Here is a 57,671-nt window from a genome sequence, read left to right as displayed (position 1 = left end):
ATGCACGCCGCCGAGTTCGGCGTCGGTACTGCGGTCATGGCCGGGTTGAGGGTGGTGCCGGCAAGATCTGGGATGACAGGCTGGATCGCGCCGGGCGGGGGGATGCTCGGAATATCGGGAGTTGTGATCGGCAAAGATGCGCCAGTGGTCGGTGGACCTCCTGGAATGTCGCTGCATACGACAGTCGATGGGTTGCCGAGTGGGGACACCGGCGCGATGCTCCCGATCGAGCTGACGCCGATTGGCGTAAGAGTGGTACCCAAAGGGTTCGCTGGCATCGACATCGTCGTGGTCGAAAGCGTCATCGTAGCCATACCGCTTGCCGTGGATGTGGAGACCGTGCTCGGCGCGGCTGACATGGCCGGTGTCGCGAAAATCGATGGAAAAGCACCAGTCGAGCCGCCCACCACGGACATCGAAGTGACTGGCACGGCCATGGCCGCGGAGACGATTTGCGGTATTGGCGTGGCACAGGTTACGTACGTGCCCGATATTGCAGGATTCGAAGCTAATGGCACCGGGGCCAGTGTCGTGCCAGGAGTGCCCGGCTGTGTTGTCGCCGAAAACGGACCCGGGCCGGTGAGTGGCGACGTCACGATAACTGCAGGGGTCGTTGGAATTCCCATGGCCGTTGTCCCCATCGTGGAAACCTGCGCCAAGCTCACGGGGCAACCAAGCAGCAGGACAGCTGCCGTGAATAGCGAGCGTCGCATTGCGATTGCTTCCTTCGAGCCGATCTAGCTAACCTTCGTTTTGCGCACCGCGACCTTGCTGCCTTCCACCAGATTCACCATAGGGTTCAGGATGACTTGATCGCCGGGCTTGACGCCGTCATGCACCTCGACTTCCGTGCCGAAGTCCCGCGCAATCGTGATCTTCTGCAGATGGGCGGTGCCGTTCTCGACGACCGCGACATGTAGGCCGTCCTCGTCGAATACGACCGCGTCGGCCGGAATGATCATCGAGGGTGTCTTTCGCGGGATAAGCAGCTCAACAGTGCAGTAGATTCCCGGACTGAGGGCGCCGTCCGGATTTGGGACGTCGATCTCGGTCAGCAGCGTTCGGCTGCCGGGTTGTAACGCGGTCGCTATCCGCGTGACCTTGCCAGGAAAGGTGCGATCTGGAATCTCGGGGACACGGACCACCGCATCGACGCCGGGCCCGAGCCCGAAAGCCTCGTCCTGCGGGACGAACAACTGGGTGCGGATCACGTCGGGGTGCATCAACGTGAACATGAAGGTCGATCCGGACTGAACCAGGCTGCCGTTGTCGATATTGCGCTGGGTGATCACGCCGTCGAACGGCGCTACGACGCGCTGATAGGCCTTCTCCTGCTCCAGTACTCGAATCTGAGCTTCCTGAGCGGCGATATTCGACTGCGCCACTCCAACCGCTGCTTGTTGCGACTGCAGCGTCAGGCGATCGTTGTCGCCCTGCTGACGCGTCAGCCACCCCTGTTTAACCAGATTGCTATCGCGCGCATTGGTGACCTGGGCGAGATCCCGGCTTGCTGCCGTCTGCTGCAATGCCGCCCGATACTGGGCCAGCGTGGCCTTGGCCTGCGTGATCTGGTGGTCGAGCTCAGGCGCCGTAATTTCTGCCAGCAGGGCTCCGGCCTTGACGCGATCACCGATGTCGACGTAGCGCTTCTCGATGTACCCATTGGTGCGCGCGAAGATATTCGCAGCCTCAAAGGCCGTCGTCGTTGCCGGCAACGAGACGGCAACGTTGCTTTCGCCGGCACGGATCGCGGCGACGCGGACTTCGGGGACAAGTTCCCGGCTTTGTCGGGCTATGGCGGCGACCTCGAGCTCAGTCTCGTAGTGGCGCCAGCTTCCGATTCCAAGGCCACCCAGGAGCACCAGCAGCACGCTACCGCCGAACAGCGCGCCGCCATAGCGACGCCTCCGCTTGGGTTTCGGATCGGGTAGCGCGATAACACGATCCGTTTCGGGATCGGGCCGGTCCTGCACGCCTTCATTTTTGGGTCGCAGAAGAATCTCGTTCATTCCGGAACTTCCTCGAATACGCCATGGTGGGGCCTTCCATCATTGCCTTTGCGCAACGTAGCGAACAGATACGGCACAATCAGCAACGTCGTCGGCGTCGCGAACAGCAGGCCGCCAATGACAGCGCGCGCAAGCGCGGCGTTCTGTTCCTCGCCGGCGCCGCCGATTGCCATAGGGATCATGCCGACGATCATCGCGGCGGCCGTCATCAGCACGGGACGGATTCGGGTGCGGCCGGCACTGAGCGCGGCCTCCAGGGCGGAGTGGCCTTTCAGCTGCTGCTCGCGCGCAAAGGTGACGAGCAGAATCGAATTCGCCGAAGCAACGCCGACCGCCATGATCGCTCCCATGAGCGACGGCACGCTCAGGGTGGTGCCGGTGATGAAGAGCATCGTGACGATGCCGCAAAGCGTCGCCGGCAACGCGAGGATCACGACGAACGGATCCCCAAAATTCTGGTAGTTCACCACCATCAGCAGATAAACCAGCACCGCGGCAAACAGCAGGCCGATGCCCAGATTCCGGAAGGAGTTATTCATGCTCTGGATCTGACCCACGACCTGAATGGTGTTGCCAGGCTTCATCTCCTTTTGAAATTCCGCGGTGATCTTATGGATGTCTGCTGCGACACTACCGAGATCGCGACCCTGCACGCTGGCGTAGATGTCAAAGACCGGCTGGACGTTGGTCTGGTTGGAATTGGTCGGCACCTTGTCTCGCTTGAACGTTGCGACATTGCTGAGCATGCCAGGGACGGTCTGGCCACTGACCGCCAGCGATGCTGAAACCGGTGTGTTCATAAGCGCATTCATCGAGTTGACCTTGGGTTCCGGTGTCTGCACCGCGAGATAGTACGGAATGCCGGAAGACAGATCGGTCCAGAAATTTGGTGATACCTGTACCGAGGAACTAAGGCTGACATTGATGTTGGTGGCCACCGTGCTGGCGTTGAGGCCGAGTTGCGCGGCGCGGGTTCGATCAATCTGGGCGTAGAAGGCTGGGGCGTCGACTTCCTGCTGCAAATGCGCATCGACGATGCCAGGAATCGCCGTGAGGCGTTGGCGAATCTGCCTTGCAACCTCGAGGTTGTTCTTGTCGAAGCCCATCGTCCGGACATCGATCTGTGCCGGTAACCCGAAGTTCAGTATCTGCGTAACGATGTCCGCTGCCTGGAAGTAGAAGATGTCCTCGGGAAAAGCGGCCGGCAGCACCTGGCGCAACGTCCGGATGTAATCAGCGGTTGGCTTGTGGCCCTCTTTGAGCGCCACTAGAATGACGCCATCGTTGATTCCGATCGTTGAGCCATCTGCGAATGCCAGATTGTAGACCCGTGCCGGCAGCCCGATATTGTCGATGATAAGCCCGCGGTCCTTTTCCGGAATGACTTCACGAATCTTGTCCTCGACCGCCTGGAATATTCGTTCCGTGGTTTCGATGCGGGTGGCGGGAGGAGCGCGAACGTGAAGCTGGATTTGGCCACCATCGATGACGGGGAAAAAGTCCCGACCAACGAACGCCAACATCAGCCCGCCGAGACTGAGAATCAAGACGGCGACAAGGGGCACTATGAACCGCCGGTGGAGCAGCAACATGAGGAGTGTTGAGTATCCATTGCGCAGACGCTCGAAGCCGCGGTCGAAAGCCGCGGACATGCGGGAGAAGAGGCCGGTAGGCGTGCCAGTGCCCGCGTGATGACGCTCACCCTTGAGCAGCAGGCCGATCGTGATCGGAGTCAGGGTCCGCGACAATCCGTAGGAAGCCAGCATCGCAAACACGACCGCAAGTCCAAGCGGTGTGAAAAGGTACTTGGCAGGTCCGTCGAGGAACACCACCGAGGTAAACACGCAACTGATGGCGAGTGTTGAAACCAGCGTCGGCACCGCGATTTCGGCAGCACCGTGCAAGGTCGCCTCGGAAAGCGGCATGCCTTCTTCGGTCCAGAGGCGGTGGGTGTTCTCGATGGTGACCGTCGAATCGTCGACCAGTATCCCGACCGCGAGAGCCAGGCCGCCGAGTGTCATGGTGTTGAGCGTTTCACCGAGGAAGGACAATACGATAAGCGACGACAGGATCGCGAGCGGGATCGAAATCATAACGACCAGCGTCGAGCGCCACGAACCCAGGAAGATCAGGATCATCAACGCTGTAAGTGCTGCCGCGATAGCGCCCTCGCGCAGCACGCCGTTGACGGAGTTGGTAACGAATACCGACTGGTCGAATAGCTCGCTGATCTTGAGCCCGGCCGGCGCGGCGGCACGGATAGCCTGAAGGGCGTACTTCACTCCGTTGACAACTGCTAGTGTGGAAGCGTTACCATTCTTGATCACGCTGAGCAGAACCGAGCGGCGGCCATCCTCTCGCACGACGTTCTGTTGCACCATTGACCCGTCCCGTACCTGCGCGACGTCCTTCAAGAAGATCGTGGCGCCGTTGGCGAACTTGACCGGTATCCTGTTGAGATCGTCGATTGTCGCCGGCGTCGCGTTGGTTCGCACCGTATACTGGGTGTTACCCATCTTCGCCGTGCCGGACGGCAGCGTCAGGTTCTGTGTATTGACCGCGTTGACGATGTCCAGAGGCGTCAGTCCCCGAGACAGGAGCTTGTCCGGGTCGATATCCACCATGATCTGACGATACTTGCCGCCGGCAGGCGTCGGCAGCGTAACGCCGGGAACCGGCGCCAGGTCTTGGCGGATACGGTAGATGCCGAAGTCGTAGAGTTGCTGCTCGTTGAGATTGTCCGAATTGAGGCTGAGTTGCAGCACAGGAACGCTCGACGCATTGAATTGCACGACGATCGGCGGCTCGATACCGGGCGGCATCAAGGCTCGTATCGAATTTGTCGCGGAGACAATTTGCGCGATAGCGAGGTCGAGATTGACGTCCGGCTGGAAGTAGATCTTCTGCACCGACAGACCATCCAAGGTCTGGGCTTCCATATTCTTGATGCCGTTGACGTTGGAGCTTATGGAATACTGGCTGTAGGTGCTGACGCGCTGCTCCATCTCGGGCGTGGTGAGACCCGTGTACTGCCAGATCACCGTCACCACCGGAATGTTGATTTCCGGGAAGATGTCCGTCGGCATCGAGCGGATCGCGGCGATGCCGAGAAACAGGATAAGCGCGGCCACGACATAGAATGTGTGCGGAAATCTGAGCGCAAATCGTACTATAGCCATTTGCTCTTCCTACCACTCGACCTGATCAGCAGCGGCGGATGCTGGCCGTTCGACAGCGGGCGTGATGAAATGGTCGTATTCGCCATTCATACCCCACCGTTTTGTACGAAGCAGTAGACGACCCCGCCGGTACTAAGAAACACGATACTATGACCGGTCGGATTGCCGTCTTTCCAGGTCAGCTTATGGTCCGGGATCTCAATCTCGGTGCCGATCGGGACCGGCGTTCGCTTCAGCTTGATGTTGTCGCGATCGTCAGTGATTGTGCAAAAGGTCTTGCCATCCCTGACGTGGATGTCATCGCACCAGTAAGCGTCAGCCTCGCCGCAGCATGAAGATTTCGGATTATCCGGCATCATCAGGGCCTGATACCACTGACGGACCTGTGGGTCGACGTTCTCCCATTGTCCAAGATCGCGAGCTCGGGTGCCGGCGGTGAGGGGCAGCGCGCATAGGGCCACAATCGCCAGCCGCCACGCAGGCTGTGACATAGGTTGCATTTTGAGAATGACTCCAACTCGTGAGCTAACAGTAAGCGCTTGCCGTGTGGACCGCTGTTGAGTTCTTGCGGTTTCTGGCGCGAGATTGCTTGAACTCCTGATCTCTTTGTCGCGGGCGTGAGAGGCCCGGATCTGCAGGTGGGGCGGCTTCGAGCTGGCTGGGATATGCAGGATCATTGCCGCTCATAACGGCGCAGTTGGACCGAAGCCGAACGGCATTCTCGACTATATCGAATTCGCGAGGCCGCAGGGGCAAAGCCACATTTGGCGAATGCGCGAGTCCGGCTTCGGCGGGAGTCCTGGTCTGCGGCGATTAGTGCCTCGGATTGCCTATTAGCTGCGGAGCGTCAGGCGTGTGTCCATGACGCGCTAGCGCTATCCAGCCGGCGCCGCGTCGCTTCGTTGGTCCAGCGGGGAATCGGTAAACGCGGCGGGGCGATCGCATCTTCGCTGGGACGAACGGTGACATGTCGCGGCTTTGAGCGAAGTGCCGTTGAGGCGTGGGCAGAAGCGCAAATGGAACACGAACGGCTCAAAGGCCAAAATAGAACGCGTCGGTTCTGCTCCAATCGAAATACCGCGACTCCGATGCATACACCGGTTACACACGCATTAAGTTCGATCACATCGGCGGAATCACCGGTTCTATCCGTCTCACCGGCCGCTGCAATCTTGACGCGCGACAAGGATCACGGCTCGTCTATCGTAGCGACGTGCGGCTTCGACATGAATCGGTATCCGCGCGAGCGTACCGGTCGACGGCAACCCGTAGGGCTCTATGGGTCGATCCCTAACGATTGGCCACCAAACTTGGACGGATCGTTGTAGCTAGGGGTGTCGTCGTAGTGGACCGGCGGTCGAGCACGTACGTAGTCCCAATTCGGAACGGCGTCGCGTGACGTCCACCCTTGGCTGGGACGAACAATGACATGTCGCAGCATAGGGTGATGCACAGTTGCGGCGTTGACAGAAGCGCACAACGTAATCCACAGGCCTAGGGCCAAGACAGAACGCATCGCATTTGATCCAGAGGAAAGGGTCCCAACTCGCGCAAGCTGGGGCCGAGGGTTACCAGAGAAAGATGCCGGAGGATGGGCTGGCACGGCTCTGATGTAGTTTTCGCAGTGCCCCGAGACCATTATATTCTCCTTTAGAGTAGGGCGCGGTTTGAAATCGCAAGTGGCCTGTTTTGGTCTACCTAGCCGCCCTGCGGGGGTCCGATGCAAATGCGCCGACGTTCGGAGCACGGACGCAGTCACGTTCGTCAAGGTGCCTCGTCGCAATCGGCAAGCGTCGGCCTTGCTGCAGCTTTTCGCTGGCCGGCGCAAGATGTCCGTCTTGAATTCAGGAACCATGTTCTTCCTTGCTGCTGATGGCCGGTGCGAGGGAGAACTCCCGGTCCGTGAGCTGAAAGGATTTCGTCGTGAACTGTCGGACGCCGTTGCATTGTTGCTGATCGCTCGGTGCGCCTTTTCGCCTGACCAAGCGGGGGAAAGAACATAATGTAGATTATTCGGCGGATGCCCGCCTTGCCGTTCGTGGCTCGGCTGCAATCCCTTCGTGGGCGAGACGGACGAGTCCTGTATGCAGAATGGCCGCGGCAATGGCGCCTGCGATCGGCGCCGTCAGGTACAGCCAGGCGTCGCCGAAATTGCCGGTCGCGACCATCGGGCCCAGGGCACGTGCTGGGTGAGGGCGCGCCGGTGAGCGCTCCGCCCATCAAAATGTTTAGAGTCAGCGTCATTCCGATCGCTAGCGGAGCGAGGTTGCCGGCGCGGCCCGCAACGGCCGTGCTCAGGACGATGGTGACCAAAAAGAAGGCCTGCACCGCCTCGATCATGAAGCCGGCAGCCGGCGTGATCGTCAGTGTTGTGGCGCCCAGCGCGAGATTGTGTGCGAGCGCAGGCGTACCGAGGCCGGTGGCTGAACCACCCAGTACGGCCTGTAGGGTGAACGCGCCGGCGATACCTCCGATGAGTTGGCTGACGACGTAGCCGATCGCCTCGCCCGTCCGTATCGCGCGGGCGGCGAGCACGCCAATCGTGACAGCGGGATTCATATGCCCGCCTGACACGGAGCCATATGCAAAGGCAAAGCACATGATCGTCAGCCCGTGCGCAAGGGCAACTGCAACGATGCCGGACAGGCCCAGACCGCTGCCCACGACCGCCGCGGCGCCGGCACCGATAAATACGAACGAGAAAGTGCCGACGAGCTCCGCAAGGAGCTTGGACGCAATCCTCTCAGGCATGGATGACTCCAGAGATAAGATGACCGTTCGGCGCTGCCAGATTGGCTACGGAAGGAACGTTGATGGAATTGGCCGACGGCGCGCAAGAGCGCTGCCGGCCGGCTGCCACGAGCAAGCCTACTTGTCGGCCATTGGCGATTTGAGCTTGATACCCAGCGCCTTCGCGACACCAGCGCCGTACGCCGGGTCGGCTTTGGTGCAGTTGGCGGCATGGCGCTGCTTGACTTCGAGCCGGGCATGACCCATGGCACGGGCGGTGTTCTCGAACAGAACCTGCTGTTGGGCGGAGCTCATTTTCCGAAACAGATTGCCAGGCTGCTCGTAGTGATCGTCGTCGACGCGATGATCCCAACGGGCCGCGTCGCCCTCGATCAGCAGCGGCGGTTCGATCAGTGCCTCGTTATGGTCGATCCAGGCACCCTTGCTGTTGGGCCAATAGCTCGGAGTGGCGCCAAGATTCCCGTCGGTCCGCATGGCGCCATCGCGATGATAGCTGTGGAACGGGCATTTCGGTGCGTTGATCGGGATATGGTTGAAGTTGATCCCGAGCCGGTAGCGCTGCGCGTCGCCATAGGAGAATAGCCGGCCCTGCAGCATCTTGTCCGGCGAGAAACTGATACCCGGCACCACATTGGCTGGCGAGAAGGCGGCTTGCTCGACCTCCGCAAAAAAGTTGTCCGGATAGCGGTTGAGCTCCATCACCCCGACCTCGATCAGGGGATAATCGGCCTTCGGCCACACCTTGGTCAAGTCGAACGGATTGAACCGGAAGGCTTTGGCCTGTGCGTCCGTCATCACCTGAATGAACAGTGTCCAACGCGGGAAGTCGCCGCGCTCGATGCTCTCGAAGAGGTCTCGGCCGTGGCTCTCGCGATCATTGGCGATCAAGGCAGCGGCCTCCGCATCGGTCAGGTTCGCGATGCCCTGCTGGGTGCGGAAATGGAACTTCACCCAGACTCGCTCGTTCGCAGCGTTGATCATCGAGTAGGTATGGCTACCGAAGAGATGCATGTGGCGCAAGCTCTTGGGAATGCCGCGATCGGACATGACTACGGTGACCTGATGAAGTGCCTCGGGCAGGAGGGTCCAGAAATCCCAGTTGCTGTCGGCCGAGCGCATGCCGGTGCGCGGGTCGCGCTTGATCGCGTGGTTCAGGTCCGGGAAACGCAGCGGATCGCGGAAGAAGAATACCGGCGTGTTGTTGCCGACAATGTCCCAGTTGCCTTCGTCAGTATAGAACTTGAGGGCAGTGCCTCTGATGTCGCGCTCAGCGTCGGCAGCACCACGCTCGCCGGCCACGGTCGACATCCGAGCGAACATGGGCGTTTTCTTGCCAATCTTCGAGAAGAGAGTCGCCTTAGTGTAGCGGGTGATATCGTGCGTGACGGTGAAGGTGCCGTGCGCCCCCCAGCCCTTGGCGTGCATCCGGCGCTCCGGGATCAGCTCGCGGTCGAAATGCGCCAGCTTCTCGATCAGCCAGATATCTTGCAACAGGGCGGGACCGCGCGGCCCAACTGTTAGAATGTTGAGATTGTCTGTAACGGGCGCACCTGACGCATGAGACATCGCTGCGCGTTTGGATACGTCGTTCATTGGGTTACTCCGGATGTGAGCGTTGGACGTTTGGCCAAGGATTGCTCCGATGTTGGCGAGGCGCTGAGAACCCGGCCACGCGACCGCTTTGCGGCAGCGCTGCGCTTGCATTCGCAAAATCGTCTGGTGACAGAATTGCGACTGCAGATCTGGGGCTCGAATGGAATGTATTCATCGCTTTTGCGATGACTTTGGTTCTATTGCGGAGAGTGGACCGGTCTTGCTCTGGTCTTCGGTGGGTAAAATCATTCAACGGCCGCTGTCCATCGCTTCGGCACAAGCTTCCGCGTCGCAATGTTTGCTATTGAGTTGGCCAACGGCTGCAGCGGATTGGCTCGTCGCAGGCCATTCAACGCAAGTTGCGCCCGAGTGTGATGGCTACTTTGTGCTGGCGATACCCAATCCTAAAACGATATTTAGTGGTGCGCGCGACTTCTAGAGCCTACGTTGCCTGGCGAGTGGCCGAGTGCGCTTGGCTCGTCGGGATGGGCCGTAGAGAACCGGACGACGTACGCCATGCCTTTTGCCTCTATTAAGCACGCTCGGCGTTGTCGGCTCTCTACGGAGAATCCCATGGCATTATTGGACGTTGACGTGTCATTCGTCTCGGGCGAGCGTGCAGCCGCTGGGGCAGCAACCTCCACCCCGTGCCGATGTTCTCGCCGCATTCGTGGATCGACTGATGACAAAATTGCTTCTCATCGAAGATGACTGCGAAACGGCGGAGGAACTCAGGGCCGAGCTGGCGGATCGCGGGTTTGAAGTCGAATGGTCCGCCAGCGGTACAGAAGGCCTCGACATGGCACGCTCGTCACGGCCAGAAATCATGATAGTTGATCGCCTGTTGCCCGGAATGGACGGCCTAACCGTCATCGAGGCGCTCCGCAAGGATCAAGTGCGGACTCCAGTGCTGGTGCTCAGCGCACTCGGCGCAGTCGATGACCGCGTGCGCGGGTTACGGATGGGCGGCGACGACTATCTTACCAAACCGTTCGCGCTGGTAGAGCTTCTCGCCAGGGTGGAAGCTCTGTTACGCCGGCCGGTGGACTCGCGCGAAACGACATTGCGGGTAGGGCCGCTTGAGCTCGACCTGATCGAGCGCACGGCCAAGCGCGGCGACCGCGCGATCGACCTGTTGCCGCGTGAGTTTCGGCTCCTTGAATATATGATGCAACGTAGCGGCCAGTTGCTGACGCGGGCTATGCTCTTGGAAGAGGTCTGGAACTACAAATTCGTCCCCGCTACCAACCTTGTAGACGTGCATATGGGCCGCCTGCGTCACAAGGTGGATGGACCCAGCGAAAGCCCCATGATCCGTAACGTGCGAGGGGCCGGATTCATTCTTAGTGTGGGTCAATGAGAGTCCGATGACCGTCAGCGATGTGCTGCCGTTGACGTCGAGCGGGACATCCGGACGAGATCCGATGCGTCGACTGCGATACATGCGTTCGACCGCCTTCCGCTGGGCTCTCGCATTGGCCGGTGTGTTCGCTGTCTTCGTGATGGTGCTTTTAGGTTTTATCTATTGGCAGACCGATTGTTATTTGATCGCGCGATCCGACAGAATGATTGCTAGTCAACTGAACTTTATCGCCGGCCTGCCCAACGAACGCCAGCTGGATGCGATAAATCAGAATCTGGGTCAGGATTACCGTCGCGTTCAATATGCCGGACTGTTCGGCGCGGACGGCCGGAGGATAGCGGGCAACCTGGAGCAGTTGTCGTCGGGGCTTAAGATGAATGATTCCGCCCAGAACGTCTCCGTTGATCGGATGCTTCCGACGGGACGACAGGCTCGCGCGATCCGCGCGATCGCCCGGCGATTGCCAAATGGCGACGCCCTGGTCATCGGCCGAGATGTCGATGAAGCTCGGGAGATTTCCCATATCGTCGGTGAGGCATTGGCGCTTGGCCTGTTGCCGGCGCTCTGCTTGTGCCTGCTTGCTGGCGTTTGGCTGAGCATGCGCGCCCAGAAGCGGATCGAGGAGGTAAATGAGCGGGTCCAACGCATCAGAGCCGGAGATTTGCGCGAGCGGCTTCCACACCGCGATGTCGACGAGCCGTTTTCGAGACTCTCCGCTATCGTCAATGGCATGCTTGATGAAATGGAAACGATGATCATAGCGCTCGCCAGGGTAGGCAACGACATCGCCCACGATTTGCGAACGCCGTTGACTCGGGCGAGGCTTGCTCTCGAGCGCGGTCGCGCCAACGCAACCACGCCAGAGCAGTTCCAGGCAGTTGCGGACAAGGTGATAACAAGCATCGACCAGTCGCTAACGATCATCACGGCGCTATTGCGTCTTGCTGAAATCGAAAACAGCCGGCGTTCGGCGGCGTTCGGCAGCGTTCCGTTGCATGAAATGCTGCGGGAGGTGGGCGATATGTACGAGCCGATTGCGGAGAACAAGAAGGTCGATTTGCGGGTCAAGGCCAAGCACCGGCTTGACGTGCGCGGCGACCGGGATCTCCTGTTTGAGGCAGTCGCCAACCTCGTCGACAATGCCGTCAAGTTTACACCAGAAGGTGGGCGGGTGGACATTGAACTGATACGCGGCAACAACGAAATCATCGTGCGCGTCATTGATACCGGTTGCGGCATCAGCGAGCAGGAGCGGGAGGCGGTCCTGCGGCGTTTCTATCGGTCAGAAAAGAGCCGAAACGCGCCGGGGCCTGGCCTTGGCCTTAGTCTAGTGGTTGCGATCGCAAAGCTCCACGGCTTCAGGCTGGCGATTCACTCAGGGCCCGGTAGTCGGATGGACCTTATTTGTCCGGATTGCTAATCGGGACGAATGAGCTCGCTCGATACCCAAAGACTGCGGGCGCGACGCTGCTGCCTGGGTGACGGTGCCCCGGGGCGCTTGGAGCGAATACTGTGCTCGAGAACTTTGCGGACGAAAGTAGTCCATTTTTGGCGCAGTCGAATCATATTCTTACCCAGCGGCCGCTGCCCGGCGCCTCGGCGCGAGATCGAGCCTTGCCCACACGTTGACGAGGGCCCCGGCGAGTGCCTGCACAAGCGCGTCGTTGTGATACGGGCTTGGCGTGATCCGCAGCCGCTCCGTTCCACGCGGCACGGTTGGGTAGTTGATCGGCTGAATGTAAATGCCATGTTCGGCGAGTAACATATCGCTGGCCGCCTTGCATCTCTCCGGATCTCCGATCAGAATCGGCACAATATGGGTGTCGCTCGGCATCACCGGTAGCGCGGCGGCGGTGAGCAGCGCCTTGACCCGCCGGGCTCGTTCCTGATGTCGCTCGCGTTCCCAGTTCGACACTTTCAAGTGACGGATGGCGGCGGTCGCGGCGGCGCAGATCGGCGGAGGCAAGGCGGTCGTAAAGATAAAGCCCGGTGCATATGAACGCACCGCGTCGATCAGGGCGGTACTTCCGGCAATATATCCGCCAATGCATCCGAATGCTTTGGCAAGTGTGCCTTCCAGTACATCGATCCGGTCCATCACGCCGTGCCGCTCCGCCATGCCGGCGCCACGCGCACCGTACATCCCGACGGCGTGCACTTCGTCCGCATACGTCATGGCGCCGTAGTGTTCAGCGAGATCGCAGATGCGACCTATCGGCGCTACATCTCCGTCCATGGAATAAACAGTCTCGAAGACGATTATTTTTGACCGATCCTGCGGCGCTCTCTGCAGCATCTGCTCAAGATGATTGACGTCATTATGGCGCCAGACCTGCTTCTCACAACCGGAGTGGCGCACGCCTTCGATTATTGAATTGTGATTGAGTTCATCCGAGAGGATCAGACATTCCGGAATGAGCCTGGCGATTGTCGCGATTCCAGTCTGGTTTGACACATAGCCCGAAGTAAAAACTAGTGCCGACTGCTTGCGGTGCAAATCGCCAAGTTCATGCTCCAGCTCGACCAGAGGATGGTTTGTCCCTGCGATGTTTCGCGTCCCACCGGCGCCGGCGCCAAGCCGCTCTGCTGTCTCTGACATGGCCCCGATCACTTTCGGGTGCTGGCCCATCCCGAGATAATCATTCGAGCACCAGATCACTACCTCGCGCCGTCCGTCCGGAGAGTGCCAGATCGCGTGCGGGAAGCGACCAGCGAGGCGCTCGAGATCGGCGAAGACACGGTAGCGCTGCTCGTCTTTCAACCGACTCAAGGCATTGGTAAAGAACAGATCGTAGTTCATGCAAGCCTCCCAAATGGAGCCTTGGTGTCTATGGAGCAGGGACTCTAACCGTTGGGCCGAAGGCTGCTTCATACGGATTGCGGTGATTGGGCTCGCCTTGCCTTAACCCGCGAAGCTCGGGTCCATACGGGCATCTCGAGATTTTTCAGACCGTTTTGTCGAACGACGAGGCCCAGCGGCTCGCGCGGCTGTTCGGACCAGTTGTCGGTCCTCCTGTCTAATAAACAGCTTCTCACTGCGGCCGGCTTTGCCCATCGAAGACATTCAGCCTTACGAATTCAGACGAAGTGATGACCCGGCCCGTGCGCCTGCAGGCCAACGACATCTAGACGTTTTGCGGCCACGCGTTGTCTGGCAGGTTGACGACGACAGGCGTGGCTGTGCTGCGTACGACAACCCACCGGAACGGCTCGAGCTTTGAAGGGTTGATTTCCATGTGCGGCAAATAGGCGGGGACATGAATGAAATCGCCGGCCGTTGCGCGTGCAGAGAATTCTCCTCTTTCGCCCCACCGTACTTCGCAGGCACCAGAGAGAACGTAGGCGATCGTCTCTTGCGGTCCGTGATGGTGAATTCCGGTCCGGGATCCCGGATCAACCTCGAACAGACCGCCCCAGATTGCCGAAGTAATGCCGAGCGTGGGAGCGATAGCCGCACGGCGCGCGGAGCCGGGCGTCTGAGCCGTTCCGGAATCGAATTGCGCCGGACTGACGATATGGATGGCAGCAGCTTCGGTCACTGTCTTCCGGATCATCCTTGAAAGGAATGCCGTAAGATTAATCTGTGGTACGCAGACAGCAACTAAACTGCGGTTTAGAGAATCCATTCTGGACTAACGGTGGCAGGCCGGCGCGCAGCGATTTGGTTTCGTGATAATTGTTAGGACGAGCGCATCTGGAGAAAGCTCGCGACGGTCGGACGGAGACAGATCGATTGTGCGAGGTCCCAAACAGAACAACGCGCATCGGTCCTACGATCGCTTTCCCGCTTCTCTAGGGCAGAACCTAGGTATCGAGGCCCCCAACTCTCTCGGTAGTCAATTAAGCTCGATGGCAATGGGGCAGTTCGCCGCGATGCGTGGTTGAATGTTTATGTCCACAAGTAGCATTCGAGTAGGTGGTGGTGCAGCCCTATGGCCGATCGATCGACCGGTTCAACTTTCTTCGGGGTGAAGACGCGTCAATCGTTAGACGGCGCGCATTCATTGTGCTGGATGGCTCACGCGTGGGGCGTCCCGTCCTCGTAGGTGCGGGTAACCGCTATCGATGGGCCTGCTCATGCCTCTCCTTGACGGATCGCTTCGTGGTATTCTGCACTTTTTCGTACGCCCGGACGGCAATCTGTCGAATGCGCTCGCGAGAAACGCTGAATTCTATCGCGAGGTCCTCCAGTGTCTTTGGTTCATCAGCGAGATGGCGCGCTTCGAAGATACGACGTTCGCGACCGGTGAGGGAGCGAACGGCACGCACGAGCGCCTCCCGTCGGTGCTCCAATTCGTCATGTTCGGCGATAATGGTTTCCGGTGACGGTCCGTCGTCCACCAGGTAATCCTGCCATTCGCCGGAGCGTCCTTCGGCCGTCGCCCTTGCGTTTAGCGACGAGTCGCCTCCCATGCGACGGTTCATTTCTATGACGTCCTGGTCCTTGACGCCGAGGGTCGTTGCGATTGCCATCACGTGCTCGGGACGCAAATCGGCACTGTCGAGTGCGGCGATCCTGGCCTTGGTCGAACGAAGTTTGAAGAACAACTTCTTCTGGTTCGAAGTGGTGCCGATCTTCACGAGGGACCAGGATCGCAGGATGTATTCCTGTATCGACGCTCGTATCCACCACATCGCGTAGGTCGCGAAGCGAAAGCCCATCTCAGGTTCGAAACGATGGATAGCCTGCATCAGGCCGACATTGCCCTCGGATATCAGCTCCGAGACCGGCAGACCATAGCCGCGGTAGCTTTTCGCGAGTTTGACAGCCAGACGCAGATGGCTGGTGACGATCTGGTCCGCGGCCTTGCGATCACCAAGGTCACGCCAGCGCTTGGCAAGTTGGTACTCCTGCTCTCGCTCGAGAAACGAAAAACGTCGAATGCCCATCAAATAGCCCGAACCGGGACGATCCCCTGATGGAGCGAGCAAGCCGCGTGTGGTCGGTCCGGATTGACTTGTAGCAATCTCCTGCACATTCATCTCAGTCACTCCGCTCGTCAAACGTAGGGCGCCTATAGACAGACGATCGGGATGGACGATGTGCTGCAGGCGATATCCAGAAGAATAGCTGCAGCACAACCGACATCCACTAAATTGGCCTTTAGGACGCTAAACTCGGGTTTAGGCAGATTGCCGCGTGAACGTCGGCTTCAATCGGGTCGACACGATGAGATATGCAGTATCAGCTACGCAGCCCGCGTGCTGCTCGCCGTCAGCCGGGCGCCGTGCAACATGATGATGGGAGGGGCCAAGGCAACTCCAGGCGCATTTCGGTGGTCGGACCGGCTGAAGCGTCTCAGGACGGCTGCAGGTTGGTCTTCTCCCATCTCCCTTCCTTGTGCTTGGGACCCGAACGATATGTTCGGCCTCGCTGCCAATCGATGCGTCCGCCCCGCGGGCGCAAGAGTTGCCGGATTGTGGCCAGACCTACCATCGACGGATCACGGTCACGACATGCTGTTGCGTCACTAACGGCGGCGACCCGCGACGCGACGTGCTTGCCTACTGCAATCGTGTCTTAGAACTTGAGATCGTCTGGCAGCGAAATCTCCAGTGGTATCCTTGCGAAATCGGTTGTTACTGGTTTCGCTGATCCGCAACAGTGAGACGGCGAACGGTAGGTTTAGAGAGCCATGCGCGTGTCACTATCGCGTCCGACAGTCTAGGCTGCCGTGGTGTCGACCAAGGGGTCTCCGCTTAGAGGCCTGCGGGCGATGGCCCGAATGGTCCTCGCTTCTCTGCCCACACCGGGCAACCCGTAAGGCCTGCACATTCGGGACGGTCGTGCGTCCATGTTGGAGTGCCGCCGCTCTCGGATATCGGTTCGCCGGTTGGAACTGCCCCCAAGCTGAGAAGTTCAAAATTAGGACGTACTCGCCGCCCGTTTGCCGGGCGTGCACCGCCTATCTCAAACGTTCCGACGATCGGGTTTGGACCGGTATTACTATCTGGAGCACGTCGATCGAGAAAATCGCAGATTCAGGCTCATTATCCGCGTCGGTCCAAACGCATTTCACTCGGTTACCCTCGATGCCGATGACCGTCATCAACGGCCCTCCCGAACGTAGCCGAACAAGATTACCACTCCGCAGCGCGGAAGCGGCCTGATCTGACACCGGAGTGCTTGGTAGAGCGGCGGCGGAAAGCGCTTGAGACGGGGGCATGCCAAACACAAGCAGTGCTGCAATTGCAATCGAGATCCGGTTCGTGAGCGTCAGCATGATCAAACTCCATTTGAACTCAGGCCAGCCTTGCAGGCATTCATCGCAAGCCGAGTCCGATAGTCGCAAAACTCGGTGGAGCGCGAGCAACAGTGCGAGGCCTATCGCGCATGAAGCAAACGTGTTGGCAATCGATCAGAGCAAACAGTGGCTATCAGCTAGTTGTGAAGTGGATTACTGACGGACGCGTAGAAATGGTTGAGTGGCGGTTCTTGCTTCGCGCCGGCTTTCTCTGCTCGGACGTCCGTGCCGCAGCATTTTGTGAAGCAGAATTTAAACGCGGAGCTGGGCTGGCCCTCTTACGTAGTCGTTGTGCTGTCGCACCAGGAGGCCAATTCGGAAATTGCATTGATCGACGCCACGGCACCGAAAGATGCAAATTGTCGAAGCCTTGAAACGGCAGATTTGCACGACATAGCGGCTATCACGGCGACGGTTGGGCGGTTTCGCAACGCCATGACGCGGCGTCGCAAATGGCACCATGCACATCTGCAACATACCGATAAACTCAGTCAAAGTACCGACATGAACCGGCAGCGGTTTCAGGGTCGGACATAGAAGGAAAAGGAACTATGACTAAAACTCTCGCTCTCGCCGCATCAATGGTGATGCTGGTTGCATTATCTGGACAAGCATTTGCGGGTGCAGCCCAGTTGAATGCGCGCTCTTTCCGAAAAGCGCCCAGCGTCGTGGACCGCAAACCGGCCGACGCCTTCGATGGTTTCGAACAGAGAAGGACGACGGAGAGTGCCTACCGCTATTATGGCGGGCCGAAATGGAACGAGTGACGTTCGATATCATCGACGCGATCGCCATCTGCAATTGACTGCCGGCCGCTCTTGACAGTCCGTGTCGAGGCATCGAGATGGTAGCATCCGCCTATAAACCGAACATGATCGCCGCGCTCAGCGTCCTGGACAAAAACGCGAGCGCGGCCCGGGGGATTACAGGCGATCTGTGTCACGTGGTAACTGGAATACGTCACCGGAAGCTCACGCGTAGCCTTCGATGGCCAGCATGGCGTCCGCGCAGTGTTCGGCGTAACAAGTTTCATCGCAATAGGATAACCGGGTGTTGACTTCCCGCAGATAGGTCGCCCTGATCGGCCTGCGGCATAGTGCGCACAAGGATCGCGGGCAGGGCGTCCTGCCATTCACCAAGATGAATCTCATTTGGCGCCTACTAAGGCGATGCTGTGCGGATGGTCTCATTAGGCAGTCTCCACAGTACGAAATCCTATGAATCCGACTGCAACTGTCTTTCAAGCGGCTTCAGCACTGCAAACCGCTTCTCGAACTCCCTCACGTTGACGATGCCGCGGCGATGGGTGCCGTCACCGATTTTGCGGTCGCCGTTCCACGCCTCGACCTCGAACAGCACGCTCTTGGAGTCGATCTTGACGACGCGTGAGGTGGTTCGGACCGTGCGGCCGACCGGCGTTGCCGCCAAGTGGCGGACTTGCACATCCATTCCGACGCTCGCAAAGCCTTCTGGCAGATGCGAACTGATGGCCGAACCCGACGCCATCTCCATATGGAGGATCATCATCGGCGTGGCATAAACCTGCGGCATCCGCGGCACGAAGTGACTGACGGTCATCTCAGGCGTAACGGTCACGGTCTTTTCTGCCGTCATGCCGATCTTGACATTGTCGAGCGCATTCATATTCACCTCGTCGAATGATCCTGCCAGTGTGACGCCACTTATTATGTTATGATGCCACCAATGACGTGTTTCAGGGCCCCCGACATCGCTCCGCTCTACTATCTGGGCATTATACCTGGCCCGTCGTCGGGCCATTTCGCGATCGTCTCCTGGTCTACATTGAGATGTTGGGCGACCAACGCCGGCGGCGTATGGGTCAGCCAGTTGGACAGAGAAATCTCTTCATAGCGGGGAGCTCTGAAGACCCCGATGAACGTCAGGTCCGTATTGCCGACGTTTTGGACGTAGTGCCCCAGATTGCGCTTGACGTAGCCGATGTCGCCAGCGCTGAAATCCATCGTTAGCGCATTCGGACCGGTATTGAAAACCGTCATGCGCGCCTTGCCCTTGATGTAATATTGCCATTCGTCGGCGTTCGGATGCCAATGCATCTCGCGGACCCCGCCGGGACGAATCGTTACCAGTGCGGCCGCGACCGTGGTGGCGACATGGAAGTTGCCGCTGTCCGCGATCCGTACTGTGCCGCCTTTGGAGGTTTTTGCCGGAGTGGACGATCCGAGTTGGAAGATAAATGGATGGGGTGGAACTGATCCGGTCTTGTCGACGGCGGCCCGGTCGGATGACAGATCGCCCGGCAGAGTTCCCTGAAAGATCCAGAGATTGCGCAGGGGTATCTTGGCGAATGACTCCGCGGGAACGCCGAAATTCTTGGCAAGCACCTCGGGCGGTGTATGGGCGAACCAGTCGGTCACCAGTAGCGTGTTGAATTCGCTGGCGTCGCCGTCATCAAAGCAAATTACGAACTCGCATCCGTCGGGACCGAGACCCTGCAACGAGTGCGGCAGGCCCGCCGGGAAGTACCAGAGGTCGCCCTCATTGACGTCGGCGACGTACGGCCGGCTCTCGGCATCGAGAACGGTCACGCGGCAGCTTCCGTAAGTCATGATCGCCCACTCGGCGGCTTGGTGCCAGTGCAATTCCCTGATGCCGCCAGCGGTCAACCGCATGTTGACGCCGGTGATCGTGTCCGAAATCGCAAAATCCTTTTGTGTAACCTGGCGCGCCCAACCGCCGTTCTGGATACGCTTTGGCGCATTGTTGAAGGAAGCCCAGTCCATGGGCATGCCGCCGACGTCGGTCGCCGGCGGAAATTGTGCCGAGGGAAACTGACTACTGATAGCCGGGTTTTGCGGACCAGGATCTTCGAGATTTCCGGGCCCCTTGGCATTGAGAGCGCCCTGCGCTGGCTCGTCCGGATTGCCGAAGGTTGCTGCTTGCGCTGCTGCAGTTGCAGTCATGACGGCGCCGGCGGCGGACGCTCTTAGAATCTTCCGTCTTGAGAACACGGCTGTCGCTCCTCTGCAAGATGGCTGCGGGTAGATGAAAGATAGACCCACAATTGTCGTGGACCACTAAACTTGCATTCAGAAATAATGTTCGCACCGCGCACGATTGTTTCTTCGTCACTCGGCCGGCGCTGACTGAGCGTGGCCGGCGGGTGCGTGCTTCTTTTCTCCGAAAAGCCAGATCTGCAACCGGTCGAGATATAGATAGACGACAGGCGTCGTATAGAGAGTAAGAATTTGCGACACGGCAAGGCCGCCGACGATGGCGTAACCAAGCGGCTGCCGAAGTTCCGAGCCGACTCCTGTACCAAGCATCATCGGGACGGCGCCAAGTAGCGCGGCCATGGTAGTCATCAGAATCGGCCGAAAGCGCTTGATACAGGCCTGGTAAATTGAGTCCTCGGTGGTCAAGCCTTCGTTCTGTTCGGCCTGTATCGCGAAATCGACCAGCATGATGCCGTTCTTTTTGACGATGCCGATCAGCAAAATGATGCCGACGATCGCGATCACGCTTAGATCGAAATGAACTGCCATCAGCAGCAGCAGCGCGCCGACGCCGGCCGACGGTAGCGTTGAAATGATGGTGATCGGATGGATGATGCTTTCGTAGAGCACACCGAGGATGAGGTAGATGACGAAGAGCGCGGCGGCAATGAGGATCGGCGTGCTCGACAGGGATGCCCCGAAGGCTTGGGCGTTGCCCTGAAAGCTCGTCTGGAGCGAGAGCGGGGGGTGCAGTGACTTTTCGACAGCGTGAATGCCGTTTACCGCCTGACCGATCGCTGTGCCTGGCGCGAGATTGAACGAAATCGTAACAGATGGGAACTGGCCCTGGTGGTTGACTAGGAGCGGCGCGACCTTCACGACCGAATCGACCAGCGTGGATAATGGCACCTGCTGTCCGCTCGACGATTTGACATAGATGCCACTGAGCGCTTCGGGGCCATACTGAAACTTGGGATTGACCTCCAGAACGACGTGGTACTGTTGCAGAGTAGTATATATCGTCGAGACGATACGCTGGCCGAAGGCGTCGTCGAGCGTATTGTCGATGGTGTAAGGCAGGATGCCGTAGCTTGAAGCGACCTCGCGCTTGATCGCGATATCGAGCATCGGCCCGGCACTGAGCTGGTCGGTGGTCGCGTCGGTAATTCCGGGAATCGCCTTGATCTTATCGAGGAACAGCGACGCCCAGTGATTGAGTTCGCCGGGGTCGGCGTCGTTCATGGTGTACTGAAATTGCGTCTTGTTGAGGCGCGCGCCGATCGTGATATCTTGCGCAGGTTGCATATAGAGCGTGATGCCCTGGATCTTGGCGAGGTTGGTCCGCAACCGCGCCATCACCTTGTCGATGGAATCGCGTTGGTTTGCGGGCTTTAGCTGAATGAATACCCGGCCGTCGTTAACCGTATAGGTGCCGCCGCCGGCACCCACAGCCGAACCTATCGTCGCGACCGCCGGATCCCGCATGATTGCATCAAGCAAAGCTTGCTGACGTTCGGCCATGGCCTCGAAGGAGATATCCTGCGCCGCTTCCGACTGGCCGAGGATCAATCCAGTGTCCTGCTGGGGAAAGAAACCCTTCGGGATGATGACGTAAAGATAGCCGGTTAGCGCGATAGTGCTGAACATTACCATGAGCGTGATGAAACGATGCCGCAGTACGATCTTGAGGCCCGCCTCATATAGGTTAAGCAGGCCATCGAAGCCGCGCTCGGACAACCGGTAGAGCCATCCGTGATCCTTACTCTCCGGTTTGAGCAGGTATGCACACATCATCGGCGTGAGTGTCCGCGAGATCACCAGAGAGATTACGAGTGCAACGCTCACCGTCATAGCGAACTCGCGAAATAGCAACCCGACGTAGCCGCTCATCAGGAACAGCGGAATGAAAACAGCGATTAGCGAAAACGTAATCGCCATGACTGTGAAGCCGATCTCGCCGGACCCCTTCATGGCGGCTTCGTACGGCGGCAGACCTTCCTCCATATGTCGCACGATGTTTTCGATTTCGACCACGGCGTCGTCGACCACAAATCCAACCGCGATAGACAGAGCCATCAGCGAGAGGTTGTCGAGACTGTAACCCATTTCGTAGAGGATCGCGAAGGTGCCGACCAGGGACAGGGGCACGGTGACCGCCGGAATGACGGTTGCCCAGAAGTTGCGCAGGAAAATGAAGATCACCATGACGACGAGCGCGACAGTTAGCATCAGTGTGAACTGCACGTCGCTGACAGACGCACGGATAGTCTGGGTGCGGTCGGATATGACGTTTATCTTGACGGCGGTCGGGATCGACGCCTCGAGCACGGGCATCATCGACTGAATTCGCCTTACGGTCTCGATGACGTTGGCACCGGGCTGGCGCTGGATGGCCAGAATGATCGCCGGCTTGTTGTTGAACCAGCCGCGGATCAGGTCGTTCTCTCCAGCGCTGATAGCACGACCGATGTCGCGGATGCGGACGGGTGATCCGTTGCGATAGGCGATCACGAGGTCGGCGTATTGGTCCGGCTTGAACAGCTGATCATTGGTATTGAGCGTGTAGGTCTGGCGAGGGCTGTTTAGCGTGCCTTTCGGAAGGTCGACGTTCGCCTGACCGAGCACTGTTCGAACATCTTCGAGATTGATTCCGCGGGCCGCGAGCGCCTCCGGATCCACCTGGACACGGACCGCCGGTTGCTGCTGACCACCAATGCCGACTAGGCCGACCCCGGATATCTGCGAGATCTTCTGCAGCAAGATGTTTTGCGCATAGGCGTCGACGACGGTTAGAGGCAAGGTTTCCGAGGTGATGCCGAGAACCAGGATTGGTGTGTCGGCCGGATTGACTTTCCGGATGGTCGGCGGATATGGCATGCCCGTTGGCAAGTATGCGGAAGCGGCGTTGATCGCCGACAGCGTGTCGCTGACCGCCCCGTCGATTTGGCGGCTCAAGTCGAATTGCAGGGTGATCTGGGTGTAGCCGAGTGCGCTCGACGACGTCATCTGGGTGAGGCCCGGAATCTCGCCAAACTGCAGTTCGAGCGGCGATGCTACCGAGGATGCCATGGTCTGCGGATCGGCGCCCGGCAACTGCGCGGTGATCGCAAGCGTTGGATAGTTGACGTTCGGCAGCGACGCCACCGGCAGCAGCGGATAGCTGACCAGTCCGCCGACCAGCAATCCGACCATCAGAAGGGCGGTGGCGATCGGCCGCTGGATAAACGGCGCGGATATGTTCACGGGATCGGCGCCTGCTGCGCACTCTGTGCAATGGCTTCGTCTGCGGCGTTCCCGTGCAGCAGCGTGACACGTGTGCCGGGTTGCAGCTTATACTGGCCGTCAATGACGACCTGCTGGTCGGCCTTCAGGCCGGAATCAATGAGGGCTTGCCCAGCGTCGATCTGCGCCACCTTGATCGGCCGGATCTCGACCGTGTTGTTGGGATTGATGACATAGACATAGGGTCCATTTGGACCTTGCTGCACGGCCGATGCGGCGACGGTCAGGCCGTCGTGCCTTGTATCGACCAGCAGTCTCGCGTTGACGAGCTCGCCCGGCCAGAGCTTGTGAGCCTGGTTGGCAAAATTTGCCTTGAGCTGAATCGAGCCCGTGGTCTGCAGGATCTCGTTGTTGACGAGGCCGAGCACGCCCTGTCCCAGCAGGATCGTGTCGTCCTGACTGTAGGCGAAAACCGAGAGCGGGGCTTTAGTGTTTGCCTGTCGCTGCTGGATCCGCGGCAGAACGGTTTCCGGAAGCGTGAAAATCAACGAAATCGGGTTGAGCTGTGTGACGACAACGAGACCGTTTGCGCTGGACGGACTGATGATATTGCCAACGTCGATCTGCCGGATTCCGACCGCGCCATCGATCGGCGACGTCAGGCGCGTGAAGCTCAGTTGTACCCTGGCCGCTTCAACCAGTGCCCGATCGGTCTTGATGGCCGCTTGCAGCTGCCCCACCTGCGCCTTCTGTGTCTCGAGTAGTTGCGGAGTAGCCCAGCCCTTGTCACCCAGTGTGGTGTAGCGCGCGAGGTTGGTCTGTGCATTAGCGAGCTGCGCCTGATCGCGTTCCAGGTTACCAGTGTATTGATCGATCAAGGCCTGATAGGGACGCGGATCGATCTGCGCGAGCAGGTCGCCGGCATGCACGGACTGGCCTTCCGTGAAGTTGATACTGATGATCTGCCCCTGGATCTGGGCGCGTACGATGTCGGTGTTATAGGCGATCACCGTGCCGACGCCGCTAAGATAGATCGGCACGTCGTGTTGGGCGACAACTCCAGCGACGACTGGCACCGCGGATGGTGATGTTGGCGTAGCAGCGGCCTCCACTGGGTTAGCACGTGTGAAGTAGAGGAGGCCGCCGGCCGCAAGTGCGGCAATCAGGAAGGCAGCCGGAATGATGACCTTCTTTTTCATGACCGCTCTCTTTTACTGATGCAGTAATGTTTCACCGGGCGGGAATGATCAACATGCCTCCAGTTCCCATGGTCGGACTTGGCGCGGCATTCGTTGTGGAGGAAACCGAGGCCGGCGATGACACCGTGGGAATGGTGGGCGCTACTGAAGTTACGACGTTGCCGAATATCGGGGAAATGTTGACCGTCGGGACTGCGGCTGCGGAGCTGACCCCAAGATTGCCGATCTCGGTCGATCCCAACGGAATGGCGGTTCGAGGACTGCCACCTACCGTTGTTGGCGACATTGAGCTCGGGGTCGACGAGGCAGTAACGCTGCTTGAGCCGGAGCCGCACATTCCTGACAGGCCGGACGTTTCCAACATCCCCGAGGTCGTCGATAATCCCGAAGTCGCTGACATCGTCGAGGAGCTCGAAAGTGCCGGCGAACTCGACATTCCCCCTTCCGACGTTGCGGCGGTCGCAGGCGTCGCACTTGCTGCGGTCATTCCTCCACCGTCGTAGGTGGCGGTCGATCCATACATTGTTGATGGCGAAGTTCCGACTGTTGAGCAGGTGGTGCTGCTACCAGGCGTCGCAAGCGTGCCCGTTACTCCGGTGGGAGTCGGACTGAGTCCCGGTGATACGAGTTCTGTCGCGCCGAGCGGAATGCCGGTTGGCGAAACCGACGTGCTCGTCCCAAGGCCCAACGGTGATGTCGTGCCCATCGTGGGTGTCGGCGTTGCCGTTCCACCAACCTGCGCCATGGCAACGTTGGAGAGGAACGCCGCTGGAAGGATTGTGGCAATCAATGAGATTCTCATCATCGGCATATTCCTGTTGAAGCGCGCCAGGCGACCAAAAGCGATCGGCCGCCGACAAGGAGATCGTGCAACGTCGATCACAGCTCCCGGCTCGAGCCCAGGCGTCTCGATAGTTATCTTGATCGGTGGGGCGCCGGTGAACGTTTCGATCGGAAAGTGCGCTGTTGCGCGAGTCCGTTCAATTAAATTGGCGTTTATTCGCTTTGTTCGCGAAGGTCGGATTACTGCTGAGCCAAGCTTTCACGCTCGAAACCGAATGCCTCGAGAGGCTGCAGAAGCACAGGGCAGACCGCGATGGCCTAGCCACGGCGGTCTGTCGTAATGTCGGACGGCTCAATCCGATCAGTAGTTGCAGTAATACGGTGAGTTGTATGACCGGTAATAGGGACAATCGAGGCCGTAGTCATAAAAGCCGCCGCGGGCGAAATGGCGTCGTCCAAAGTGATCGTGACCCAGATGGGCGCCGTGCGCTCCGTCAAAGCCCGCGACGTGATCTCCGCCAATGTCTCCGATATGGGCGCCACCAAAACCCCCGGTATGAGCTTCGCCAAAACCGCCCATGTGGCCTCCGCCGAAGCCGCCCATATGACCTCCGCCGCCTCCGCCAAAGCCGCCGCCTCCGTGTCCGCCGCCGCCGCCACCTCCACCCCGCGCTTGTGCCGCAGTAGCAACAAGGCTGCCGGCAAGCAGCGCGGTCGCCAAAATCATCATCACTCGTCCTCTCATGAGATTCTCCTTCGAGATGGGCGGAATTTTCCGCCACAGGCATTTGTCAGGCGGTGGTGGCCGAGGAAGGCAGAACGCCACCGCCCCGATGGACTGAAGATGGGATGCATATTGTGTATTCCCACTAAATTCGCGTTCAGAGGGATTTGGATGGGGGGCACTGAAACAGGCCGGGTGTATGCGCCAGATCAATAGTGGACGTCGAAAGCGTCTCAGCGGCTAAATTCGTTTTTAGTTGAGAAGAGCGCGTCAGCCGGCAAGGTGTCGTTCACGTTGCCATTCTGCTCTGTTCCGAAAAATGCATGGGAGCGACTGATGTCGAGATCCACCCGAATCGTTAGTCGGCAGGTCTGGCGAAAGGGCAGTCTAAGTGCGGGCCATCGTTCGATTCCCGAAGAGACCGCTGTTGCGCTGACATACAACGGCGGAACCTATGCGGTAATGATGGCGACACCGCGGGATCTGCAGGATTTTGCGGTCGGATTCAGCTTGAGCGAGGGAATCATCAGCTCTGCAGCTGATATCGAAGCGCTGGATATCGTACATCTCGATGATGGTGTCGAACTACGGATGTGGCTCCGTAAATCGAACGCCGATCGTCTGAGGGAGCGACGGCGGCACATCGCGGGACCGACAGGCTGCGGACTATGCGGTATCGAATCAATCGCGGAAGCCATGCGTCCGGCGACCGTTATCCGGCATCGCGAGCAGTTCTCACCGGAGCAGATCATGGTGGCCATGAAGAATGTGACATTGCGTCAAAAACTGAACATCGACACGCGTGCGGTTCATGCTGCGGCGTTCTCGAATGCGAGATGCGGCATCGTCGCCTTGCGTGAGGACGTTGGCCGTCACAACGCACTCGACAAGCTTTCGGGCGCTCTTGCGCGCGGGTCCGTCGCGGCGGGCGAGGGGATGATACTTCTCACCAGCCGCGTATCCGTGGAGATGATGCAGAAAAGCGCAGCGATCGGCGCACCTCTCGTCGTGTCGGTTTCAGCACCGACAGCGCTGGCCGTCCGCGTGGCGGATGCGGCGGGTATCACCCTTGCAGGCATCGCGCGCGCGGACGGATTCGAGGTGTTCACGCATTCTTACCGAATTTCGTGTGAACCGTTGCCAACGTTATCTTGCGACGATGAAACCGCCGATCAACGGTTCTGACTATAGCGAAGGCCATGTGAGCCGGGCACCAGCCGGTCATCAACGCAGATCTCATGAGGCGCAAAAGACCCGACCTTGGTCGGGTCCTTTTCTGTTGAGGCGCTGCATGAACCGGCCGGATGGTCGGTTCTCGCTAAGTAGGCGGCCTAGCGCCCGTGCGCGCCGAAGATACGCGCCAAACGGTGTTTCCAACGTCGTCGGCAATCAGCAGTGCCCCGATACGATCAATCGCCAGGCCAACGGGCCGTCCGCGAGCGTGATTATTCACGTCGAGAAAACCTGTGACGACGTCCTGGGCCGGGCCACTGGGCTTGCCACTGGTAAACGGCACGAAAACCACCTTGTAGCCGTTAAGAGGAGTTCGGTCCCAGCTGCCGTGTTCGCCGACGAAGGCGCCGCTTTGAAAAGTTGGGGCAAGATCGCCGCGTGTGTACATGGCCACTCCCAGTGGCGCCACGTGCGAGCTTAAAGCGTAATCGGGCGCGATCGCCGTAGCCACAAGATCGGGCCGCTGCGGCTCAACCCGTGGGTCCAAATGTTGACCGTAGTAGCTGTAGGGCCAGCCATAGAAGCCTCCTTCCTGCACCGAGGTCAGATAGTCGGGAACCAGGTCGGGACCGATCTCGTCGCGTTCATTGACGATGGCCCAGAGCTTTCCGGTTTCAGGCTGCCACTGAAGCCCCGTCGGATTGCGGGTTCCGCTCGCGAAAATGCGATGCGCGCCAGATGCGCGGTCGACCTCCCAAATCGCGGCCCGTTCATATTCAGCTCCGATTCCGTTTTCGGTGATGTTGCTGTTTGATCCAACCCCGACGTAGAGCTTTGAACCATCTGGACTGGCCAGGAGGCTTTTTGTCCAGTGATGATCAATCGGGCCGCCGGGAAGATCGGTCAGCTTGGTGCCTGGGGTTGTGATGCGGGTCTGTCCGCTCAGATACGGATAGCGGACGATCGCGTCGGTGTTGGCGACGTAGAAATCATTGCCAACGAGCGCGACGCCGAAGGGCGAGTTGAGGCCATCCAGAAACACGGTTCGCTGGTCCGGAACGCCGTCGCCGTCTGTATCGCGCAAGAGCGTGATGCGGTTTGCGGTCTTGGCCTTGGCGCCTGCGAACGACTGTACCCAGCCGGTGATCAGGTCCTTAGGGCGGAAGATCGGCGCTTTCGGGCCATTGCTCTCGACGACCAGCACATCACCGTTGGGAAGGACATAGAGAGATCGCGGATGCTCCAGGGCAGTGGCCAATGCCTGGACCTGCAAGCCCTGTGGTACAGTCGGCGTTTCTCCCTTTCTCCATCCGACAGCTTCTGCAATACGGATCGGCGGCAGCAGATATTGTTGCAGCGCCGGCAGCATGGGGTGGGCGCCGATTTGATTTCTTGGGTCACCCCCGCCCTCGTCGCAGCTTGCGAGCCCCGTGCAAGCGACGGCAGCGCAGATTGCGGCAAGTCGCGGCAGCTTGGCTGAATGGGCAGACTTGAAAACGCGCATCATGTGGCTCTTCCTGCAGCATGAGGGGACGTCAAAGCCCAGGCGGCGGGGGCCATCGCTAGAAGAATGACGACGACAAACCCCGAGAGCATCAGGCCGGTCGGTACGACCGCGGTATAGCCGTCGCGGCTGTGGATGAAGACATTTGCCAGTGAAAGAAAGACGGCCAAGGCGTAGCCAACCAGAGGTGGCCATGCCGGCTTTTGCCGTCCGCTTGCAACGTCGATCAGGGCTGCAATCGCGGCAAGGCCCGCCATGATCAGACCAATTGTTATCAGCCAGACAGAGAACCTTTCCCACGTCACTTCCTCGGTCCGCCAGTAGAGCACGTCGGTAACAAAGGCGCCTGTAAAATAGGCGACCGAAAACGGGACCAGTAGCTTATGAATTGCTTGTCTGCGAGCGCTGTCCTTTGAACTTGAGCTGGCTTCGCGTGTGAGACCCGCGTCGGCCATCCTGACGTGCTGCATGTCTCCATCCTCGTGGGTTAAGTCATCACCATTTTCGCGTTGCGGACGCATTCCTTTTCTAAGTAGTGGCGCGCTGTGGGCTCCCCACTAAATTAGAGTTTAGCCTCATCATTCGATTGCATGCGCTCCCAGGCTGGCTGCGGTCCCCCGGGGAGCGTGGTTAGTCAATAGCCCCGCCAGCATGCTAGCTTTTCCAACGCTGGGCCGCATGATGGAGCGGCGGGGCGGTGCGCCGGTGCGACGAATATGAATTGATTTCGATCTCTTCGACGCGGCTCACGACATTGATGGGTGAGCGGCGGGCCGCCTGCCGAGGCCATGCGGCGCCAGTCCCCCGGATCAAAATATCAAGGCGCCCCGGAGTCTCGGCTGGCCAGTTGTCCGATCGCTGACCAATCGAGCTTCTCACCGCCATGCGCCAGCAGGGTCAGGAAGCGATCCCGCAACAGGCTAGCGACCGGCATTGGCACGCGCAAATCATCGGCAGCAGCGAGCACCAGCCGGATATCCTTGTAACCGAGTGGTGCAGAAAAGCGCGCGGGTTCAAACGTTCCCTCGACAATCAGCTTGGCATAGGTCTTGTAGACGGGGGCGTTGAAGAGAGTGGACGTCAGCATATCGACATAATTGTCGAGGTCGACCCCCTCCCTAGCGACGAGCGCAACAGCCTCGCCCAATGATTCAATAACGGACGCAATGAGAAAGTTGCCGCTGAGCTTAACGAGATTTGCAACTTTTGGGGTATCGGAAATGATGACTGTCCTCTTCCCGATCGCGTCCAGGACCGGCGCAACATCCAAAATCGTGCCCTTGTCGCCAGCGGCAATGACCGACAGAGTTCCCGCTGCCGCGACCTCTGGGCGCCCGAACACCGGAGCCGCAACGAAGCGTTGACCGGCATTCAAGTGATCCGCCGCGAGGCGGTCCGAAAGCGCCACGCTAATCGTGCTCGAGGAAACATGAATCCGATCTTTAGGGAGACTCGCTAGCAGTCCACCGGAGCCGTACACGACGCTCTCAACCGCCGCGTCGTTGGCCAGCATGGTGATGACGAGATCGCCATCACACGCGTCCGATATGCGCGAAGCCGCGACAGCGCCCGCTTTCACCAGCTCGTCGGTCTTCGAGGACGTGCGATTGTAAACAGTCAGACTATGGCCGGCGCTGAGAAGCGACCATGCCATCCCGCTGCCCATCTGCCCGAGCCCTATGAAGCCTACTTTCATGTTCGATCTCCGCGGTGCCCTCAAGTGTGATGATTATCGTCGTTGTGAAGGAAGTCGAGACATGCCGACCAACCGATCGATAGCTTCAAGCGCGAAGCCAAGGTGGGATCGATCAATCAGGCCATCCGCAATTTTTTCTGCAACGCCACCAATGACGACTTGGGGGCCGCCCAAGATGCGAGCTGAGATCGACAGAAGCGTCTCGTTGACCTGGGCTTGGGCTCGTACGCCGCCTGTAAAGGCGGGAGAGACCGATATGACAAGGACCGGTTTGTCGATCAGCACCGACTTACCGAAAGGGCGTGACGCCCAATCCAGCGCGTTCTTGAGAACCCCGGGAATGCCGTGGTTGTATTCGGGTGTTACGATGACCACGCCATTGCTAGCGCCGATAGCCCTTCGAAACAGCCGTACGTTCTCGAGAGGATCAGTCCCATCATCGTCTTCGTTGTAAAGGGGGAGCCGCAGGTCGCAAATTGCGAGCTCTACGGCCGGCGGAAGGTTGCCTCGCAGGCCTGACAAGATCGCCCGCGAATAGGAAGCCTTGCGCAAGCTACCGGCCAGTCCAACAAACCGCGTGAGCCCCCCTATGTCATGCATGAAATTCTCCATTCCGTAGGTGACAAAACGGCTTTGCGATATGTCACGCCGGGGCGTGCGGCAAAGGAAGCGACCGTCCGGCTGGGGGACGGACGGCCGCGGCGAGCCTGGACAGGGAGGAGGTCATCGCCAGGCGCATCGAACTTACCAATTTCCCGAAAGCCGGGCTTTGGCGTAGTTGCCGTGTTGGGCTAGATCTTGCGCTCATCGACGCTCTCATAAGGGTTCCGTCTTCGATCGATGGATCCCAGCATTGTGTTGCGCAAAGCATACGCCCAAGACCAAAGCGAGGAGCGCCAGGCCCGCAGGCATCAGCAGAGATCGGAGGCCAAACGCGGACTCGGTTGCCGCACCGAGTGTGCAGCCGAGCAGGAAGCCGGCGATCGCCGGCCAGGTGTGCCTGGCACGATCACGCGCAGCGGATGCTCCGCTGCTGCGGCGGCGGAGCAGGAGTTCCACCATGTCCAGCGTGAACAGAGTGACATTGGTCGTCATGACCGCTGTGGACGGCGCTCTGTTCAGCGAGATACGGACGAGCGCGTTCTGCACGGCCATCGCGGAGACGCCCAGCATGCTGGCAAAGATTGCACGTACGGTGTTTGGATCAACGCTCTGAGTGGTACTGACGCAAACGGCGAGGAAAGCAAAGAGCAAGAGGAACTGCAGCAATAGCAAAGGTGTGAGGGGGCGGACCCGGATCCGATCGAGGGCGGTGGCCAGCACTCTCGTCATTGCAAGCACGACCACGAACACCGGAACTGCGATCAATTGTGCGAGCGGCGTGTGGTCGCGCACGACCAATTTCGTGGCAAGAACCACGAGATTACCGGTGATGTGCGCGGCAAATAGGCCACCCAGCCCGAGAAAGCTAATAACGTCGGTGTTGCCGGCGATCATACTCAGCACGAAGGCAAGGAATGTCGTGCTTGAGTCGTCAATGAGCGATGCCGAGATGATAGCTCCGCGGGAATCGTCTTGCATGGAGAGATGCGTCTAGTAATGATCTGCTGACGCTGCGGTCTTGCCCCTGAATACAGTCAGGCTGATCACGGTGTAGAGCAGCATCAGCGGGAACACGAATAGCCCCGCTCCCCAGAACATGAAGGCAAGGCTCGAGTGAGGGCCGGCCGCCTGTTCGATCGTAATCGAGAACGGGATCATGTACGGCCAGAACGAGATCGCCAGGGTGCCGAAAGCCGCGACAAAAATCACGGTGACCATGGGGAACGGCAGCGCATCCTCACGGCGATGAACGCCGGCGGCGAGCGCGATCGCGGCCAATGCGCCGGCCGTCGGGAAGACAAACAGATAAGGCCTGTCGAGCCATCGTGTCATGACTGCAAAGTCCATGGCCAGCGCATAGGCGAGCACGGCGATCAGGAAGGCGAGCAGCGCTGCCGCAAGATAAGGGATGATACGATAGGCCTCGTCGCGGACTTCGTCCTCGCATTTCCGCACAAGCCAACAGGCGCCGAGCAGCGCGTAGCCGACACACAGGCCGACGCCGCAAACTATCGCAAACGGGCTAGACCAGCCGAATTCACCCCCGACATATCGATTTCCGGAGAGCGGCAGACCCTCCACGAGGGCTCCCACCATCAAACCCTGCATGAACGTCGCGACTAATGAGCCACCTGCAAAGCTCGCGTTCCAGATCCAGCGCATCCGCTCTGCCTTGTAGCGAAACTCGAACGCCACGCCGCGTAGGATCAATCCCGCCAGCATCAACAGAACGGGGAGATAGAACGCCGACATCAGAACCGAGTAGACAACGGGAAAGGCTCCCCAGAGGATCACGCCCGAGACGACAAGCCAGGTCTCGTTGCCGTCCCAGACCGGCGCCACGGCGCTCATCATGGCGTGCCGGCGCGGTTCGTCTGAGGCCAAACCGAACAGTATGCCGATTCCAAGGTCGAAGCCGTCCAGCAACACGTAGAGGAGAATGCTGACGGCGAGTAGGGTCACCCAGAACATAACCATGGCTATTCCCCCACCGGAACTTGAGGGACGCTCGCCTTATCAGGCGCCGGGTCGACAGATAAAGGTTGACTGAGGCGGGCGATCGATGGCGGCAGCATGCCACGCCCGCTAGGCCCTGCGCGCAGCAGCCGATAGATGTAGAAGGTACCGAACGCGAAGATGAAAGTGTAAATTGCGCAATAGACGATAAGCGAGATCATCGCCGCGCGAGCCGTCAGGAAGGGCGTCATAGCGTCCGCAGTTCTCAGTACGCCGTAAACGGTCCAAGGCTGGCGTCCCACCTCTGCCGTGAACCAGCCGGTTAACGTCGCGATGAAAGGTAGTGGAAAGCTAAGAAACGTCAGCCAGAGCACCAGCCGATTCTGCGCGAGGCGGCCGCTCCAGCTCAGATACGTTCCGACCCAAGCCAAAGCCAACATGACGAGGCCGCAGCCGACCATGATCCGAAAGGCAAAGAAAGGAATCAGCACCGGTGGCCGATCCCGGGGCGGGAAGCCGGTCAAGCCGACCTCCTTGGAGTCAAAGCTCATGCTCGCAATCAGGCTTCCGAGCACCGGAATGGAGATCGCGTATGTGTTGCTTTCGGATGCTTCGTCCGGGAGCGCAAGCAATACCTCGCTTGCGGGCTGCTCGTCGTGCCAGCGGCCTTCGATGGCTGCAAACTTAGCGGGCTGATAGTCGTGGATGTAGTCACCGTTGAGGTGGCCGAAGAAAATCTGGACGGGGACAAGCATGGCCGCCAGATACAGGCCCATGCGAAGCATGACTTTCGCTTCGGCGACAAACGTTCGCCGCAACCGATACCAGGCGCCGGTCGCAGCGACGCAGAACGCGCCGGTCAGGTAAGCGGCAAGAAGCATGTGCGGAAAGCGCGACCAGACCACCGAGTTGAAGATGATCTTCGCCCAGTCGTTCGGCACGAAGATTCCGTTCTCGATGACATAACCGACCGGCACCTGCATCCAGCTGTTGTTGATCATGATCCAGAACGCCGACAACGTCGTGCCCAGGGCGACCAGTGCGGTCGAGAACAGGTAGAACCACGGGGCGACTTTCTGACGGCCGAAAAGGATCACGCCGAGGAAGCCCGCCTCCAGGGTAAAGGCGGTAAAGGTCTCATAGGAGAGGAGCGGTCCCTGGATCGGCCCGGAAACGCGAGACAACTCGCTCCAGTTGGTGCCGAACTCGAACGCCATGACTATCCCCGAGACAACGCCGAATCCGAACGCCACGCCAAAGATCCTGAGCCAGAACTCGAACAAGACTCGATACGCTGGGCGCCCCGTCGCGAGATGGAGGGCTTCGAGCATGGTGAGCCATGCGGCCAGGCCGATCGTGAAGGACGGGAAGATGATGTGAAACGAGACGGTGAACGCGAACTGCAACCGCGACAGAAGAAGCGCCGTGATATCCATGGTGCGACGCGCCTTTATCGCCAGAGATTGGTCTTGACGAGATCGATGACTTGGTCGGCCTGCGTGTTCATAGGTGTCTCAAATATCGCGTGCTGGGGTCGTTCACCATGGCGGCGAGGTCGGCGCCGGCTCCTCGCCTGCTTATTCTGCTGCAAAACTGCGCGCCGGCGGGGCCATGAATTCCGGACCGATCGGATCGGTGATCGTTTCGCGCAAAATGCGATTGATGTCTGCCTTGGCGGACGCATCGAGCTTCCAGCCGCTCACCTCGTCGACCGGGAGCAACTGAGCGGGGTTGCGTGCCCCCCAAAGCGCCGTGGTAACGCCCTGGTCAAGCATCCACCGGATCGCCAAATGAATCGCTCGCTTCCCGAAGCGTCGCTGCGCAAGTTGATCGAGCCGTTCGACGGCAGCAAGATATCGCGCGAAGCGCGGTGGCTGAAATTTCGGATCGCTGCGGCGCAGGTCATCACCTTCGAACTTGCTATCCGTCCGCATCCGGCCAGAAAGGAGACCGCGACAGAGCGCGCCATAACCGAAGGTTGCAATGTTGTTTTCGCAGCAATACGGCAAGATGTCGGGCTCGATGCCGCGCTCGAACAGATTGAACGGTGGCTGCAGCACGTGCAGCGGCGCGATTCGCCGGAATCTCTCCATTTGCTGGACCGAGAAGTTGCTGACGCCGATTGCGCGGATCGTGCCTTGCTCGAACAGGACGCGCATCGTCTCCGCGGTTTCTTCGATCGTAACAAGAGGGTCCGGCCAGTGGATTTGGTAGATATCGATGTAGTCGGTCCGAAGCCGACGTAGCGAGTCCTTCAACTCCCGCAGGATTCGTGCGCGGCTGCCGTTCCGGAATACACGTCCGGCGTCCCATTCCAGTCCGGCTTTTGTGGCGATCAGTACGTCGGAGCGCAAGCGGCCCTCCGCGAGCGCTTTGCCGACAATTTCCTCGGAATGGCCGAACCCATAGACGGGAGCGGTATCGATCACGCTGATGCCGTGCTCGATCGCGCCCCGGATTGTTCTGATGGAATCAGCCTCATCGGTGCCACCCCACATCCAGCCTCCGATGGCCCAGGTCCCAAGCGCGACGCGCGATACCTGGAGTGTTGTTCCGGGAATTTCGGCACGCTCCATCGCTAGTTCGATAGTCTTGCCTTCAAGAGTCCTGGCTTCACTAGCCATCAGCTATTCTCCTTCGCTCGAAACGTGCGGTCTCCAAGGGAAGATCTGCACGTCAGGTGGCCTTCAATTGCACGGGATCGATCGGCAGCGTGCGAATCCGCGTTCCAGTTGCGGCAAAGATCGCATTGCAGATCGCCGGCGCGATCGGCGGGACGCCGGGCTCGCCAACCCCGCCAGGAGGTGCACTGCTTTCGACGATGTGGACGTGAGTTTCCGGGGTAATGTCGGTCCGAGCCACCAGGTAGTCGCTGAAATTGCTTTGTTCGATACGCCCCTGCTTGATGCTGATATTGCTGTAGAGCGCGTTGCTGATGCCCATGATCACGGCGCCTTCAAGTTGCGCGCGGACTCGGTCCGGATTGACGACGAGGCCGCAATCGAGCCCGATGTCCACCCTCGGAATTGTGAGCTCACCGGCGCCGCTGACCGCCACCTGCACGACCGCCGCTGCGTAGCTCAAGAAGCTGCGGTGGACGGCGATACCGCGTCCATGCCTGGGCGGCAGCCGGTTACCCCATCCGCTGTTACGCGCGACCAGGTCGAGGACACCACGCAGTCGGGCGGTGTCGACCGGATACGCGTCGAGCGATGCTCCGTAGTTCGGATAGTCGACCTGCATGGCGGTGAAGTCGAGCTTGCGCGGCTCCCCCAACAACTCGCGCAGATAGTCGAGCGGATCCTTGCCGGCCGCGTGTGCAAGCTCATCAGTGAACGAGCATACGGCGAAGGCGTGCGGAATGTTGTAGACGGACCGATACCAGCCAATTCTGACATGATTGGCCGCCGGTCCATTTTCACACCGAACATTGGCGATTGCGTAGGGAAGATCGGTGACCCCCTGCTGCAACTCGCCGGAGCTGCCATAGGTTACGTCCGGTTGGAATGTCGCTTCGATTGCCGGAAAAACTGTGCGATGCAGCCAGGCAGAGGTATGCCCTTCAGCATCGAGGCCGGCCTCCAGATGCTGGGCACAGATCGCGTGATAATAGTCGTGCTGGATATCGTCCTCGCGGGTCCACGTCACCTTAACGGGCGCGCCGATACGGCGTGACAGCAGCGCCGCTTCTGCCACATAATCGGATTTCGCCTTGCGGCCGAACGCGCCTCCCAAGAGCGTGACGTTGACGGTCACGTCTTCCACCGGCAGGCCCAAGACCTGCGCGGCGGTCATGCGCGCGGATTGTGGGAATTGCGTGGGCGTCCAGATCTCGCACTTGCCGTCGGCGAAGTGGGCGAGGGCGTTTGGCACCTCCATCGGCGCATGAGCGTAATAGGGCACAAAATAGTCCGCCGAGACGTGGCGTTCGGCGGCGGCGAGCACTGCGTCGACGTCGCCCTGGTTGCGCACGACCCGACCGGGCTGTCTCGCCGTTGCCTCAAGCCGGGCCCGATAGGCCGTCGAATCGTGACCGGCGTTCGGGCCAAGATCCCAGGTGATCTTGAGCTTCTGGCGGCCCTGTTGCGCCGACCACGTATTGTTGGCGATGACGGCAACGCCACCGAGCGGGTAGAAGCCGGACGGAATCGGAGTTGCTGCAATCTCTACCACTTGCTCTACGCCCGGCACTGTCAGCGCGTCTGTGGCATCGAAGTGCAACGCTTTGCCGCCATACACTGGGCAGCGCTCTACTGACGCATACTTCATTCCAGGAAGGGTGGCGTCGATGCCATAGATCGCTTTGCCGCGCGTGATCGGGCCAAGGTCGATAATCGGAAGGGGCTTGCCGACATAGCGCCATTCGCTCGCCGGCCTGAAACGCAATTCCATGTGGTCGAGGGGCGCGATTTCCAGCGTCGAGGCCACCCGGGCGGCGTCCCCGAACGAGAGCTGCCTTCCGGTTGGGACGTGGACGACCGTGTGATTGCGCGCCTGGCAATCGTTGGCGTTGACGTGCCAGACATGCGCAGCAGCGACCTCCAGCATCTGGCGGGCCGACGCGCCGGCCTCACGCATCGGCTGGTAGAATTGCCGCGTGCTGCGGGAGCCATCGGTGTTCTGATCGCCATATTTCGGGTCGCCTCGAGCCTGTATGATCCTTACTCGGCTCCAATCGGCGCCGAGTTCATCGGCAAGCACCATCGGCAATCCTGTCTTGATTCCGGTGCCCATCTCCGATCGATGCGCAACAATTGTCACCAGGCCGGTGTCATCGACGATTAGGTAAACGTTGGGTACGAAAATCGCGCTCGCAGGTGTATCGGCTGCCGCCACCGGAAGCGTGCGAAATCCGATACGGAACCCAAGAACAAGGCCGGTAACGGTCCCGCCCGCGACGACATCGCGTCGGCTGAGATTTATGACCGGTGTCATCAGAACGTCTCCGCTACGGACTTGATCGAGGCGCGGATCCGGACGTAGGTGCCACAACGGCAAATGTTGCCCGACATCGCATCGGTAATCTGCTGTTCGGTCGGCTTTGGAAGCTCTTTGAGGAGAGCCACGGCCTGCATGATCTGGCCGGGCTGGCAATAGCCGCATTGGGGTACGTTGTTGGCTCGCCAGGCGCGTTGGACGGGATGGGTGCCATCGCTGCTCAGGCCTTCGATCGTAACAATCTCGTGCCCGGCGGTTACCGACAGCGGCGTGATGCAAGACCGCACGGCCTGTTCGTCCATGAGCACGGTGCAGGCGCCGCAGGCGCCAATGCCGCAGCCGAACTTGGTGCCGGTCAAGCCGAGAATGTCGCGCATGACCCAGAGCAAAGGCATCTGCGGATCAGCATCGACACTGTGCAGGGCGCCGTTGATCTTGATTTGTTGCATATTAACCCTCGATTGTTGTCGTTCACTCACTTCGACCAGCGACAATCGAACGAACGCGCTCATCCGTTTGGCTCAGGGCGCGTCGCAGGCATCGTCAATCTCCAGTTCATATCGATCGATGCTCGTAAGCTAATCGTAGCGAGAAAAACCAACTTGAGGGCGCTTGCCGTTTCTGGGTCGCGATTGCTGCGATCAGTGATGCGCGACATTGAACTCACAGCTCGCACGGAATGCTAGGCTGAAGACCGCGCTTTTCGGCGAATCGCGGTCGCATCGTGGCCGCCTTCAACTAAACCGGGCGCTTGCCTGAGCCGTGAGCGTGTAAAAGTTTTGTTAGACAGTGGCTCTCGCAACCAGCGGAGCATGCTGCTATTTCGATCCGGTCGGGAGCGACTGGTTGCGTATACAATCTTTGGCAAGAACTCGTTGGAGAGGGCAATGCTGAACAAGCGTTCCTACTCGACGTTGCGGAGAAGGGTGCCGGCATGACCAATCCAGTTATGAGAACGAACCTCCTGATTTGCTGGGCCGTTGCCATGCTCGCGACCGTCGGCGCCGCTGCCGTTTGGGGGCAAGAATCGAACGCGACGCTTTCCCCCCATGCGTTGAAGGAAATTGCGCAGATCGAAGCTCAGATCGATCGGATCGAGGCGGAAATGCTCGAGCGGTTGGCAACACCACCGGATAACCAGGTGCAGCAGATCGAATTGCTCGGCAAATTAATGCTCTACGACAAGGAGCTCTCCGTCTATCGCAATGAGGCATGTGCGTTCTGCCACATGCCCGAAACGGGATTCACTGGGCCAGTATCGGAGCTCAATCGCACTACCGGATCCTATCCCGGTTCGGTGCGTACCCGCTTCAGCAACCGCAAGCCGCAGGCGCACGCGTACGCACCGCTTTCGCCGGTTCTGCACTATAATCCTGGCCAGGGTGATCTCGTCGGCGGCAATTTTTGGGACATGCGTGCAACCGGCCGCCGGCTGGGAAATCCCGCGGCCGAGCAGGCGCTGGGACCACCGATCAACCCCGTCGAAATGGGCCTGCCCGATATCGCTTGCGCGGTATACCGGGCGGCGCAGCGACCCTATCGCGGCTTGTTCGAAAGGGTTTGGGGGCAACAGTCCTTTGCCATCCAGTGGCCCACCGATGTGGAGCGGGTATGCAATCAGGCGGGGCCACCTTCCGCTAATGATGCTATGCCAGTCCATCTGACGCCGTTGGATCGCGGCCGCGCCGCGGCTACGTTCGACCAGATGGCGCAGTCCATCGCTAGCTACGAGGCCTCTGCAGAGGTGACGGCGTTTACTTCGAAGTTCGATGCGGTGCAGGCAGGTAACGCGCAGTTCACGTCGCAGGAGAAGGCGGGATACGAGCTGTTCCGCGGCAAAGGGCAATGCAACAATTGTCACCGCGACGGGGGCCCCGGCGAAGATCCGCTGTTCACCGATTTCACCGCAAGTAATATTGGGATCCCCGCAAATCCACGGCTTCCCTATTACGCCGAACAGCAGCCCGACGCGCGCGGCTACATCGCCAACCCAGCAGGCTCGCTCTACGTCGACCCCGGCGTTGCTGGGTTTCTCAACGCGGATCATCTGCTTAGCCAGCCGTCATCCGTCGATGAGCGCTGGGCGCCGCGCGCGCCGGAGAATGTGGGCCGCTTTCAGGTGCCGACGCTGCGCAATGTCGACAAGCGGCCCTATCCCGGCTTCGTGAAGGCTTATGGACACAACGGTTATTTTACGAGCCTCAAGTCGCTTGTGCACTTCTACAACACGCGGGACGTCCTGCCGCGCTGCGGCCGCAATGACCCCGGCGAGGGCGCGACGTGCTGGCCTGCGCCTGAGTCGACCGGCAACATGAACACAAATTTTGTTGGACGGCTCGGCCTCTCTGACAAGGAAGAAGATGCGCTGGTGAATTTCATGCAGACGCTCACCGACGGTTTCATGCAGCGGTAGGCGCCGGCTTATTGGGGCGAGGGGCCGAGAGCCGATGCCGCGGTGCTCGCGATCTCTGTGTCGGTTTCCTTGCTTAAGCCGGCAACGCCAATTGCACCAACGACTTCGCCGTTTACCCGTATCGGAACGCCGCCTCGTAGCGCCATGACGTCGGCGGTGACGAATGCTGTCCTGCTCTCATTGACAGTGTCCTCGATCTCCGATGTTGGCCGCTGCAGTCGCGCGGCCGTTCGAGCCTTCCCGATGGCGAGATCGACACTCGCCGGGCGGACACCATCCATTCGCTGGAAAGCGAGCAGATCTCCGGCGGGATCGACAATAGCGATAGCCGAGGGCGCACTCCGTTGTTGTGCACTCGCGCTTGCCGCTAGCAGGATCATCTGCGCCCCGGCTTGATCGAGGCGCATTGCATTAATGGTCTGCGCGCCGGCTGAGGCACAGAAGACCGTAGCTATTATTCCGACGCTGAGTTGAACTCTTTGCATAGCGGGCTGCGTCGTCATCACGGGGGCGGGCGCGCTCCCACTCCGCAAATTCCTTTGCGGGTGTGCGCGTACTCATTCATCTGTTTTCGAGCGCAAAGTCAGTCCATCGCGTTAGTGCGAGCGTTGTATTCAAATCACGCTTGACGGCTCGTCGGCGAGCCTGCTCTGACGGATTGGGTCAAGATACTCAATCGCAGGCTCGTTCCTCACGCGATGACCGGTCATTTCAAGGTTTCGAGATACGAGATGACATTCTGGCGGTCTGCAGCAGCCGGGACGGTGATGAACATTTTGGTGCCATGGACATCGGCGGCGGGATTGGCGAGGAACTTGTCGAGGGTATGCTCGTCCCAGGTGATGCTCGCCGCCTTCAGCGCAGGAGAATAGTTGTAGCCGGGCTCGGACCCACTCTTGCGGCCGAAGACGCCCGCAAGCGACGGGCCGACGTTGTTCTCGCCCGGCGTCGTCGAATGGCATGCAGCGCAGCGCGCAAATACCTGCCGTCCCGCCGTCGCATCGCCCGCCGCTTGGGTCGGAGAAGTAGCCGATAGTGCACCGATTGCCGCCGCGAGGGTGAGCGTTGAGATAATTGGGGCCGGTGTTTCACGCATGCTGTCATCACCCTGCGATTGGCATTGCGGCCAATCTAGGTCGTCCGTCGCAACCTTACTTGGCGCGGATTGCGGGGATTGTCGTCTTCTTGCCAAGGTCATGAGCCCGCAATGGGCTGATCGGTGCGAGGGAAATTACGCAAGATCCGACCGATCGCAGCAAGAAAGCCAAAGTCATTTCTTCAACGGATCGATACTTAGTGGGTTGGTCGGTTGTCTCCTCCCGCCCTGTGTGGCAACCGGCTCGGGCGCGGCTGGCCCCCTCGGCGCGATGGCCGGCCGCATCCCGTTAAGCGAATTGGGCACGCAAGAGAATGCGACGATGGCGACAACGTCCCTGAGCGTGAACGGTAAAACCGTCCCGGTAGCCGTCGATGACCCCGATACGCCACTGCTCTATGTTTTGCGAAATGAGCTTCGGTTGCATGGTCCACGTTTTGGCTGCGGTCTCGGCCAGTGCGGTGCCTGCACCGTGCACGTCGATGGAGCGGCGGTCCGCTCGTGCGTTACCCCGATGTCCGCGGTTAAAGGCAAGATCGTCACGCTTGAAGGCCTCGGTAAGAATGCAGAGCCGCATCCGCTTCAAGCGGCATTCGTCGAAGAGCAGGCCGTGCAATGCGGCTACTGTATCAACGGAATGATAATGCAATCCGCCGACCTTTTGGCACGCAATCCGAAGCCGAGCGAAGATGAAATCAAAACCGAGCTGGCGAACAATCTTTGCCGCTGCGGCACGCACCTGCGCATCGTCCGCGCGGTGATCCGTGCCACGCGTATTTGAGAAGACCCATGAACAGGATGATCAATAGACGCGCATTGCTGGGGGCGAGCGGGGCGCTCGTCGTCAGTTTTGGCCTGCCGCTGTCTCGGACTGATGCGACGCGCGGTGCCGGACCGAAAACCGTTTCACCGGGTCGGGTAGACGGCTTTCTTGCCATTGCACCTGACGGTCGTGTCACGGTCTATTCCGGCAAAGTCGATCTTGGCACCGGGGTGCGGACCGCGCTGACGCAGATCGTTGCCGAGGAGCTTGATGTGCCTATGAGCCACGTCTCGCTCATCGAAGGCGACACCGCGCTTACCCCGGACCAGGGAGTGACGTCCGGAAGTCTCTCGATCCAAGATGGAGGGATGCAGTTGCGCCAGGCAGCTGCTACCGCACGGAGAGCGGTGCTTCGGCGGGCGGCCGCGCGGCTGCGGCACGATATTTCCACGCTTTCGATTTACGAGGGCGTGGTGATTGCCGAAGATGGAAAGCGGGTACCGATCGGCCAGTTCGTTGACGGCACAACTTTGGCTCGCGATGTTGCCAAAGATGCGCCACAGAAATCCGCCCGTCATTACAAAATTGTCGGTAGGCCTGTGCCGCGGCTTGACATTCCCGACAAGGTGAACGGTCGCTTCACCTTCATGCAGGACTTCAAGCTCCCAAACATGCTGCACGGACGAGTCGTGCGCCCGTCCGGCATGGGCGCCACGCTCATCTCATACGATGAATCGTCGGTTGAAGGTATCCCAGGTATCGTGAAGGTGGTCCGCATCAACAACTTCCTTGGCGTCGTCGCCAAGAGTGAGTGGAGCGCAATCAAGGGCGCCCAGCAACTCGCTGTGACATGGTCGAAGTGGGAGGGCCTTCCGGAACAGAGCCGGATATGGGAGCACGTGCGCAACACTCCGGTCGTACGCGAGGATGTTACCAGCCGTTTCGGCGACTCTCGCGCTGCGCTCGACATCACGCTGCACAAGCTTTCCGCAACCTACGAATTCGCCATTCATACCCATGGCTCCATCGGGCCCTCCTGTGCCGTTGCATCGTTTGCTGATGGGAAGCTGACTTGCTGGAGTGCGTCGCAAGCAACGCACGATCTGCGCAAGCAGCTGGCGGCCACGCTCGCGCTTTCCGATGGCGATGTGCGCTGTATCTACATCGAAGGGGCGGGCTGCTATGGCCGAAACGGCCACGAGGATGCCGCAGCCGACGCAGCTCTGCTGTCGCGCGCGGTCGGCAAGCCGGTGCGCGTGCAATGGATGCGCGCGGACGAGCATGGTTGGGATCCTAAAGGGCCGCCGACGCTCCTCGATATGCGGGCCGGGATCGATAAAGTTGGCAACGTGGCGGCTTGGGAATCGGAACTCTATGTGCCGGACGGAACCGCAAGCTTCGTGGCGCTGGTCGGCTCCGATCTCGCCGGGCTCGACAGCCTCGGCAAGCTCAGTCCCGGCGGAGTGCTCAATGACCTGGCAATCCCTTACGCTTTTGCGAATGTTACCACGACCGCGCACCGATTGGCATCAACGCCGCTTCGACCGGCCTGGATTCGCTCGCCGGGACGGCTGCAAAACACTTTTGCGAATGAGTCGTTTCTCGATGAGATCGCCGCCGCCACGGGCGCCGATCCGCTCGACATCCGCCTGAAATATCTCGCCGACGCTCGCGGGAAGGAGCTTCTCGAGCGCCTCGCCGACTCGAGCAAATGGCGTGACCGCCCGAAACCAGATCCCAAGGCGGATATCGTGACTGGACATGGTCTCGCCTACGTCAAATACGAGCTGGTTCGCACCTATGTCGGCGCCGTCGCCGAGATCGAGGTCAACCGCAAGACCGGACACCTTGCAGTCAAGCGCTTTTATATCGCGCACGATTGCGGACAAATCATCAATCCTGACGGGCTACGAAATCAGATCGAAGGTTGCATCGTGCAGACGGTGAGCCGCACCCTCAAGGAGGAGGTGAGTTTTGACCGGTCGATGGTGACGAGCCTCGATTGGGCGAGCTATCCGATCCTGACCTTTCCCGAGGTCCCCGACGTCGTCATCGACTTGATCGATCGGCCGCAAGAGGCTCCATGGGGTGGCGGGGAGCCGGCTTGCGCGGTGGTACCTTCGGCGATTGCCGGTGCCGTATTCGAGGCCACGGGCGCCCGGTTGCGATCGGTTCCGTTCACACCCGACAAGGTGCTGGCGGAGCTAAAGAGGGCATAGTTGGCTGGTGAGTGCGGCGGCATTGCGCGCCGCCGCCGCCGTCGACGAACTGCAGAGCGGCGACAGCGGCTCCGGCTCACCATTGACACAATGCCCGCGGTCACCTAGGGCGGCGCTCTCGGACGGCGCGGCGCCGTTGGACGGCTCCAATACCGACGCATCTATTCCATCAAGTCCGGTAGCATGGGCTGGAAACCTGCCAATCGACCATTGGGGCACATAACGGCCGCCTTGGGTGACGCCGAATTCGCCGCGCGGCGCGATCTTCCAGTTTAAGGTGCCTACACACGAATCTTAAGCAGGCCCGCGCGCGTCCGCTGTGACCGGTTCAGGCGCCCGGAAGGTGGCGATATCGAGTGATGTGGCATCGCCAGTTAGCGCATAGCCGTCATGTACCACGAATACGATCCAGAGCCGATCTAAGGAATTCAGCGCTCCTCTGCAAACCGACAAGCTCTTCGCCCGACATTTCGGGCTCCAGTACCTCGATGACGCCGCCTCTGCCGATCACGCTCGGCAAGGACATGGTGACGCCGAATTTCTTCTGAAAGCTCCCGATTGGGATCACGGCGCGTTCATCGTTGCAGATCATCTCGGCGACCCTGACCGCCACAATTCCCACGCCATACTGGCTTGCGTTATGACCTTCGATAATGGTGATATTGGCGTACCGCACTTCCTTCTCCACCTGCTCACGCAAGTCGGCGAGATTCTCTCCGCGCTGTTTGAGCAGCGCTGAGATCGGAGCCCCGCCCACCCGCGCGGACGACCAGAGGAACACCTGCGCTGTCCCGTGATCCCCAATGACCTGGGCTTCGACATGCGCGGCGTCGACGCCGAAATGTTTGCCGAGATGAACACGAAAGCGCTGGCTGTCGAGGTAAGTACCCGCACTCAAGACGATCGCGTTGGCGCTCGTCTCGCGCGCGACATCGGCAAGCGGATCCGGCGGGTCCGTTACTACTAGCAGCACCGCCCGGGGTGCGGCATTCACGATCCTTGGAATGACATCGCGATAAATCTGGGCGTTCTTTTCCAGCAATCTGAGCCGGCCCTGCGGATCGTTGCGATCGGTGGCTCCGCCGGTCTTTTCGTTCACCCCTGATGTGATCAACACGACTTCGGCACCTCCGAGATCGCCGTAATCGCCGTCTGCGATATGGACCTTATGGCCGAGCGGGATGCCATATCGAATGTCGGTCGCTACGGCTTCGGCGGTTTTTCGGGTGCGGTTGATTAGGACGATCTCGCGAGCGCTGCCGCGCACGACGGCGGCCATCGCACATGCGCAGCCAACATTTCCCGTTCCAATGATCCCGATCTTCATCGGCGTCTCCGATCCTGGTGACTTTACCCCGCGCATCTTGTTTAGGTAGTCAACCGGTCCAGCGTAAGGGGGCTGGCGTTCGCTGTCTTGAAGTCTATTCGCGCGCCTGATGCGTGCCGCGGGCCACGAATTACGTCCGATCGAAACCAAAGTATGAGCTGGGCAACCGAAGTATGAGAACGACATGCGGCGAGTATGGGCGGCTAAACCATCGAATTAGCTGCGCTAACCTCCCTACGATTGAGCCGTTCGCGGGTGAGTGGCGCAATTGCGTGGAGGGGCAGGGCTCCCGATAAGAAGGACGCAACGCATGCAGACCCACGCGCATGATGCCGATGCTGTGCGGCTCAGCGCTTTCGACGAGCCCGGTTCGCCGGTCTTCAGTCAACGGCGGTCTCGGGAAAGGGCAAGGCTGCTGTGGATCGATGGCCGCTTCGTGAACGATGATCGACAGAGCGGCTGCCATCAGTTGCCCGATCGGGGAACTGGCGAAACAAATAGCCGTGCCCTCGAGATCACGCCGGCTCATGCCGTCAGTCGTTGCGCGATGGGATGGGATGGGATCGCCGTCGAGATCGTGCAGTGCGTCACGCATGACACGGTCGAATTCCGATCCCATGGGCGATGCCATCTGCTGCTCGTCCACGAGGAGGGCGTCCGCCACGACGGCGAAACGCTCGTCGGCGATTTACCGCCCTCGAAGGTGCGAACTCTCCGGCGCAAGCTCACGTTCGTGCCAGCCGGCCATGAATACCGTGACTGGCAGCGGCCCAGCATTCCAAGCCGTATCACCTGCTTCTATTTTGATCCCGGCAAGATGCCAACCCACCCCGATGCTAATAGAATCGCAGCGCTCGTGCCGCTACTGCACTTCGAGAATAACGTGCTATGGGAGATTGCGACGAAGCTCACTGCAGCTTTGGGGCACGGTGGCGAGGACGAGCGCTATTGCGAAGCGCTTGGCGTGATCGTGGGGTATGAGGTCTCGCGGCTCCAGGGGCACATTCTGCGCCGCGAACCACTGGCGCGAGGTGGTCTTGCAGTCTGGCAGCAGCGCATCGTCATCGGCTATATCGAAGAACACCTGTGTGAGCCGATCTCGCTTGCGACGCTGGCGACACTTGTTCGGCTGAGCTCCTTCTACTTCTGTCGCGCGTTCAAGCAATCGTTTGGTATTCCACCCCACCGCTATCATGCCAATCGGCGCATCGAACGGGCAAAGGCATTGTTAGCGAACCCGAAACAGTCGGTGACCGAGATTGGACTGGCGCTCGGATTCAGCGAAACGAGCTCATTCTCGGCAGCTTTTCGGCAAACGACGGGCATCACTCCAACGGAGTATCGCCGCACCCTCTAACAAAGCTCGCAAGCTCAGACCACGTGTAGCCGTCGAATATGGGCTCTGGTCAGGCTTTTCGCTCCGAGGCACCAATACGACAGGGCATCCTGTGACCCTGGTAGAATGATATGAAAGGCAGCACCGCGCGGCGCATCTGCAGGGTCTTCATTCGTCAGTCCTGCCGGTGCACGAGAGCAGGGCGCAACCAACTTGAGGGCGCTGCCGTTCCTGGGTCGCGATTGTTGCGATCCGCGATGCGCGCTGTGTGTATCATGCATCAGTTGGGTAGCTCGGAGGCGTTGTGCAGGTCGTTTTTCCGCGCAGGAACTGGCCGGTTGGAGCAATCCCGAACAAGCCTTCCTCTCCGACGTCGCCGAAAACTCTCCGGGATGACTCTCCGACCTACGAGATCGCTCCGGACGGTCAATAAGTGCCGTCTAGTGCGATGGAGGCTTGGATTTGCATGCGCGTTCCCGAGGTGATTCACACATCGACTTTTCGGTGGTTCGGGCTTTTATCCACCGGTTGCGCCATCTGCATGCTGCTGATGTCGGGTATACTATATTGGCGGACTTCCAGCTATGTGATCGCCTCTGTGGATCGAGTCATCGGCGATCTTGCTGACACCATTTCGGCGCTTCCGCCCCCAGTCCGAATGGAAGTTCTTCGAGAACAGCTCAAACAGGACCCACACTACGTAAAGCTGATCGGCCTGTTCGATTCCGAGGGTAATCGCATCATCGGCAATATCGAAAGCCCGTTACGCGCGCTGCGCTCCAGCGCTTTCGCAACGGAGGTGGCCGTGGTGCGGATCGACGGTCTGCAACGCGAGGAGCAGACCGTGCGGGCTGTTGCCCGTCAGCTCGCCGACGGAACGATGCTTGTTGTCGGCCGAGGCTCGGGGAATTGGACCAGATTGGAGCTGTCCTCGGACGAGCTTTGGCAGTGGGGCTGCTTACGGTCCTGGCGCTCGGCTTTACTGGAGCAGTGCTGGTAGGTAGGAAGCTGCGGCGACGCATGGAATTGGTAAGTCGGCTGGCTCAACGCATCGAGGCGGGCGAGTTGAGCGGACGGATGCCGGTCATCGGTACGAACGATCCCTTTGATGAGCTCGCTACACTGTTCAATCGAATGTTCGATCGAGTTGAGGCTCTCGTCGGTGGTGTGGCGGCAGTGGGAGAGGGCATTGCGCATGATTTGCGAACGCCGTTGGCGCACGTCAGGCTGGTTCTTGAGCGTGGCCGAGAGAAGGCGAGCGACCTTAGCCAGCTGCAAGCTGTGGTCGACAGAGCAATCGCGGGACTTGACCGCTCGCTGACGATCGTCACGGCGCTGCTGCGCATCGCGGAGATCGAATACACCCGACGCCGTTCCGGATTCGGCAATGTGCGCTTGGCGGAGCTGGTCCACGCGGTTGGCGAGCTTTACCAACCGGTCGCGGAGCGCAGCGGGGTGGCTTTGATGCTGAAAGCCGAACAGGAAATTGTGATCTGGGGCGATCGCGATCTCCTGTTCGAGGCGACTAGCAATCTGGTTGACAACGCCTTGAAATTCACCCCACAGGGCGGCCGGGTTGAGCTCTCGCTTTTGTCCGCCGAAGAGGGAGGTATTCTTCGCGTTAGCGATAGCGGGCCCGGCATCCCACCGGGAGAGCGCGATTTTGTTACAAGGCGCTTCTATCGTTCCGAACAAGCTCGCGAAAAGTCGGGACTTGGGTTGGGTCTAAGCCTGGTAGCGGCGGTGACCGAACTGCACGGGTTTAACTTCAGCATCTCGCCGGGGCCGGGTTGCGTCGCGCAAATAGCCTTTGCAAGCCCCGTCAAAGCTGAGGAAGGGGAAGCGGTGCTTCTCCTTGATCAAGCGAAGGGCGGCAACGTATTTGCGTCGGATCGAATGCCGTTTGCGGAGGCCAACAAGGGGTGAGTGGACGATAGGGGTGCGATTTGCGCTGGCGCAGAACGGGATGGGTGAGGTTCGCGGCAGCGATCGTAAAAGAGCGCCGTTGTAAAGCGCTTGGGGGCGTCAAAGCATCATCGGCAAACCCGGCGGAAACAGCGGACTGTTGTAGGCCTCGTACTGGATACAGCGAACCGGCCCTTGCAGGTTTTCGGCATGCGACGGGGATCACTCCAGCGGAGCCCCTCCCAGTCAAAATACGTTCCAGCCGCGAGGGCGGCGCGCCACTCTTCAATCCTACGATCTTCTGGATGCAATGCATTCATCCAGCCCAGGCCGCGCAATTCCTGCAAAGATAGACCGGTGTAGTCCCGGAACCGCTGATTGAAGAAATCGGTCGAGCCGTCCGAAGACGTCTTCCAGACCAGGACCGCAAGGCCGTCGAGGATATTCGCCAGTTCATCGCGTCCGGTCCTTCCTTACGACAAGGCAAGCGATTACCAAGGCGGTGATCAGGAACGCAGTCACCGTGATGGTGTCTTCGAGAGAATGGACGCGAAGATCGAAAATGGGCGGAGAAAAGAAATGCCGGAGGCACCCGTACGCGACGAAGGACAACGCGATCAAGGAAATGAAGCGACCTGTCAGTGACAGCAGAACGATCAGTAAACGAATGCGGTCGATACGACGTGGAGATCCAACCAAAAGCACGACGCCGTCAAAGATCCCAGGGCGACAAGGCCGAGCAAAAACCATACCGCTTCATGGGTCGCACCGCGCGTCATGCCCATCGACAACTCACTCGAGACTGTAGCCTCTCGACGACGGTCGCTCGGTTCCGGCCGTATATCGGACCATAACTCTCGGGCGACAGGGCGGGAAGAACAGGTCCCTCTGCCGGCGGCAAAACCGGCTGTGGCACGGGGAGAAGCGGCATTTGCCTATCTCGCGGTTTCCGTTAAAATACTACCGCCGGATTTGATCGGTCCCTGAGGTGTTTGCGATTTGTCTGCACGGATGCAGCTCTGTCGAATCCTAGCAAGGACCTTGTGCCCATCTGTCCGCTAGGCGGACACTTGGCGCAGAGGCGTTGAGGGTGCGGCATGCCTGGAGAAGAGATAGCGCGACGCGGCGGGGATGGGGTAGCCTCGAGGGGCCTTGCGGTCGCTCATGGAGGCACTTGGCGATGTTTGTTCCGTTAGGTCGCGCGTTAGCGGCGGTCTTTGCCAATTGCATGAGAGGATCTGCCGGCCCGCAGTGTGAAACGGCATGATCAAGCAGCGCAATTCGTCCACAACGCACGCGTCAGGCACCAACCAGCCGACGGTGTTCGTTGTGGACGACGACGCGTCGATGCGGACGGCGCTCGCGAGGCTATTTTATTCGGTACAATTGCGGGTCGAAGTCTTTGGGTCCACCCAGGAGTTCTTGCTGAGCGAGCGCCCGGATGTTCCAGCTTGCTTGGTGCTCGACGTTCGATTGCCGGGACTAAGCGGTCTCGACTTCCAGACAGGATTGATAGAAGCGGATATTCGAATTCCCATCGTCTTTATTACGGCACATGGCGATGTTCCGATGTCGGTGCGGGCCATGAAGGCCGGCGCTGTCGATTTTCTCACCAAGCCGTTTCGTGATCAGGATCTTTTGGATGCCGTCGCGGCGGCAATCCAACGCGACCAGAAGCGGCACGAACATGAACACGCGATCGCGGACATGAGGGCGCATTTCACGTCTCTTACCCCCCGCGAGCGCGAAATAATGGCTCTGGTCGCGAGTGGGTTGATGAGCAAACAAATTGCGGCTCAAATCAATCTCAGCGAAATCACCGTGAAAGTGCATCGCAGCCACATCATGAAGAAGATGGAAGCGAGGTCAGTGGCCGATCTGGTCAGGATGGCCGAAGCCCTTGGGGTGAAGCCCTCGATCCTTCAAAATTGAAATGCGGTCCCTTTCGATACCTGAGTATACTTCTCATCCGCCAATTCCATCGTATCATACTTTTCTGCGGCACCATCCATCGGGCGCGGCGACCTCGGTCGCCTTACCTCGAATAAAGGCAAGTCGCGTGGACGAAGCTCCGATTATCTCGGTGGTTGACGATGATGTTTCGGTGCGTACCGCGACCGCGCGGTTGTTGACGTCGCTGGGATTCTCTGCATATGCGTTCGGTTCGGCGCAGGAATTCCTGTTGTCACCTCGATTGCACGAAACGTCGTGTCTCATTGCGGATGTGGAGATGCCCGGCATGAGTGGTGTTGAGCTGCAAGAGTATCTGACGGCTCACGGCCATAGCACGCCGATGATCTTCATTACGGCGTTTCCGGAACATGGGATTCGAGACCGACTATTGAGGGCAGGGGCGGTCGATTTCTTGAGCAAGCCATTCGACGAACCGCGGCTTCTCGAATGTGTGGAGCGCGCTCTTGCGAGACGCCAAGACCGCCCGAACGACGATTGAGGTTCGCACCATCGGTCACCGTCGGAAACCCGCGCATTGAACCAGTTGCCTCGATACTTTCGATTGGGTGCTGACGGCAACGCTCCAACGATCCTGTGGCAGGACGGCGAGCGCCTGTTCTGTCGAGGATGGCGATTGGGCGACAACGGCAAGGACAGCGCTGCGCTTGCAGTATTGCTTGCCGGGGAGCACCCGTCACCCGCCGAGCTCGATCGCCTCGCCCATGAATACGCATTGAAGGATGAGCTCGACGGAGCTTGGGCCGTGCCGCCGGTGGAACTTCTGCGAGGCAGCCGTACAATGTTAGTTCTCGATGACGCTGGCGGAGAGCCACTCGAGCGGTTTCTCGGCATGCCCATGGAGATCGGAAGTTTTCTACACTTCGCAATCGGAACCGCTGCGGCTCTGGCTAAGGCGCACCAGCGCGGCTTGATTCACAAAGATATCAAGCCGAGCAACATCATCGTCAACCGTGCGAGTGGAGAAGTGCGGCTTACGGGATTCGGCATCGCCTCACGGCGTCCTCGTGAACGACAGACGCTCGATCCGCCTGAAACGCTTGCTGGCACGCTGGCGTATATGGCGCCTGAGCAGACTGGACGGATGAACCGCTCTATCGATTCGCGCAGTGACCTCTATTCGCTCGGCGTTACCCTGTATCAGATGCTTACTGGTTCGCTGCCGTTCACGGCATCCGATCCGATGGAGTGGGTCCACTGCCACATCGCACGGCAGCCGCTCGCGGCCAGCAGACGGCTGGAGACCATCCCGACCGCGGTCTCGTCCATTGTCATGAAGCTGCTCGCCAAGCCCCCGAGGAGCGCTACCAGACCGCGGCTGGCGTCGAGCGCGACCTACTGCGCTGCTGTTCGGCCTGGGAGACCGAACGCCGTATCGATGACTTTCTGCCAGGCCAAAACGATGAGCCAGACCGGCTGCTGATTCCTGAGAAGTTGTATGGGAGAGCGAGCGAGGTCGAGACCCTGCTAGCCTCCTTCAACAGCGCTATCAAGAGCGGCACGCCGCAGTTGGTGCTGATCTCTGGATATTCAGGTGTCGGCAAGTCCTCGGTCGTCAATGAGCTGCAGAAGAGTCTGGTACCGCCACGCGGGCTCTTCGCATCTGGCAAGTTCGACCAATACAAGCGCGATATTCCCTATTCGTCTGTTGTGCAAGCGTCTCAAGGTCTAGTGCGGTCCCTCCTCAGCAAGAGCGACACCGAGCTGATGAAATGGCGCGGCGTGCTTCTGGAGGCGCTGGAGCCCAACGCGCGGCTCATGACCGACCTCGTCCCCGAACTGAAACTTGTCATTGGCGACCCGCCGCCGGTGCCAGAACTTGAGCCACGGCAGGCGAAGAATCGTTTCCAGTTGGTGTTCCGCCGCTTCATCGGTGTCTTTGCCCGACCGGAGCATCCGCTGGCGCTCTTCCTCGATGATTTGCAATGGCTCGACGCGGCGACGCTCGACTTGGTAGAGGATCTGCTAACCCAGTCGGATGTGCGACACCTGATGTTGATCGGTGCATACCGTGACAACGAGGTCGATGCGGCTCATCCGCTGACGAGCAAGCTTGATGCAATCCGCCAAACCGGAGCGGAGGTGCACGAGATCCGCCTGGCACCGCTTGCCCCTGACGACCTCGGACCGTTGGTGACCGACGCGCTTCATTGCGAGCCCGAACACGCTGCACCGCTGACGCGGCTGGTGCATGAGAAAACCGCTGGCAACCCGTTCTTCGCCATTCAGTTTCTTTACTCGCTCGCCGATGAGGGATTACTGCACTTCGATCAAGGCGCGGCATGTTGGTCGTGGGATGTCGATCGGATTCACGCCAAGGGCTATGCCGACAATGTCGTGGACCTCATGGTCGGAAAGTTGACACGCTTGCCCTTCGACACGCAGCAGGCGTTGCGGCGTTTCGCCTGCCTTGGCACCGTTTCCGAGATCGAGAATCTTTCGATCGTTCTGGGGAGCTCGGAGGAGCAGGTGCACGCGGTGCTGTGGCCAGCGGCCCGCCAGGATATGGTCGAGCGCTTGGAAGGCTCTTATAAATTTGTTCACGACCGCGTGCACGAGGCCGCCTACTCGCTGATTCCGGAAGCGTCGCGCGCCCGGACTCACCTCAAGATCGGGAGGCTGCTGGTGGCGCAGACGCCCCCCGAGAAACAGGAGGAGACGATCTTCGACATCGTCAATCAGCTCAACCGCGGCGCCGCGCTGATCACCCAACAGGAGGAACGGGAGCAGCTGGCTGATCTCAACCTCATCGCTGGCAAGCGCGCCAAGGGGTCTACCGCGTACGCCTCGGCACTCACCTGTTTGAATGCCGGTTTGGCCCTGTTGGCAAAGGATAGTTGGGAGCGCAGGCACGAGCTCATATTTTCCCTGGAGCTGAACCGGGCCGAATGCGAATTTTTGACCGGCCAGCTGCCGGTCGCGGAGGGGCGACTGGCGGCGCTGTCTGATCGCGCCACGACAACGGCCGAACAGGCCGTTGTCGCATGCCTGCGCATGGATGTTTGCACGGCCCTCGATCAAAGCGGCCGCGCGGTCTCTGTCTGTCTGGACTACCTCCAGCGTGTCGGTATCGAGTGGTCCCCTCACCCAAAAGAGGAGGAGGTGCGGCGCGAATACGAGCGTATCTGGTCGTTGCTAGGGAGCCGGACAATCGAAGATATCATCGATTTGCCCCCGATGGTGGATCCGGCATCTCTCGCGACCGTCGAGGTGTTGACCAGGGCTCTGCCGCCGGCCCGTTTTACTGATGCGACGTTGGCTTCCCTAGCGATGTGCAAGGCCGCCAGTCTCAGCCTTGAGCAGGGCAACTGCGATGCCTCCTGTGTCGCCTATGTCATGCTCGGCAGGATCGCTGGAGCTTGTTTTGGCGATTACCGGGCTGGATTTCGATTCGGTCAACTTGGCTATGAACTCATCGAACGACGCGGGATAAAGCGCTTTGAAGCAAGCACGTTTCTTTGCTTCGCGATGTTTGTCGTGCGCTGGATGAAGCACGTGCGAGCTTGCCGTGATCTGCTGCGCCGCGCTTTCGACGCGGCGAACCGGATCGGAGACTTGATGTATGGGGCTTACACGTGCACCCAGCTCAACGCGGACCGTCTCTTCGCTGGTGAGCCGCTGAGGGAGGTGCAAGGCGACACTGAACACGGCCTTGCGTTCGCCGAGAGGGCACGATTTGGTCTTATCATCGACATAGTCGCAACCCAACTCATGCTGATCCGGATGCTCCGCGGCTTGACGCCAAAATTCGGCTGCTTTGACGACGGGCAGTTCAATGAGCTTCGCGTCGAACGCCGTTTGTCCAGCGCGCCCGCTCTTGCGGTTGCCGAATGGTTTTATTGGATCCGAAAGCTTCAGGCCCGCTTCTTTGCCGGGGACTATGCTTCGGCTGTCGATGCCTCGGGCAGGGCGCAACAGCTGCTCTGGATTTCTTCGTCGCTTGCAGCGGACTTTGAGGAAGCCGAATATCGCTTTTACGGCGCGCTTGCCCAAGCTGCTTATTGCGACTGTGCATCCGCGGACGAGCGGCAACAGCACATAGATGCTATTGCCGCGCATCATAGGCAACTGCGAGTGTGGGCGGAGAACTGTCCGGAGAATTTCGTGAATCGCGTCGCGTTGGTGGGCGCGGAGATCGCTCGCCTCGAGGGCCGTGTGCTCGACGCCGAGCACTTGTACCAGGAAGCGATCCGTTTGGCGCGTGACCATGAGTTCGTCCACAGCGAGGCAATAGCCTACGAAACGGCTGCGCGCTTCTACTCCGCGCGCGGCTTTGAAGAGTTTGCGCGCGTGTATCTCCGGAACGCGCGAAATGCCTACCTTCGTTGGGGGGCCGATGGGAAAGTGCGGCAACTCGAGGAGACGTATCCGCAACTCACGGAAGAAGTGAGAGCGCCGTGTCCCACCACCACGATCGCGGCGCCGGTGGATCACCTCGACCTTGCGACGGTGCTCAAAGTCTCGCAGGCAATCTCGGGCGAGATAGTGCTGGAGAAACTGCTCGACACGGTGATACGTACGGCGATTGCCCAGGCCGGTGCCGAGCGTGGCCTGTTGATCCTGTCTCATGCGGCCGAGCGTCGGATCGCCGCTGAAGCCACCGCGTCCGATGGCACGGTTCTCGTGGAACTTCGCGGCGCGCCCGTGACCGCCTCCACTCTGCCGGAGACGGTCCTTCACTACGTTCTGCGGACCAACGAAAGCGTCATGCTCGACGATGCTGCGACCCAGCCCTCGTTTGCTGCGGACCCTTACATCCGAGAGAGTAAGACGCGTTCCCTTCTCTGCTTGCCCCTGGTCAACCAGGCCAAGCTCATCGGCGTTCTCTACCTTGAGAACAACCTTACGCCGCGGGCCTTTGCACCGGCCCGGATAGCGGTCCTAAAGCTGCTCGCGTCGCAGGCGGCGATCGCCCTGGAAAATACCCGCTTGTATCGGGACCTCGAACAACGCGAAGCGAAAATCCGGCGCTTGGTGGACTCCAACATCATCGGGATTTGCATCTCGACGCGGGATGGGGATATCCTCGAGGCCAATGATGCGTTTCTGAGAGTCGTGGGCTACGACCGTCAGGAATTCGCCGCGGGTCGTGTACGCTGGACGGATCTGACAGCGCAAGAATCGCTCAGTCGCACCGCAGAGGCGCTTGCTGAACTTCAGGACACTGGGACTATCCAACCCTTCGAGAAAGAATATCTTCGCAAGGATGGCAGGCGCGTCCCTGTGTTGGTCGGCGTAGCGGCCTTCGACGAGGAACGCTACGAAGTCGTCGCCTTCGTCCTCGATCTGACCACGCGCAACGAGGCGGAGGCTGAAGCGCGCGAGAGCGAGCGTCGCCTGCGCGAGATGCAGACGGAACTAGCGCATGCCAACCGCCTCGCAACCATGGGACAGCTCACGGCATCGATATCGCACGAAGTGAAGCAACCTATCACCGCCACGGTGGTTAACGCCCGAGCCGCATTGCGCTTTCTGGGCTCTCCAACAGCGGATCTGGACGTAGTACGCGAGATCCTCGACGACATTGCGAAGGACAGTATTCGAGCTGGTGAGGTCATCGGTCGCATTCGTGATCTCATCAAAAAAGCGCCGCCTCGGCAGGATCTTCTGGACATTAACGAGGTGATTCGCGAAATGACAGTGCTCGCACGTGGAGAAGCGGTGAAGAATAGAATCGCGGTGCAGACGGAGCTGGCGGAGAGCCTACCCCTCATTCGCGGAGACCGAGTGCAACTGCAACAAGTCATTCTCAATTTGATCATCAACGCCGTCGAGGCCGTGAGTGGTCTCGATGAGGGGCCGCGAGAATTGCTGATCCGCGGCGATGCAATCGAATCGCGCGACGTGCTCGTGACAGTGCGAGATTCCGGGCCGGGGTTGGCGCCAGCAGCTCTTGAGCGCGTCTTTGAATCTTTCTACACGACCAAATCGAGCGGCTTGGGGCTGGGGCTGTCGATCTGCCGTTCGATCGTCGAGGCCCACGGCGGGCGGTTGTGGGCGAGCGCGAACGTCCCCCGCGGCGCCGTCTTTCAGTTCAAACTGCCGGCCGCCGAAGGAGCGTAGTTGGCAGATCTGGGGAGGAGGGCGAACTTGCCACCCGCCGCGAGTACTGCGGCTGCGACCTATTGTAAGGCTCGTTTGTGAGCGCCCCTGTGCGGCTCGCAGCACCACGGAAAGGTCAGGATTGATCTCGTTCCCCCGGCTCCAAACTGATGCTCGACGCCTCCGGCGAGGGTTTTGGCCAGTGCGCTGACGATTTTGAGTCCACGCCCGGGCTGCACTTTGGCAGGGGCCGAACCATTGTCGAGCACCCGGCATTCAACAATCGAACCTATACGAAATAGCTCGACCCGAATCTCGCCACTTCCGTTGGTGAAGGCGTGCCGCGTGGCATTTGTAATGAGTTCGTAGACGATCATGCCCAGTCGCCAGCAGTGATCCGATCGCAGCTGCAAGGGGGAGGCAACAAGCACCATCTTTACCTTCATGTGATCTAGCCTGGACCGGCTGATCGATACGCACAGCTTCTTAAGATATTCCGCAGCGCTGACATAAGTGTCGTACTCCGGCATCTGCAGGGCATGGTTTATATCAACAAGCGTATGAATCACTGCAGCGACTCGTTTCAGGGCAGCCTTGACTTCCTCGTTCTCGGCACGGCCGGCAGCCTGAGTTACGATGCCGATGATGCAGGCAAATTCGTTGTTGATCCTGTGATTAATCTCGCG

Annotated in this window: 44 protein-coding genes and 1 pseudogene (1 of these 45 only partly in view); 16 read left to right on the top strand and 29 right to left on the bottom strand. The window is 59.7% G+C overall.

From position 1 onward, the window contains the following. Positions 1 to 165: 165 nt before the first annotated feature. Entirely contained in the window at positions 166 to 741 is a 576-nt protein-coding gene (locus AKN84_RS10275; RefSeq protein WP_128970624.1) for a hypothetical protein, read from the top strand. Here the strand turns inward: AKN84_RS10275 and AKN84_RS10270 are convergent. From AKN84_RS10270 to AKN84_RS10250, 5 genes are all read right to left on the bottom strand, one after another. After that, complete coding sequence (locus tag AKN84_RS10270; protein ID WP_050420586.1) at positions 738 to 2,009, bottom strand: efflux RND transporter periplasmic adaptor subunit; 1,272 nt, start codon at positions 2,007 to 2,009, stop codon at positions 738 to 740. The genes AKN84_RS10275 and AKN84_RS10270 overlap by 4 nt on opposite strands. Then, positions 2,006 to 5,188, bottom strand: coding sequence for an efflux RND transporter permease subunit (locus AKN84_RS10265; protein ID WP_050420585.1), 3,183 nt, complete (start codon positions 5,186 to 5,188; stop codon positions 2,006 to 2,008). The genes AKN84_RS10270 and AKN84_RS10265 overlap by 4 nt, the downstream gene beginning before the upstream one ends. An 86-nt stretch (positions 5,189 to 5,274) precedes the next feature. Beyond that, positions 5,275 to 5,865, bottom strand: a complete 591-nt coding sequence (locus tag AKN84_RS48855; protein ID WP_244485008.1) for a hypothetical protein — start codon at positions 5,863 to 5,865, stop codon at positions 5,275 to 5,277. 1,087 nt (positions 5,866 to 6,952) lie between these two features. Beyond that, a complete protein-coding gene (locus tag AKN84_RS10255; protein WP_050420584.1) occupies positions 6,953 to 7,939 on the bottom strand; it encodes an MIP/aquaporin family protein in 987 nt (328 codons plus the stop codon). Positions 7,940 to 8,056: 117 nt separating this feature from the next. Then, entirely contained in the window at positions 8,057 to 9,532 is a 1,476-nt protein-coding gene (locus AKN84_RS10250) for a catalase (RefSeq protein WP_050420583.1), read from the bottom strand. Between the two features lie 682 nt (positions 9,533 to 10,214). Here AKN84_RS10250 and AKN84_RS10245 point away from each other — a divergent pair. Beyond that, positions 10,215 to 10,892, top strand: coding sequence for a response regulator transcription factor (locus tag AKN84_RS10245; RefSeq protein WP_050420582.1), 678 nt, complete (start codon positions 10,215 to 10,217; stop codon positions 10,890 to 10,892). A 7-nt stretch (positions 10,893 to 10,899) separates the two neighbouring features. Then, the gene (locus AKN84_RS10240; RefSeq protein ID WP_347337319.1) at positions 10,900 to 12,315 is read left to right on the top strand and encodes a sensor histidine kinase; all 1,416 of its coding nucleotides are present in this window, start codon (positions 10,900 to 10,902) and stop codon (positions 12,313 to 12,315) included. A 150-nt stretch (positions 12,316 to 12,465) separates the two neighbouring features. Here AKN84_RS10240 and hemA read toward each other — a convergent pair whose 3' ends face one another. The 4 genes from hemA to AKN84_RS44865 all read right to left on the bottom strand — a co-directional run bounded on the left by hemA (position 12,466) and on the right by AKN84_RS44865 (position 17,119). Next, entirely contained in the window at positions 12,466 to 13,695 is a 1,230-nt protein-coding gene (hemA, locus tag AKN84_RS10235; protein ID WP_050420654.1) for a 5-aminolevulinate synthase, read from the bottom strand. 325 nt (positions 13,696 to 14,020) lie between these two features. Then, positions 14,021 to 14,434 carry a cupin domain-containing protein gene (locus AKN84_RS10230; RefSeq protein WP_157863272.1) on the bottom strand — a complete coding sequence of 138 codons (414 nt, stop codon included), beginning with the start codon at positions 14,432 to 14,434 and terminating at the stop codon, positions 14,021 to 14,023. Positions 14,435 to 14,954: 520 nt separating this feature from the next. After that, on the bottom strand, positions 14,955 to 15,785 hold the full coding sequence (gene rpoH / locus AKN84_RS10225) for an RNA polymerase sigma factor RpoH (RefSeq protein WP_050420580.1): 831 nt from the start codon (positions 15,783 to 15,785) through the stop codon (positions 14,955 to 14,957). A 1,016-nt stretch (positions 15,786 to 16,801) separates the two neighbouring features. After that, the gene (locus tag AKN84_RS44865; protein WP_128970620.1) at positions 16,802 to 17,119 is read right to left on the bottom strand and encodes a YodC family protein; all 318 of its coding nucleotides are present in this window, start codon (positions 17,117 to 17,119) and stop codon (positions 16,802 to 16,804) included. 572 nt (positions 17,120 to 17,691) lie between these two features. On the opposite strand from AKN84_RS44865, the gene AKN84_RS44860 reads away from it, so the two are divergent. Continuing rightward, entirely contained in the window at positions 17,692 to 17,907 is a 216-nt protein-coding gene (locus AKN84_RS44860) for a hypothetical protein (protein ID WP_128970619.1), read from the top strand. 448 nt (positions 17,908 to 18,355) lie between these two features. On the opposite strand, the gene AKN84_RS10220 is transcribed toward AKN84_RS44860, so the two are convergent. From AKN84_RS10220 to AKN84_RS10205, 4 genes are all read right to left on the bottom strand, one after another. Beyond that, positions 18,356 to 18,784 (bottom strand): thioesterase family protein, encoded by a 429-nt coding sequence (locus AKN84_RS10220; RefSeq protein ID WP_050420579.1) that lies wholly within the window; start codon positions 18,782 to 18,784, stop codon positions 18,356 to 18,358. A 98-nt stretch (positions 18,785 to 18,882) separates the two neighbouring features. Then, positions 18,883 to 20,130, bottom strand: a complete 1,248-nt coding sequence (locus tag AKN84_RS10215) for an oxalate decarboxylase family bicupin (protein ID WP_050420578.1) — start codon at positions 20,128 to 20,130, stop codon at positions 18,883 to 18,885. Between the two features lie 117 nt (positions 20,131 to 20,247). Then, complete coding sequence (locus AKN84_RS10210) at positions 20,248 to 23,358, bottom strand: efflux RND transporter permease subunit (RefSeq protein WP_050420577.1); 3,111 nt, start codon at positions 23,356 to 23,358, stop codon at positions 20,248 to 20,250. Continuing rightward, the gene (locus tag AKN84_RS10205; protein WP_050420576.1) at positions 23,355 to 24,536 is read right to left on the bottom strand and encodes an efflux RND transporter periplasmic adaptor subunit; all 1,182 of its coding nucleotides are present in this window, start codon (positions 24,534 to 24,536) and stop codon (positions 23,355 to 23,357) included. Before AKN84_RS10205 ends, AKN84_RS10210 begins: the two co-directional genes overlap by 4 nt. Before the next feature lie 44 nt (positions 24,537 to 24,580). Between AKN84_RS10205 and AKN84_RS10200 the strand changes: the two genes are divergently transcribed. The 3 genes from AKN84_RS10200 (at position 24,581) to fdhD (ending at position 27,228) form a co-directional block, all read left to right on the top strand. After that, positions 24,581 to 25,039 carry a hypothetical protein gene (locus tag AKN84_RS10200; protein WP_128970617.1) on the top strand — a complete coding sequence of 153 codons (459 nt, stop codon included), beginning with the start codon at positions 24,581 to 24,583 and terminating at the stop codon, positions 25,037 to 25,039. 725 nt (positions 25,040 to 25,764) lie between these two features. Continuing rightward, entirely contained in the window at positions 25,765 to 26,259 is a 495-nt protein-coding gene (locus AKN84_RS47730) for a hypothetical protein (protein ID WP_162240858.1), read from the top strand. 120 nt (positions 26,260 to 26,379) lie between these two features. After that, a complete protein-coding gene (gene fdhD, locus AKN84_RS10190) occupies positions 26,380 to 27,228 on the top strand; it encodes a formate dehydrogenase accessory sulfurtransferase FdhD (RefSeq protein WP_050420572.1) in 849 nt (282 codons plus the stop codon). A gap of 133 nt (positions 27,229 to 27,361) precedes the next feature. On the opposite strand, the gene AKN84_RS10185 is transcribed toward fdhD, so the two are convergent. The 10 genes from AKN84_RS10185 to AKN84_RS10140 form a co-directional block, all read right to left on the bottom strand. Beyond that, positions 27,362 to 28,720 carry a PQQ-dependent sugar dehydrogenase gene (locus AKN84_RS10185; RefSeq protein WP_050420653.1) on the bottom strand — a complete coding sequence of 453 codons (1,359 nt, stop codon included), beginning with the start codon at positions 28,718 to 28,720 and terminating at the stop codon, positions 27,362 to 27,364. Further along, complete coding sequence (locus AKN84_RS10180) at positions 28,720 to 29,190, bottom strand: DUF2231 domain-containing protein (RefSeq protein ID WP_244485006.1); 471 nt, start codon at positions 29,188 to 29,190, stop codon at positions 28,720 to 28,722. The genes AKN84_RS10185 and AKN84_RS10180 overlap by 1 nt, the downstream gene beginning before the upstream one ends. A gap of 347 nt (positions 29,191 to 29,537) precedes the next feature. Further along, positions 29,538 to 30,416 carry an NAD(P)-dependent oxidoreductase gene (locus AKN84_RS10175; RefSeq protein ID WP_050420571.1) on the bottom strand — a complete coding sequence of 293 codons (879 nt, stop codon included), beginning with the start codon at positions 30,414 to 30,416 and terminating at the stop codon, positions 29,538 to 29,540. A 33-nt stretch (positions 30,417 to 30,449) separates the two neighbouring features. Next, positions 30,450 to 31,016: an NADPH-dependent FMN reductase gene (locus AKN84_RS10170; protein ID WP_050420651.1), complete on the bottom strand. Its 567-nt coding sequence runs from the start codon at positions 31,014 to 31,016 to the stop codon at positions 30,450 to 30,452. A 216-nt stretch (positions 31,017 to 31,232) separates the two neighbouring features. Continuing rightward, positions 31,233 to 31,997: a YoaK family protein gene (locus tag AKN84_RS10165; protein ID WP_050420570.1), complete on the bottom strand. Its 765-nt coding sequence runs from the start codon at positions 31,995 to 31,997 to the stop codon at positions 31,233 to 31,235. Positions 31,998 to 32,009: 12 nt separating this feature from the next. Beyond that, on the bottom strand, positions 32,010 to 32,996 hold the full coding sequence (gene cydB, locus AKN84_RS10160; RefSeq protein WP_050420569.1) for a cytochrome d ubiquinol oxidase subunit II: 987 nt from the start codon (positions 32,994 to 32,996) through the stop codon (positions 32,010 to 32,012). Positions 32,997 to 32,998: 2 nt separating this feature from the next. Then, positions 32,999 to 34,411 (bottom strand): cytochrome ubiquinol oxidase subunit I, encoded by a 1,413-nt coding sequence (locus AKN84_RS10155; protein WP_050420568.1) that lies wholly within the window; start codon positions 34,409 to 34,411, stop codon positions 32,999 to 33,001. A 141-nt stretch (positions 34,412 to 34,552) separates the two neighbouring features. Beyond that, complete coding sequence (locus AKN84_RS10150; RefSeq protein WP_347337318.1) at positions 34,553 to 35,599, bottom strand: aldo/keto reductase; 1,047 nt, start codon at positions 35,597 to 35,599, stop codon at positions 34,553 to 34,555. 52 nt (positions 35,600 to 35,651) lie between these two features. Further along, entirely contained in the window at positions 35,652 to 37,910 is a 2,259-nt protein-coding gene (locus AKN84_RS10145) for a xanthine dehydrogenase family protein molybdopterin-binding subunit (RefSeq protein ID WP_050420566.1), read from the bottom strand. Then, positions 37,910 to 38,362: a (2Fe-2S)-binding protein gene (locus AKN84_RS10140; protein ID WP_050420565.1), complete on the bottom strand. Its 453-nt coding sequence runs from the start codon at positions 38,360 to 38,362 to the stop codon at positions 37,910 to 37,912. Before AKN84_RS10140 ends, AKN84_RS10145 begins: the two co-directional genes overlap by 1 nt. 485 nt (positions 38,363 to 38,847) lie before the next feature. Between AKN84_RS10140 and AKN84_RS10135 the strand changes: the two genes are divergently transcribed. Continuing rightward, on the top strand, positions 38,848 to 40,326 hold the full coding sequence (locus AKN84_RS10135; protein WP_128970615.1) for a cytochrome-c peroxidase: 1,479 nt from the start codon (positions 38,848 to 38,850) through the stop codon (positions 40,324 to 40,326). Positions 40,327 to 40,334: 8 nt separating this feature from the next. Here the strand turns inward: AKN84_RS10135 and AKN84_RS10130 are convergent, their stop codons facing one another. Both AKN84_RS10130 and AKN84_RS10125 read right to left on the bottom strand, forming a co-directional pair. Continuing rightward, on the bottom strand, positions 40,335 to 40,733 hold the full coding sequence (locus AKN84_RS10130) for a GlcG/HbpS family heme-binding protein (RefSeq protein WP_050420650.1): 399 nt from the start codon (positions 40,731 to 40,733) through the stop codon (positions 40,335 to 40,337). Between the two features lie 299 nt (positions 40,734 to 41,032). Continuing rightward, positions 41,033 to 41,422 (bottom strand): c-type cytochrome, encoded by a 390-nt coding sequence (locus AKN84_RS10125; protein ID WP_128970613.1) that lies wholly within the window; start codon positions 41,420 to 41,422, stop codon positions 41,033 to 41,035. A 322-nt stretch (positions 41,423 to 41,744) separates the two neighbouring features. Here AKN84_RS10125 and AKN84_RS10120 point away from each other — a divergent pair, with 322 nt between their 5' ends. Together AKN84_RS10120 and AKN84_RS10115 are read left to right on the top strand one after the other, a co-directional pair. Next, the gene (locus tag AKN84_RS10120) at positions 41,745 to 42,203 is read left to right on the top strand and encodes a (2Fe-2S)-binding protein (RefSeq protein ID WP_050420648.1); all 459 of its coding nucleotides are present in this window, start codon (positions 41,745 to 41,747) and stop codon (positions 42,201 to 42,203) included. An 8-nt stretch (positions 42,204 to 42,211) separates the two neighbouring features. After that, on the top strand, positions 42,212 to 44,404 hold the full coding sequence (locus AKN84_RS10115) for a xanthine dehydrogenase family protein molybdopterin-binding subunit (protein ID WP_050420563.1): 2,193 nt from the start codon (positions 42,212 to 42,214) through the stop codon (positions 44,402 to 44,404). A gap of 388 nt (positions 44,405 to 44,792) precedes the next feature. On the opposite strand, the gene AKN84_RS10110 is transcribed toward AKN84_RS10115, so the two are convergent. Then, complete coding sequence (locus AKN84_RS10110; RefSeq protein WP_050420562.1) at positions 44,793 to 45,731, bottom strand: lactate/malate family dehydrogenase; 939 nt, start codon at positions 45,729 to 45,731, stop codon at positions 44,793 to 44,795. Between the two features lie 310 nt (positions 45,732 to 46,041). On the opposite strand from AKN84_RS10110, the gene AKN84_RS10105 reads away from it, so the two are divergent. The 3 genes from AKN84_RS10105 (at position 46,042) to AKN84_RS10095 (ending at position 48,993) form a co-directional block, all read left to right on the top strand. Further along, positions 46,042 to 47,088, top strand: coding sequence for a helix-turn-helix transcriptional regulator (locus tag AKN84_RS10105; RefSeq protein ID WP_050420561.1), 1,047 nt, complete (start codon positions 46,042 to 46,044; stop codon positions 47,086 to 47,088). 445 nt (positions 47,089 to 47,533) lie between these two features. Further along, entirely contained in the window at positions 47,534 to 48,067 is a 534-nt protein-coding gene (locus tag AKN84_RS10100; protein WP_128970612.1) for a hypothetical protein, read from the top strand. After that, a complete protein-coding gene (locus AKN84_RS10095) occupies positions 48,016 to 48,993 on the top strand; it encodes a sensor histidine kinase (protein WP_050420559.1) in 978 nt (325 codons plus the stop codon). The genes AKN84_RS10100 and AKN84_RS10095 overlap by 52 nt, the downstream gene beginning before the upstream one ends. 107 nt (positions 48,994 to 49,100) lie before the next feature. Here the strand turns inward: AKN84_RS10095 and AKN84_RS50625 are convergent, their stop codons facing one another. Further along, positions 49,101 to 49,394, bottom strand: coding sequence for a PAS domain-containing protein (locus AKN84_RS50625; protein WP_430649899.1), 294 nt, complete (start codon positions 49,392 to 49,394; stop codon positions 49,101 to 49,103). A 31-nt stretch (positions 49,395 to 49,425) separates the two neighbouring features. Next, entirely contained in the window at positions 49,426 to 49,722 is a 297-nt protein-coding gene (locus AKN84_RS50620) for a DUF4118 domain-containing protein (RefSeq protein WP_128970610.1), read from the bottom strand. A gap of 513 nt (positions 49,723 to 50,235) precedes the next feature. Between AKN84_RS50620 and AKN84_RS10090 the strand changes: the two genes are divergently transcribed. The 3 genes and pseudogenes from AKN84_RS10090 (at position 50,236) to AKN84_RS10080 (ending at position 57,006) form a co-directional block, all read left to right on the top strand. Next, positions 50,236 to 50,904 carry a response regulator transcription factor gene (locus AKN84_RS10090; RefSeq protein WP_050420558.1) on the top strand — a complete coding sequence of 223 codons (669 nt, stop codon included), beginning with the start codon at positions 50,236 to 50,238 and terminating at the stop codon, positions 50,902 to 50,904. A gap of 127 nt (positions 50,905 to 51,031) precedes the next feature. Then, positions 51,032 to 51,424: a response regulator transcription factor gene (locus AKN84_RS10085; protein WP_244485004.1), complete on the top strand. Its 393-nt coding sequence runs from the start codon at positions 51,032 to 51,034 to the stop codon at positions 51,422 to 51,424. A gap of 63 nt (positions 51,425 to 51,487) precedes the next feature. Then, positions 51,488 to 57,006 (top strand): annotated as a pseudogene (locus AKN84_RS10080) (trifunctional serine/threonine-protein kinase/ATP-binding protein/sensor histidine kinase). A gap of 59 nt (positions 57,007 to 57,065) precedes the next feature. On the opposite strand, the gene AKN84_RS10075 reads toward AKN84_RS10080, so the two are convergent. After that, on the bottom strand, positions 57,066 to 57,671 hold the 3' portion of the coding sequence (locus AKN84_RS10075; protein WP_050420557.1) for a sensor histidine kinase. 51 nt of this gene lie beyond the right edge of the window; the window shows 606 of its 657 coding nt (coding positions 52-657); its start codon lies off the right edge, out of view; the stop codon is at positions 57,066 to 57,068.

This window comes from Bradyrhizobium tropiciagri, assembly GCF_001189845.1.
GTDB classification, from domain to species: domain Bacteria; phylum Pseudomonadota; class Alphaproteobacteria; order Rhizobiales; family Xanthobacteraceae; genus Bradyrhizobium; species Bradyrhizobium tropiciagri.
Note: the sequence above shows the minus strand (reverse complement) of the source record. Positions and strands in the feature narration are given on the sequence as shown.

Coding starts and splice junctions, on each gene's coding strand:
- AKN84_RS10275 (WP_128970624.1), top strand. CDS start 166: ATGTCGCTGCATACGACAGTCGATGGGTTGCCGAGTGGGGACACCGGC.
- AKN84_RS10270 (WP_050420586.1), bottom strand. CDS start 2,009: ATGAACGAGATTCTTCTGCGACCCAAAAATGAAGGCGTGCAGGACCGG.
- AKN84_RS10265 (WP_050420585.1), bottom strand. CDS start 5,188: ATGGCTATAGTACGATTTGCGCTCAGATTTCCGCACACATTCTATGTC.
- AKN84_RS48855 (WP_244485008.1), bottom strand. CDS start 5,865: ATGATCCTGCATATCCCAGCCAGCTCGAAGCCGCCCCACCTGCAGATC.
- AKN84_RS10255 (WP_050420584.1), bottom strand. CDS start 7,939: ATGCCTGAGAGGATTGCGTCCAAGCTCCTTGCGGAGCTCGTCGGCACT.
- AKN84_RS10250 (WP_050420583.1), bottom strand. CDS start 9,532: ATGAACGACGTATCCAAACGCGCAGCGATGTCTCATGCGTCAGGTGCG.
- AKN84_RS10245 (WP_050420582.1), top strand. CDS start 10,215: ATGACAAAATTGCTTCTCATCGAAGATGACTGCGAAACGGCGGAGGAA.
- AKN84_RS10240 (WP_347337319.1), top strand. CDS start 10,900: ATGACCGTCAGCGATGTGCTGCCGTTGACGTCGAGCGGGACATCCGGA.
- hemA (WP_050420654.1), bottom strand. CDS start 13,695: ATGAACTACGATCTGTTCTTTACCAATGCCTTGAGTCGGTTGAAAGAC.
- rpoH (WP_050420580.1), bottom strand. CDS start 15,785: ATGGGCATTCGACGTTTTTCGTTTCTCGAGCGAGAGCAGGAGTACCAA.
- AKN84_RS44865 (WP_128970620.1), bottom strand. CDS start 17,119: ATGCTGACGCTCACGAACCGGATCTCGATTGCAATTGCAGCACTGCTT.
- AKN84_RS44860 (WP_128970619.1), top strand. CDS start 17,692: ATGACTAAAACTCTCGCTCTCGCCGCATCAATGGTGATGCTGGTTGCA.
- AKN84_RS10220 (WP_050420579.1), bottom strand. CDS start 18,784: ATGAATGCGCTCGACAATGTCAAGATCGGCATGACGGCAGAAAAGACC.
- AKN84_RS10205 (WP_050420576.1), bottom strand. CDS start 24,536: ATGAAAAAGAAGGTCATCATTCCGGCTGCCTTCCTGATTGCCGCACTT.
- AKN84_RS10200 (WP_128970617.1), top strand. CDS start 24,581: ATGATCAACATGCCTCCAGTTCCCATGGTCGGACTTGGCGCGGCATTC.
- AKN84_RS47730 (WP_162240858.1), top strand. CDS start 25,765: ATGGCGTCGTCCAAAGTGATCGTGACCCAGATGGGCGCCGTGCGCTCC.
- fdhD (WP_050420572.1), top strand. CDS start 26,380: ATGTCGAGATCCACCCGAATCGTTAGTCGGCAGGTCTGGCGAAAGGGC.
- AKN84_RS10185 (WP_050420653.1), bottom strand. CDS start 28,720: ATGCGCGTTTTCAAGTCTGCCCATTCAGCCAAGCTGCCGCGACTTGCC.
- AKN84_RS10180 (WP_244485006.1), bottom strand. CDS start 29,190: ATGCAGCACGTCAGGATGGCCGACGCGGGTCTCACACGCGAAGCCAGC.
- AKN84_RS10175 (WP_050420571.1), bottom strand. CDS start 30,416: ATGAAAGTAGGCTTCATAGGGCTCGGGCAGATGGGCAGCGGGATGGCA.
- AKN84_RS10170 (WP_050420651.1), bottom strand. CDS start 31,016: ATGCATGACATAGGGGGGCTCACGCGGTTTGTTGGACTGGCCGGTAGC.
- AKN84_RS10165 (WP_050420570.1), bottom strand. CDS start 31,997: ATGCAAGACGATTCCCGCGGAGCTATCATCTCGGCATCGCTCATTGAC.
- cydB (WP_050420569.1), bottom strand. CDS start 32,996: ATGGTTATGTTCTGGGTGACCCTACTCGCCGTCAGCATTCTCCTCTAC.
- AKN84_RS10155 (WP_050420568.1), bottom strand. CDS start 34,411: ATGGATATCACGGCGCTTCTTCTGTCGCGGTTGCAGTTCGCGTTCACC.
- AKN84_RS10150 (WP_347337318.1), bottom strand. CDS start 35,599: ATGGCTAGTGAAGCCAGGACTCTTGAAGGCAAGACTATCGAACTAGCG.
- AKN84_RS10145 (WP_050420566.1), bottom strand. CDS start 37,910: ATGACACCGGTCATAAATCTCAGCCGACGCGATGTCGTCGCGGGCGGG.
- AKN84_RS10140 (WP_050420565.1), bottom strand. CDS start 38,362: ATGCAACAAATCAAGATCAACGGCGCCCTGCACAGTGTCGATGCTGAT.
- AKN84_RS10135 (WP_128970615.1), top strand. CDS start 38,848: ATGACCAATCCAGTTATGAGAACGAACCTCCTGATTTGCTGGGCCGTT.
- AKN84_RS10130 (WP_050420650.1), bottom strand. CDS start 40,733: ATGCGCCTCGATCAAGCCGGGGCGCAGATGATCCTGCTAGCGGCAAGC.
- AKN84_RS10125 (WP_128970613.1), bottom strand. CDS start 41,422: ATGCGTGAAACACCGGCCCCAATTATCTCAACGCTCACCCTCGCGGCG.
- AKN84_RS10120 (WP_050420648.1), top strand. CDS start 41,745: ATGGCGACAACGTCCCTGAGCGTGAACGGTAAAACCGTCCCGGTAGCC.
- AKN84_RS10115 (WP_050420563.1), top strand. CDS start 42,212: ATGAACAGGATGATCAATAGACGCGCATTGCTGGGGGCGAGCGGGGCG.
- AKN84_RS10110 (WP_050420562.1), bottom strand. CDS start 45,731: ATGAAGATCGGGATCATTGGAACGGGAAATGTTGGCTGCGCATGTGCG.
- AKN84_RS10105 (WP_050420561.1), top strand. CDS start 46,042: ATGCAGACCCACGCGCATGATGCCGATGCTGTGCGGCTCAGCGCTTTC.
- AKN84_RS10100 (WP_128970612.1), top strand. CDS start 47,534: ATGCGCGTTCCCGAGGTGATTCACACATCGACTTTTCGGTGGTTCGGG.
- AKN84_RS50620 (WP_128970610.1), bottom strand. CDS start 49,722: ATGGTTTTTGCTCGGCCTTGTCGCCCTGGGATCTTTGACGGCGTCGTG.
- AKN84_RS10090 (WP_050420558.1), top strand. CDS start 50,236: ATGATCAAGCAGCGCAATTCGTCCACAACGCACGCGTCAGGCACCAAC.